Here is a 55,529-nt window from a genome sequence, read left to right on the forward strand (position 1 = left end):
GACGATCGGGCTGATGTTCCTGGCGACGGCTGCGGTGAACCTGATGTTCGGCTCCACCGTGACATCCGTGGCGCTGCCCGAGCTTTTCAACGGCACGGTCGATCTGGGCTTCCGCTCCATCCCGCGGCATCGGCTAATCGTCGTGGGCTGTGGGCTTGTCGTCGTCTGCGTGCTCTGGCTGACGGTGGACAGATCTTCCTTCGGCATCCGGGTGCGCGCCGCTGTCGACAACGCGCCCATCGCACGCGCGATCGGCATCGACACCACGAAGATCTACGCAGCCACCTTCGTGATGGGCGCAGCGCTTGCGGCACTGGGCGGCATCGCTGGTGCAGAACTTCTGCCCATGGAGTCGACGTACGCGTCCAAGTACCTGGTGATCCTGCTGGCCGTCGTCGCCGTCGGGGGCAACGGAAATCTCTTCGGCTCATTCTTCGCAGCGTTGCTGCTCGGTATTGTGGAAACTTCGATGAAATACATGGTCCCGCAGCTCGCATCGGCTGCGTTTTTCCTCACGATGATCATCGTCCTATTGGTTCGGCCGCAAGGGCTGTTCGGGAGGCACGCATGAACACGGTCACTGCGCCGCGGGCAGTGCCCGCACCGTCTCGCGCCCGCCCATGGATGCAGCTGCGCGGAGAACTCGTGCTGCTGCTGGTGGGGCTGCTGGCCTTCGTGCTGTTTCCGCATGACCTCGGCTTGCTGACCAACATGGCGACCATGTCGATCTTCGCGCTGTCTCTGAGTCTCGTACTGGGGCAGGCCGGCATTGCGACCCTGGGCCAGGCCGCGCTGTACGGCAGTGGCGCCTACGTCGCGGGCTGGACGGCGCTGTACCTGACGGCAGACCCGATCGCCGGCTTGCTGCTCGGCGGGCTCGGCGGCGGAGTGATCGCGGTGCTAAGCGGCGCAGTGATGCTGCGGTCGACCAAACTCACGCTGGTCATGCTGACCATCGCGGTCGCCCAACTGCTGCTCGAACTGGCCAACTGGGCGAGGTGGCTCACAGGCGGCGACGACGGCCTTGCCGGTTTCAACATCGCGCCGCTGTTCGGCATCTGGGAGTTCAGCTTCCTGAGCTACACGGGCTACTTCTATGCCCTGGGTGCACTCGTGCTCGTGTACTTCCTGCTGAGGAACCTCGTGGAGTCGCCTTTCGGCCTGACGGCCAAGGCCATCCGCCAGGACCCTGGACGGGTTCAGGCGCTGGGGGGCCGCGTCTACCTGCACCTGCTGGCGGTCTACACCGTCGGCGGCATTGTGGCGGGGCTGGCGGGCGCATTGACGGCACAGACCAGCAAGGTCGCCAATCTCTTCATGCTTGACTTCTCGACGTCGGCAGGCGTCGTCGTCATGATCGTTCTGGGCGGAACACGCCGCCTGTCGGGCGCCGTGCTCGGCACCGTCGCCTACATGACCATTCATCACATCGCATCGACCCTGAACCCCTACCACTGGCTGTTCATCATCGGGTCGATGCTGATCGTCGTCCTCATCGTGTTGCCCGAGGGGCTGATCGGGCTGTTCGACCGCGCCGTGGCGTACGCCCGGCAGCCTCGCCGTAGCGGGGTGGCACGATGACTCACCGGCTCCAGACGCACAACCTGAGTCACTCCTTTGGCGGCCTCGCGGTCACGCAGAACGTCTCGCTGTCGCTTCCCCACGGCGCGCGCACGGCATTGATCGGCCCCAACGGCGCCGGCAAGACGACGCTGGTCAACCTGCTGAGCGGCGCCCTGCGCCCGCAGTCGGGCGACATCCAGTTGGACGGGCGCTCGATCGTCCAGTTGCCGCAGTACGCTCGCGTGCGCAATGGCATCGTCCGCACGTTCCAGATCAGCCGCCTGTTCAAGGAACTGACCGTGGCGGACAACGTCAAGGTCGCGGTGCTGCAGCGGCATCGGGCCTCCATGCAGTGGTGGCCCTCGCCTTCGCGTTCCGCGCGCGTACAGCAGGATGTGGACGAGACGCTCGGCATGCTGGGCCTGCACCCGTATGCGAACCGTGTGGTGGGACAACTGGCACTGGGAGAACAACGGCTCGCGGAAATTGCCCTGGCACTCGCGATGCGGCCCCAGGTGCTGCTGCTCGATGAACCGGGCGCAGGCGTGCCGCAGGGCGAAGGCGGCCGCATCATGGAAGCCATTGCGCGCCTGCCGAAGGATCTGTCGGTACTGCTGATCGAGCACGACATGGACCTGGTGTTCCGGTTCGCGTCGCACATCATCGTGCTGGTCGCCGGTGCGGTGATGGTCGAAGGAACGCCACAGGAAGTCGCTGCCAACGAGCAAGTCAAGCAAATCTATTTCGGACGAGACGGTCATGCCCCAGCCCACCACTGAACTCCGGTTCGACGACGTCACCGCAGGCTATGGCGGCCTGCCGGTGCTCGAGCATCTCAGCTTCAGCGTGCGCGAAGGCGAGCGACTCGGCCTGATCGGGCGCAACGGCGCCGGCAAGACCACCACGCTCGCGACCGCCATGGGCCTGGCCGACCTGATGAAGGGACACATCCACTTCGGCGGCGCCGACATCAGCAACGCGAGCACCTATGCACGCTCGCGCGCCGGCCTCGGCTACGTTCCGCAGAGCCGCGACATCTTCCCCTCGCTGACAGTCGAGGAGAACCTGCTGTCCGGCTTGCAGGGGCGCTCGGCAAGCGTCGCCCTACCACCGATCTATGCACTGTTTCCTCGGCTCAAAGAGCGCCGACGCAACGGAGGCACGCAGCTGTCGGGCGGCGAGCAGCAAATGCTGTCGGTGGCACGCGCACTCGTGGGGCAGCCGCGAATCTTATTGCTCGACGAACCGCTCGAAGGCCTGGCGCCGATGGTGCGCGAGGAGTTGATGGATGCCATCGTCCGGATGAGTGATCAGCTCGGCGTGGGCTGCATCATCGTGGAGCAGCACGTGGATGTCGTTCTCGAGTTCTCCAACAACGTGATCGTGCTGGAACGCGGACTGACCGCCTACGCCGGGTCTGCGGCGGTGCTGAGTGGCGAAGAGGCATTGCTCAACCGCACCATCGGCATCCAGAAGTGCTGAAGACGAACTCGCCGGTGGCTCAACGCGATTCGCTCCAAAAGGAAGGTCCACGCTCGTGCAGCAATGCGCATCTTTGATGACTCGGCGCGGTCAAGCACTGAAGCCACCGATCGACCGGCTCCGTTCGATCGCGGTGTAGGCCAAGGCTGCTGCACGTTCTTCTCGGCGTGCGTAACGACCGCGCCATTCCACCGTTCACATTCACTTCGTCATAAGGATCCGCACATGACGCCCTCTCCTCGTTCACCTTCAGAACTGCGGCAGCATTGGCGCTACGTCCTGGGTTGCTTCCTTGGCTTGGCCAGCGGCGTCTCATCGCTGTACTTCTACAGTTCAGGTCTGTTTCTGAAGCCGCTCGCCGCCGAGTTCGGGTGGACCCGAGGCACTGCGTCCCTGGGCTCGCTGATCAGCAGCGTGCTGCTCGGATGCGCGGCGCCGTTCATCGGACAGGTGATCGACCGGTACGGCGCGCGACGCGTCACCCTGCTCTCCCTTATGGGCCTATCCACCTCGTTCCTGCTTTTGGGCGTTTGGACACAAGGGTTGGCCAGTTTTCTGGCGCTGGTCACGGTCTTGACACTGCTCGGTGGCGCGACCTCGCCCTTGTCCTTCACGAAGATCCTCGTAGGCAAGTTCTCTCGGCAACGCGGACTGGCGCTGGGCATCGCCATCACCGGAACGGGCGTCGGGGCTATCCTGATTCCCCTGATCGTCACGCCGGCCATCACCCATTTCGGATGGCGCGCCACCTACCTGGGCCTTGCGGCGGTCGTCCTTGTACTCTTGCCGTTGATCGCCTACTTCCTGCGGAGCGCGGATGCGGCCCCTGCAGACGAGGGCCGCCGTGCCTCAGCCGGACATAATCTGAAGGCGCTGGCCGACCCGCACTTCTTCCGCATTGCCGCGGTCTTCCTGTTGTGCTCGGTCGGCATCTTCGGCACGATCGTGCACGTCGTTCCGATGCTCACCGACCTGGGGCTTTCCCCGAACCGTGCCGCCGGTCTCGCCAGCATCCTTGGCGTCGCGGTCATCGTCGGTCGGATCGTCACCGGCTTTCTTCTGGACGTGTTCGATGCCGCGCGCTTGTCAGCGACGCTCTTCATGCTGTCTGCCACCGGCATGCTGCTTCTGGCAACCGGCCAACCGGCGCTGGTGCTTCCGGGGTTGCTCATGACAGGCTTCGCGGTCGGCGCAGAGTTCGATCTCGCAGCCTATCTGGTGAGCCGAAAATTCCCACTGAACCTCTACAGCACCCTCTTCGGGGGCGTCTATGCCACGGTGGCCATCGGCGCCGGCATCGGGCCATTTCTCGCGGGACGGCTCTTTGACATTTCCGGCAGCTATGTCTCGTGGCTCTGTCTGGCAGCGGGGCTGCTGGTCGCGGCCGCAATGCTCTGCCTCACGGACCGTCCGGCCGCCAGGCACGCGAGCGGCACGGCCGCAGCGGCGGGTCCGGGCGAGCGCTGAGTTCGCTGCGCCTTCACTTTGGTCACGATGCACAGTCTCCGTGCGCTCCTAGGCCCGCTGCGCGTGTTCGATGCAGTGTGCCGCGCCAAGGGGATCACGCGCGCCGCTCAGGTGCTTCATGTGACGCCCGGTGCGGTCAGCCAGCAAGTCAAGCAGCTGGAGGTCGGGCTGGGCGCGCAGCTGTTTCAGAAATCTGGCCGCGAGATCGAGCTCACCGCGGTAGGCAGACGACTGGCCCACCGCGTCTCGGACGCGTTCGACCGCCTGAACGATGCGCTCGCTGACGTGGGCGATCTCCAGACGGACAAGCGGCTGCGCCTGAAAGTGACGCCGAGCCTTGCCATCCGTTGGTTGGTACCTCGCCTGCGCGGTTTCTACGCGCAATACCCCGACATCGATCTCGAGATTTCGACGATCGCGATGGCCGACGATATCCGGCTCGAGGGCGCTGATTGCGCGATCCGTCATGGCATGGGAGAGTGGGCCGATGTCGAGTTGGACCACCTCTTCGACGACGAATTTCTTCCCGTCTGCGCACCTAATCTGGCCGGGCATTTGACTACGCCTCAAGACCTGCTGCAAGCCAACCTGCTGCACTCGATGATGCGCCCGGAAGCCTGGTCACTATGGTTCCGTTCGGCTGGACTTGTGGATTCCCCAAGCCTGCATGGAATCACAATGGCGAATGCTGCGCTGTGCTACCAGGCTGCGGCTGATGGATTGGGGATTGCTATCGCCCAGCGCGCCTACGTCGACGAGGACCTGCGCAGCGGGCGGCTCGTCGTTGCCGTGGATCACGTCGCCAGGACGGAGTCTGGTTACTACTTGGTCTGCGATCCGCTGAAAGCGGCAGAGGCCCCCGTGAGGCTTTTCAGAAACTGGATCCGTTCCGTCCGATAACAGCGATGCGAGGCAGCGCGCCGCACTGCCCTCCCTGCGCGTCGGCAACACTTTTCAGCACGCTGACAGTCGCGGCGGACAACCTGTCATCGCCCATGAAACCTTGCCACCGCGCGCGGCGCCCCCTCGAAGACAGCGTCAAAGACTGATGACCGCGATTCCGGCCATCACGACCGCGACGCCGGCGAGACGGCGCTCGAGATGCCCCTCGCGGAACCATATGCACGCGACGAGCGAGCCGATGACGATCGACGACTCGCGCAGCGGCGCGACGAGCGCCACCGGCGCCTTGAGCATGGCGGTGAGAACCAGGATGTACGCGAGCGGAGAGAACACCGCCACGATGAGGATCGGCAAGGCGTCGGCACGGAGGGCCGCGCGAGCGCGACGGCGTCGGTGCAACACGCTGGGCGCCAGGATCAGGCTTTGCACCAGCAGCGTGGCGGCGTAGTAGCTCACAGGCGCCAGGTTCAGATCGATGACCGAGTAGCCGTCCCACAGCGTATACGCAGCGATGGTCGCCCCCGTCGCAGCCCCCCAGATCAAGCCCTGGACCGGGCGGCGGCCTGCGCGGCTGAGCGGGTTGCCAGTGACCACGAGAATGCCTGCCACGACGAGCGACGCGCCGAACATCGCGTCGGTGCTGAGCCGTTCACCCAGAAGCAGGATCGCGAAGAGCATCGTCAGTACCGGTCCGGTGCCACGCGCGACCGGATAGACCACGCCCAGCTCGGCGCGGTCGTACCCGGCTTGCAAGGTGAGCGAGTAGGCGGTGTGCAACACGGCGGAGAAAGTGGCACCCGCCCACAGTCGCCAGTCCAGCATCTGCTGCTCGCCGGCGCCGAAGGCAAGGCTGATCGGCACGCACAGCAGCGCCGAAGCACAGGTATAGGCGCCGACGAACAACACGGCATCACCGCGCTTGAACTTCGATGCCAGGTTCCATGCCGCGTGGGCGACCGCTGCCGCGAGGACCATCGCGACGGTGCCGGGCGGCATCAGCCGATATCGGGCAGGTCGATGCCCGCCCTTTCCGCACGGCGGCCGCGCTGCGGGTCGCGCAACGCGAGGGCCGCGACCAGTGCGTCGATCACCACGAGCTGCGCCAACCGACTTCCAGCCGCAGCCATCTGGGCCGGCAGCGGTGCGCCGCCGACAACCAGCGCGACGTCCGCGAGAGTCGCCAGGGGCGTGCCATATTGGTTGGTGACGGCGATCAGCGAGGCGCCGGCAGAAGACGCCGCGTCGGCGATGGCCAGCGTCGTCGACGTGCGTCCGGTCGAACTGACGGCGATGACGGCGTCACCGGGGCCGAGGAGGCGCGTGGCGATCATCGCCGACAGGTGATCCTGGATACCGATGGTCGTCACGCCGACCGCGCGCAAACGGAACACCGCATCGGCGGCGACCGTCGCAGACGGGCCGGCGCCGAATGCGATCACCTGGCGCGCGCGCTGGATGGTGCTCACCGCTTGGTCGAGCGCGGCCAGTTCAATGGCACCGCCGAGCGCGGTCAGCGCGTCGGCACCTGCGCGGATCGAGGCCTCGAGCACCGCGGCCGTTGTCGCACCGACCGCGAGTACCTCAGGGGGCGCGAAGAATTGCGCGGTGCCGCGTGCACGAGCGATTTCGATCTTGAGTTCGGTGAACCCGCTGAACCCGATCGCACGCGCGGCACGGACCACGCTTGGCGGCGAGACCCCGGCGCGGGCGGCCACCTGGGCGGTCGTGCTCGCCCCGACAAACAAGGGATCAGCAAGCAGCAGCTCGACCACCTTGGCCTCGCTTGCGGCCAGGTCGCCACTGCGCGCCTGGATGCTTCCGATCCACTGCACCAATCGCGCTTCTCTTGAAACTCCATTACCATTATCATTCATCTTAAGTAATATGTTACATAACAACCGCGGACCGTGCAAGCCTGCTAAGCACGGCACCGAACACGCAATTCAAAGGAGCCTGTCTTATGAGTGCACCGAGCGATTCATCCATCGCCGTTGTGGGTCCGGGGGCCATCGGCACCGCCGTCGCGGTGGCCCTGCACGAAGTCGGTCGCACGCCGTTGCTATGCGGCCGCACACTCCGCGAGCGCCTGACGTTGGAAGATGGCGATCGCCTCGTGACGGTCCCCGGCCCGGTCCGGGTAGATCCCGCACAGATCGGGCACACCGTCGACCTCGTGCTTCTCGCGGTCAAGACGACACAGATCGAGGCCGCCGGCGCATGGCTCGCCGCGTTGTGCGGCCAGGACACGGTGGTGTGCGTACTGCAAAACGGCGTGGAGCAAGTGGAGCGCGTCGCCCGCCAGGCCTCGCACGGGAAAATCGTTCCCGCGGTCGTGTGGTTCCCTGCACAGGCGCAACCCGATGGCTCGGTGCGTCTGCGTGGGGAGATGCGCCTCAGCCTGCCGGACACGTCGGACGCCCGCGTGGTGGCCGAGATGCTGCAAGACACCCGGTGCGGCGTCGAAGTGTCGGCGAGCTTCCACGCGCTGGCTTGGCGCAAGCTGCTGCAGAACGCGGTGGCCGGACTCATGGCGCTCACGCACCGGCGCTCCGGCATGTTCGGCCGCTCCGACATCGCCGAGCTGGCCCTCGCCTATCTCCGGGAATGCCTGGCCGTGGCCCGCGCCGAAGGCGCGCAACTCGGTGACGAGGTGCCGCGGGAAATCCTCGACAAGTTCCAGGCATCTCCCGCAGACATGGGCACCTCCATCCTCACGGATCGCGAGGCCGGCCGGCCGCTGGAATGGGATGTGCGCAACGATGTCATCGCGCGTCGCGGCCGCGCTCGTGGCATCCCGACGCCGATCAGCGACATCCTTGTGCCGCTCCTCGCGGCCGCGAGCGACGGCCCTGGCTAATCCTGCGGCCGACGAGCGCACTGTCGCGCCTCTTTCTCTTCGAAGCCGCAATCCTTGGTGGTGCTGCTCTCCGGAAGCGTGCGATCACCGGCCCCCACGGCCCACGGTCCTAGTCCGCTTTGAATCCCGAAGCTTTGACTACGGGCTCCCAGAAGGCACGCATCTCGCCGAACCTGGCTCGGGCCTCAGCCGGCGAACTTCCCGTCTCCACAAAGCCGAGCGTGCGGATCTTGCGGGCGAACTGCTCGGTTGCAACGGCTTTTCGGATCGCAGTGCTCCATTCGGAGACAACGGCGGCAGGCGTTCCAGGAGGCAGGCATACGGCCAATACGCCAACTGAGGTGAGCTCCTTTCGGCCCAGCTCGCCGAACGTAGGAACATCAGGCAGAAGCGCAGAGCGTTGCGCAGAGGTCACCGCCAGCACGCGAAGCTTGCCGGCGTTGTGGTGCTGTGCGAAGTCTCCGACAGTTGAACTTCCCGCTGCGACATTGGCGCCTACGAGGTTCACGATCATCGGCGCAGCGCCCTGAAACGGCACGTCCTGTAGGGGGGTCCCGATGACTTTGGCGATCTGCAAACCCAAGAAATGGGTCGGGCCTCCCGATGCGGCATGGCCGAAGTTGGCATGCTCAGGATGAGTGCGCACCCATTGGGCATATTCAGCAAAGGTCTTGACGGGCGAGGACGCTGGTACAGCCAGCGCCATCGGAAACTCGACCACCGTCGACGCCGGCAGGATATCCCGCTGCGCAGCGTAGTTGAGCTTGTTGAAGACGAATGGATAGATCGATTGCAGGAAGTCAGGACACAACATGGCCACGCTTCCGTCGGCCGGGGCCGCACGCAGCGCATCGATCGCGATCTTTCCGCCGGCGCCGGGCTTGTTCTCCACCATGACGGTGCGGTTGAGCGGCTCATGCAGCTGATCCGCAAGCGCCCGTGTGACGACATCGAGTGTCCCGCCAGGCGAGAAGCCCACCAGAATCCTGGCGGGCGGTTGGCTGGCCGACTGCGCGATGGCAGACGGCGCGCCGAAAGCCGCGGCAACGATGAGTGCGAGGCTGTAGCGCCAGGCGGTACTTGGTTTGTTCAAGAGCTGCTCCAGGGAAATTCGGCAGGGTCACGTCGGTTGTCGCGACGTCGGCACGAGGCCACTCGAGGTACTCGAGCGCTCAGCAACACACGACGCCTGCGCCCTTTGTGCGAGGCAAAGTCAGCGACCCCGGAAGACCGGCGCACGCTTGTCGGCGAACGCACGGCGCCCCTCCAGTCGGTCCTCGCTGTCCCTGAGCACGCCAAACGCCTGTCGCTCCAGTTCCAGTCCACCGGCAAGCGGCAGCTCCCGTCCGGTCATCGCCAGACGCTTGGCGGCGGTCATCGCCAATGGCGCATTGGCTGCCATTGCTCGCGCCAGGTTGATCGCCGTTTCCTGCAGCGCGGCAAGGGGAACCACCTTGCTGACCAGGCCGATCCGCAACGCTTCGTTGGCATCAATGCGTTCGCCCGTGAGCAGCATCCACATCGCATCCGACTGGCCTACCGCGCGGATCAGGCGTTGCGTGCCCCCGGCGCCTGGGATGCTGCCGACGCGCACTTCCGGCAAGCCGAACTGCGCGTTGTCGGAACAGATGCGGATGTCCGCGAGCAACGCCAGTTCCAGGCCACCGCCGAGGGCATAGCCGTTGATCGCGGCGATGACAGGCTTGTCGGTCTGCAGCGTGCCGAAATTGGAATGTCGGGTGCCGGCGCGAAAGACCTGCCGGGCTGCGCTGTCGGCAGGCGGCATCGTTTTCTTGAGGTCTGCACCTGTGCAAAACGCACGCTCGCCCGCACCGGTCAGGACGACTACGCGGACTTCTTCGTCGCTCGAGACCTGGTCCCAGATCGCGAGCAGCTGCTCGTTGGATTCCGGGTCGATGGAATTCATGGCTTCGGGCCGGTTCAGGGTGATGATGGCCACGCCATCCTGGACTGTCTTGACGATGGGCATGGTTTTGTCTCAGTTCAATGGAGAGTCAGCGGCGATGATCGCCTCGATGTCTTCTGGTGGCATGCCCAGCTCGTCTAGCACCTCGCGCGTATGCTGTCCAAGCGTCGGAGCGGCCCGTCGCGCTCTAGGCCGCTCACCCACTGCACCGATGACGCTACGCGGCAGCGTCAACGCACCTGCGACCGGGTGCAGCAGGTTCTCGGTGAGCGCCGCTTCGACGAAGGGTGCGGACTGCGCGACCTCGGCATAGTCGTTGATCGGCCCGCAGATGATGTCCACGGCCGCGAACCGCTCGAGCCAGAAGGCACGCGGGTGCGCGAGCATGCGTGCTTCGAGCAGGCGCAGCAGCGCCTCGCGGTGCTGCAGCCGATTCTTGTTCTCGGCGAAGCGAGGGTCCGATGCGAGCTCAGGTGCACCGATGGCCGTGCACAGCGCCAGCCATCGTGCGGGGTGATAGGCCGCCACCATGATCCACCCGTCGGCGCAACGCAAGGCCTCGTTGGGCGTCGAGTAAGGCGCGGCGTTTCCCTGCGGGCCGGGCACATGGCCGTCGGCGAAATAGGACGCGAAACTCACATGCTGCAGTGCGATAGCACTGGCAAACATGCTTGCCTCCACGTGCTGGCCCGACCCCGTGCGTTGGCGCAGCGCGAGCGCGGCCAGGATCGAGATGGTCGCGAACGAACCCGTGACAAGATCGACGACGGGCACCGGCACCTTGCACGGCTGCCCGCCAGGCGCGCCGGTGACGCTCATGAGGCCGCTCACGGCTTGAAGCACGCCGTCCACACCGGGCAGGTCCCTCGCGGTCCCCTGCTGACCGTACGCGGAGACGGAACAGTAGATCAACCGCGGGTTCTCGGCAGATACCTCGGCGTAGTCCAGACCGAACCGGGTCATAACACCCGGGCGAAAGCTCTCGACCACGACATCGGCTTCGGCGACTAGACGCGACGCTACCAGCCGGTGCGCCGACTGCTTGAGATCCAGAACGATGCTGCGCTTGTTCCGATTGAGCGCGAGAAAGGCCACGCCTTCGCCATGGACCCAGGGCGAGAGTGCGCGCGAGAGATCGCCCGAGGGTGCCTCGACCTTCACCACGTCGGCGCCCAGGTCGGCCAGGTACTGGGTGCAGCTCGGGCCCGCCATGACCTGGGTGAAGTCGATGACCCTCAGGCCCTCGAGAGAATTAGCAAGCATTTTTCAGGCACCCATCTTGATCAAACAGACGGGCTGCTCAAGCTGCGGCCGCCGCAGACATAGAGAAGCTGGCCGGTGACGTAGCTGGAACCGGGCTCCGCGAAAAACCGGACAGCGCGAGCGATGTCTTCAGGCTGACCGATGCGCTCCATCGGCACAGTCTTGTGGAGACTCTGCCGCACCTCCTCGGTGAGAGTCTCGAACAGCGGCGTTTCGACGATGCCCGGCGCAATGGCATTCACGGTGACACCCTTGCGCGCATATTCGAGTGCCAGCGAGCGGGTCAGGCTTACCACGGCGCCTTTGGAAGCGGAATAAGCCGCCTGGCCACGATTGCCCAGCCAGGCACGCGAGCCGATATTGATGATGCGTCCGAACCGGTTCTCCGCCATCTGCGCCAGGACGGCCTTCGAGCAGATGAATTGCGAGTGGAGGTTGACCTCGATCACGCGGCTCCAGAAGGCCAAGTCCATCTTGGAAACGAGCTTGTCTCCACCGATGCCGGCATTGTTGACAAGGATGTCGATGCGCTGATGGGATGCGAGCAGTTGGGCCACGGTCGACTCCACCTGTTCCACGGAGCTCACGTCGACCTTGAAGGTCTGCACATCGGCACCCTCGCTCGCAAGGCTGCTCTTGGCCGCTTGCAGGGCTTCGTCGTCGAAGTCCCACAGCGCGATGCGACAGCCGCCCTGCGCAAGCTCGCGGGCGATGCCAAGGCCGATGCCCTTCGCCCCTCCGGTCACGACGGCAACGAGGCCCTGCAAAGAGGCAGGCGTGGTTGAGTTTGTCTGGTTCATGTCGACCTGTTCAGAGCGAAAGAATATGGATGGAGCAGGCGGCGTGATCCACCCCCCAGATGCCGCCGCCAGTCACCTGCGTGAGGCCGATGCGCGCCCCCTGCACTTGCCGGGCGCCCGCACGGCCTTGCAACTGCTCGCAGACCTCCACGATCTGTGCGACGCCGGTCGCGCCGGGCGGATGCCCCTTGGCAAGAAGGCCGCCGCTCGGATTGACAGGGACCCGTCCGCCCAGAGTCGTCGCACCGCTGCGCAGCAACTCTGCCGCGTCGCCGCGATCGCAAAGCCCCAGCGCTTCGTAGTAGAGCAATTCGGAGATGGTGAAGGCGTCGTGCACTTCCAGCAGGCTGAGGTCCTGCGGTCCCACACCGGCCTGCTCATAGGCCAGCCTGGCCGCACGCGCCGTGATCTCGGCCTCCGTCATATCGACGGGCGTGGTTTCGAACAAGCCGGACTGCACCACTGACGCCAAGACCTGAACTGGCTTGGCAACGCCCTGGGAGGGCTTGGTGCTAAGCACGAGGGCCGCTGCCCCATCGACCACGGCGGGACAGCACTGCAGCAGCGTGAGCGGCTCGGCCACAGGGCGGGACGCAAGAATTTCCTCGCGGGTGGCCAGCTTCGCGAACTTGGCGATAGGATTGAGAACGCCGTGCTTGCGATTCTTCACGGAAATGTCCGCAAGCGTCTCGACCTTGAGGCCGTGGTCGTGCATGTAGCGACGCGCGCGCATAGCGTACAGGGCAGGCATGATCATCCCCCGTCGATTGTTCCAGTCTTGCTGGCTCAGCTGCAACGGCCCGCCGCCGAGCGCGCTCAGATGGTCCATGCCGAACACCAGGACGGTGTCGTACTGCCCGACCTTGAGCGCCTGCAATGCGAGATTCAGTGCGGTCGCGCCGCTGGAGCAGGCGTTGTCCACGTTGTAGACTGCGCCCCCATGCGCATGCAGTTCACGCAGTGCCCGCTGCCCCGGCAACATGGCGCCGAGCGCGTTGCCGCAGTAGAACGCCTGTACCTCGGAAAGCCGCGTGCCGGCATCCTCCAGGGCGCCAAGAATGGCCGACTGGACCATGGCCTCTTCGGTGAGCTCCGGGAAGCGGCCGAAGTCGGTGATGCCCACGCCGGTGATCAGTGGTTGCTTCATCTCATTGCTCCTGGAAGGCGTAGTCGGGTGTGCCGTCCGGCAATGCGAAGGGCACCACGCGCACCCTGCTTTCGATCGCAGGCGGGCTTCCATCGAACAAGAGCCGCCCGAAGGCTCGAACGCCCGACTCGAAGTCGACCATTGCGAGTGCGTAGGCGGGCTTGTCCTTGCCGGGATGGACCACCGTGAAGCTGTAGAGGGACCCGGTCGGGCCGAGCTCGATTTCCTCGATCGGCTGGTCGTGGTGGACGAACTCGATCGGCGGAAACTGGGGGGGCTGACCGCCTGCCTGTGTGGCCACAAGCACCATGCCGCCGGGGGTGTCACGGAAGTGCGAATCCGTGCGCTTGATGATCTTCAAAGGTGTCTCCTGTTCCGGTGGCGATGGCCACGGCAACCGGAAGTTTGGTGACCCAGGGCCGCCCCGTCATTGGATTTGTTCTGCGCATTCTTTAGCCTTCCTAAAGCGTGCGAAGCGTGTAGTTCTGCTAAAGCCAGAGCAGCCGAACTGCAAGGACGCACGCCCTGCGCACGCGCATACTGAATGAATGAAAGAACAAATCAGCGTTCCAGTGACCTTGATGCGCGGCGGCACAAGCAAGGCTGTTTTTCTCGCACGGCGTGACGTGCCCGCAGATCCGCAGGAACTGCAGCGATTCCTTCTGGCTCTGTTCGGCAGCCCGGACGTGCGCCAGATCGACGGGCTTGGAGGCGCCGACATCCTCACGAGCAAATGCGCAATCATTGGGCCGCCGTCACGACCCGACGCAGACATCGACTACACCTTTGTGCAGATCGGGATCGATCAGCCCAGCGTGAGCTTCGAGATCGTCTGCGGCAACATTTCATCGGCCACCGGGGTCTACGCGCTGCAGGAGCGGCTGATTCCCGTGCAGGAGCCCGCCACCACCGTGCGAGTGCACAACACCAATACCGGCAAGATTCTGCGCATGGTGGTGCAATGTGCCTACGGCGAGCCGCGCGTGGAAGGCGACACCGAAGTGGATGGGGTGCCCGCCAAGGGCGCCGAGGTCGCGTTGGATTACTCGGGTACCAGCGGTGCCACGACGGGCCGATTGCTTCCCACCGGGCAGGCACGCGATTCGGTCTACGTCTCCAAACTTGGTCGCGAAATACCCGTTTCGATCGTCGACGTGGGAACGGCGTGTGTATTCATCCGCGCTGCGGATCTGGGCGTCACCGGCACGGAGCTTCCCGGCCAGCTCAGTTCTGATATCTACGAAATGGCCGAGGAAGTCAGACGATGGGCCGCCGATCGTTGCAACCTGCCGGCGTCAGGAACCCTCACGCCCTACCAGATCCTCATCAGCGAAGCTCAGGACTACCGCACCCTCGGCGGAGATCGAATCGTCAAGTCGTCGGAAATCGACTTGGTGGCGCGCATGGTTCTCCATGGTGGGGCGATGCACAAGGCATTTCCGGGCGGTGGCTCAGTCTGCCTTTCCGTGGCAGCACAGATCGCAGGGACGATTCCGGCGGAGGCGCGAGGCAGTCATGCCGGCCCGACGCGCATCCGCATTGGCCATCCGAGTGGTGTGATCGGAATTTTTGCGAGCGTCGCGCGCACTGCCGAAGACGAATGGTCGGTGCAAGAAGTTCACTTCACTCGAACCGCTCGGCGGCTGTTTGATGGGACCGCCTATGTGAGGCGTGCTCTCCTCGATGTTGGTTGACCTCAGCGGACTGCCAAGGCATAGCAATGATGACGCAAGATCTTTTTTCTTTGCGAGGCCGCACGGCTCTCGTCACCGGTGGCTCACGGGGTATCGGTCGCATGATCGCCGAGGGATTCCTGGCGCAAGGTGCACGTGTCTACATCAGCGCGCGCAAGGCTGCGGCATGCGATCTCTCGGCTTCGGAACTCTCGAAGAACGGCCATTGCGTCTCGCTGCCGTACGACGTGTCGACAGTCAACGGCTGCCAGGCGCTGGCCGCCGCCTACGCGCAGCATGAAACCACTTTGGACATCCTGGTCAACAACGCCGGCGCCGCTTGGGGAGAAGACTTCGATGCCTTTCCCGAAACCGGTTGGGACAAGGTGGTCGATCTCAATCTGAAGACGCCCTTCTTCTTGACGAAGGCGCTGTCCGGGCCGCTGCGCGCCGCGGCCAAGGAGCGTGTTGGGAAGATCATCAACATCGCCTCCACCGATGGCATCGGGCTCAACCCTCAGGAAAATTACTCCTACGTCGCCAGCAAGGCGGGCTTGATCCACTTGACGCGGCGCATGGCGCTGCGCCTGGCGCAGGACAACATCGCGGTCAGCGCCATTGCGCCGGGCGCGTTTCCATCCGAGATGAACCGCAACGCGCGCGACCGCGGCGACGAGCTGTCCGAACACATACCCGCCAGACGCATTGGCACTTCAGAGGACATCGCCGGCGCGGCGATCTTCCTGGCGTCGCGTGCAGGCGACTATGTGATGGGCTCGACCCTGGTGGTGGACGGTGGCGTGACCCACGCCCGAGCCTACAGGTAAGTGTGTGCATGGGTTGGCCGCTGGCGCCCGGCCATGTAGTGACCTGAAAGGACGGGTCATCCGCCGACCCGGAAACGGTCGCTGATGTAGGTCGCAGGAGGCTTTCCAAAAGCCTTCTTGAACATCGTATTGAAGGCAGAGGGCGACTCATAGCCCAGGTCATAGGCGACTTGCTGGACGGTCGCACCACTGGACAGCTCGCGCAGCGCCACGATCATCTGCAGCTGGCGTCGCCAGCGGCCAAAACTCAGGCCTGTCAGCGAGGTGCACAGTCGATTCAACGTCCGGTCGCTCATGCCCAGTTCACGCGCCCAGTTCGTCAGGGTCCTGCGATCGGAGGGATCGCGCATCATTGCCGTTGATATCTCTCTGAGCCTTGCGTCCTCGGGCATCGGCAGGAACATTGCTTCCGTGGGCATCGTGCAAAGTTGGTCGAGCAGCACCTGCGCCAATCGGTCGGTCGGCCCGCCTGCTTCGTAGAGGGGCGGCAATGCTGCGAGGTACTGGATCATCTCGCTGAGCATCGGGCTGATGTGAAAGGTGCAGCAACTCGCAGGCAAGGGGGCAGCGCCAGGTTCGACGAAGAGGAAAAAAATCAGCGCGTTCGCCGTTCCTCGGTTGCTGTGCAGCGTACCGCCCGGAATCCACACGCCCGCCTGGGGCGGGACCATCCACAGCGCGCCGGGCACTTCGCAAGAGACCGCACCGCGCAGTGCGATCACAAGCTGGCCGGATCGGTGCTCGTGCACGGGAATCTCCCGCTCCTGCGCCGCGACATCGACGCGCAGCGCCATCACGGGTACTGATGGCTCGTAGTCCAGGCCTGGCTCGCCGAATTCCGCTCTTCGCATCTTGGGAAATTTGATGTTGCGCCCGCCGCCGGGCTTGTTTCAGCCTTGGAATCAGTGCTCGGTCTCAATCCCCCTCAGCGATGGCCGAAAAGAGAAGTCATTCGTCCAAGTTTGCAATTCTCGACTCGTATGCCGCTCAGTAGCATCGTCGCATGAAAATGATTCGCAATAAGAATGAAGTGGTTTCGGTTCAGGCACTCCTCATTCTTCTCATCGGCCTGGCGCTGATTGGCTCGCACTACTGTTTGGTAGGCAAGCGTGCTCGTGAGATTCATCGAGGCGCAGCATGATCGCGCGACCTCGTTTCTCCCGACAGGAGTTGCTCTTTTCTCTCAAGAGCTTTGCCGCAGCCATGCTTGCGCTCTACCTGTCGAGCCGCTTTGCGCTGCCTCGGCCCTTCTGGGCCATGATGACCGCCTACATCGTAGCCCACCCGCTGGCCAGCAATGTGCGCTCCAAGGCTCTCTACCGCTTCCTGGGCACGTTGCTAGGGTGCGCAGCGACCGTGGTGCTCGTCCCCTCGCTGTCCGGGTCCCCGGAACTCCTGTCGCTGGCTTTGGCGCTGTGGGTGGGGCTTTGCCTTTATCTTTCGCTGCTGGACCGAAGCGCGCGTTCCTATGTCTTCATGCTGGCCGGCTACTCAGCCGCATTGATCGGTTTCCCGTTGGTCGAAGCGCCCGCGGCGATGTTCGACACAGCCGTCGCACGGGTCACTGAAATCGGGTTGGGCATCCTGTGTGCCAGTTGGGTCCACAGCCTCGTGCTTCCCAACGGCCTGGGTCCGTCCCTGCTTGGCGTGATGGATCGTGCACTCGGCGATGCGCGGCAATGGCTCACAGACCTGCTGCGCGAGACGCCCGCCAAAGGACTGGACCCTCGAATCCCGGCGGACCGCCAGCGGCTGGCACTGGACATCACGCAACTGCGCCTGCTCTCCACGCATGTGCCCTTCGACACCGGACTGCGCTGGAGCGGGGGCGCCATCGACGCGCTGCGATACCGTGTGACCGCCCTCACCCCGGTGCTGTCGGCAGTTGAAGATTGCCTGCAAGCGCTGTGCACCGCCACAGGTGGTGTGCCGGATGACATCGGCTCGACCTTCGCGCAGCATTCGGGCTGGCTGGACCCACGCGCGACGAGCGCGGGAGTGGACGACGCATGCGCCGCCTTTCGCGCCATTGCGGACGGTCCGGCCGCTTCGCCGTGGATCCTCGCGCTGCGGATCGATCTGGCAACCCGCTTGGAGGATCTGGTCGCGCACTGGGATGCCTGCACCACGCTGCGCAACGATATCGATGCCGGCATTGCCGGAAACCCGGTGCCCCTGCGGCGCACCCCGGCCCTGGCTCGCGGGGCGCTCCACCTGGACAGAGGGCTCGCGCTGCGCTCGGCGATCACTGCGGTGTCGGGCACCTGTCTATCGTGTGTCCTGTGGATCGCGACGGGCTGGCCTTCGGGATCCGCCATGGCGATGAGCGCCGCCGTCTTCTGCAGCTTCTTCGCCACCATGGACGATCCGGTGCCTGCGATGCACAAGTTCATCACGGCGCTGTTGTGGTCCTTGCCCGTGTCGGCCTTTTGTGTCCTGGCTGTCATGCCTTGGGCACATGACTTTGGCATGCTAGTCTTGTGCATCGCGCCTGTGTTTCTGGTGATCGGCTGCTACATGGCACGACCAGCCAGTTCCCTGTCGGCCCTTGGCATGTTCTTCGGTGTCGCCGGAACGCTCGCCCTTCAAGACACAGCCACCGCCGATTGGGTGAGCTTCATCAGTTCCAACCTGGCCCTGTTCGCGGGTGCGGTGATCGCGGCCCGCGTCACCGCGCTCATGCGCAGCGTGGGGCGTGACTGGACAGCCAAGCGCATACGCCGTGCGGCATGGCACGACCTCGCCGATCTGGCCGCCCATCCGCAGCACGCGTCCACCCGACACGCCTTTGGCTCACGCATGCTCGACAGGATTGCGCTGCTGGCGCCGCGCGTCGCTCCCGACGGTCCTGAAGAGGTCCAGGTCGCGGCACACCGCGCGCTGCGCGAACTGCGCATGGGGGCGGACATCGCTGCACTGCAGCGGCATCGCGGGAGCCTTCCTGGAGAACCCCTCGCTCGCCTCTTCGGGGAATTGGCCCGCATCTTCCGCGCCCATGTGGCGGGAGCACCGCCGCGTCATGCGCCGCTGCTGCCGCATGTCGATCGGCTGTTGCTAGGCGCGCTGACTGCAGATACCGAGCGGCCTGCCATTGCGGCACTCGTTGGCCTTCGACGCAACCTCTTTCCAACCGCTCCCCCCACGCTCCAACCATGATCGAAGTCAACATTTTTGGCGTGCAGTTGCCCTGGCTCTTGGTCGTCGCAGGCGGCGCGCTGCCGTGCTCCTGGGCAACGCGGCGCCTGCTGGCCCTCTTCGGTGCTTACCGATGGATCTGGCACCCGGCCCTGTTTGACCTCGCGCTGTACGTCCTGGTGCTGTGCGCCTTGGCTTCTCTCACTGGCGCAACCGCCACCTCGTCTTGAAATCCGGACCGCTTCAACCCATGAAATCTGACGCCCTTCCCTTGCCTGCCTGGACTTCGCGTCTTGCCCGTCCCGTCGTTCGTCTGTTGGTCACCGCGCTGATGGTGGCCGCAGCCGGCTGGGTGGGGTGGCGCTTATGGGACCACTATGAACTCGCCCCCTGGACACGCAACGGACGCGTGCGGGCCAATGTCGTGCAAGTCACGCCTGACGTGTCTGGCATCGTCACGAACGTGGCCGTGCACGACAACCAGTCCGTTGCCGCTGGCGCCTTGCTTTTCTCGGTGGACACGGCCCGCTTCGAGCTGGCGCGGGAACAAGCCCAGGCCGCCGTCGCGACGCAACGCGTCGCGATCGGCAACCAGCGCATCACACTCGCTCAGGCGCAGCGCGAGAGCCAGCGCAATTCCGGCCTGGGCGATTTGATCTCGCTGGAAGCTCGCGAGCAGTCGCGCCTGAAGGTGGACCAGGCCAAAAGCGCGCTTCAAGCGGCCGAAGCGGCATTGCGACAGGCGCAGGTCGCATTGAACACGGCGACGTTGAACCTGGAACGCACCCAGGTGCGTGCACCCACCGCCGGCCTGATCACCAACCTCGACCTGCGCCAGGGTGCCTACGCAAGCGCCGGACACCCCGTGATGGCGTTGGTCGACACGAGTTCCATCTATGTCGAAGGCTACTTCGAGGAAAACAAGTTGGCTCGGATCCATCACGGCGACCGCGTGCGGGTCACGCCCATGGGCAACGCGGCGCTCGAGGGCACCGTCGAGAGCATCGCTGCCGGGATCGCCGACCGTGACCGCAGCACCAGCACCAACCTGCTTCCCAGCGTCAATCCCACATTCAATTGGGTGCGGCTTGCGCAGCGCGTGCCGGTGCGCGTGAAGCTCGATCAGATGCCTGCGAGCACCCGCTTGGTGGCAGGCCAGACGGTCACCGTTGAAATACTTGAGACTGTTCGGACCACGGATGCCAAGGCCCGGGCTTCAGAAAGCCGGGGATGAACGCCATGTCCCCACTCCTTGCCGCCGTCACGGCAGGCGCACTGCTCGCCGGTTGTGCCCTCCCGCCCGTGGGCCCGGACTACGTGTCCCCCGCCCCCCTGTCTTCGGCGCAATCCGCCTCCGCAGGCACCTTCGGATCTGCGAGCGGCGCTGCGGCGGATACGACGCTGCCGCCACGCTGGTGGAGGCTCTACGACGACCGGCAGTTGGACGCGTTGGTCACACAGGCGCTGGCACACAACACCGACCTGCGGCAGGCCGTGGCCACCCTGGAACGCTACCGGGCGCTGGAGGCCGAGGCGCGCGGAAATGAGAAGCCGATGGTCGCGGCCAGCGGGGGTCCCGGCTTCGGGCACGTATCGGGCTTGAGCCTCCTGCAGCGTGGCGGCGAACCGCCCAGCCGCGGCACCTACAGCGCCGGCATTTCCTTGTCGTATCAGTTGGACCTGTACGGCCAACTGCGTCGCGCCATCGAAGCGGCCGAAGCCGGCTCTGGCGCCGCCCAGGCGGCGTTGGACCTTGTACGTGTGAGCGTCGCCGGCGGCGTGGCACATGCCTATGCGCAAGCATGTTCAAGCGGCTATCGCTTGCGCGCCACGCAGGCGTCGGTTCATCTGCAGGAAGAGGCTCTGCGACTCTCCGATCGGCTCCAACAAGCGGGCAAGGTGGGGGAAATCGACATGGCACGTGCGCAAGGCCAATTGGAACAACTGCGTGCTGCACTGCCGCCGCTTCGGGCACAGCGCCAAGGCGCGTTGTACCGGCTGGCAACGCTGACCGGCGCGGCACCTCGCGACTTCCCTGCGGCGGTGGCCGCATGCGAGCAACCGCCGCGCGTGGCAGGACTGCTTCCGGTAGGAGACGGCGCTGCGCTGCTGCGCCGGAGGCCCGATGTGCGCCAAGCGGAGCGCAGCGTGGCCATTGCCACTGCCCAGATCGGCGTCGCAACAGCCGACCTCTACCCGAAAGTGTCGCTGGGTCTCTCGGCCAGCTCAGCAGGCTTCCTGGCAAGATTTGGAAACCGGGAAACGCTCAGCTACAGCCTGGGCCCGTTGATCAACTGGACGCTACCCAACGCCGGCGTTGCCCGCGCTCGCATCGCGCAGGCCGAGGCGGCCACCCGGGTTGCCGCTGCCCGCTTCGACGGGACTGTACTGACGGCACTGCGCGAGGTCGAAACGGCATTGGATGCCTACGCACGCGAGTTGGAACGTCATGACGCGCTTCTGGCTGCGCAAGAACAAAGTGCCATCGTCGCCCGGCAGGCCCGCACACTCTATGTGAACGGCAAGACGGGTCAGCTCGAATCACTGGATGCGGAGCGCACCCTGGCAGCCAGCGAAGCCGCTCTGGCAATGTCGGCAGCCCAGTTGGCAGAGGACCAGGTCGCCGTGTTCATGGCGCTGGGCGGCGGCTGGGAAACCGACGATGCCCCCGTGAGTGGCGTGCGCTAGCCACGCCTTGGCGTTGCTGAAGCGAAACATGAGGCAGACGGAAACTCCACTGCGTGCGTCCGAGCGGGACGGGTTGGTCAATGGACGGGCTTAATCTCTTGAAGACATTCCTGGAGGTCGCCAACGTCGGCAGCTTCTCGCGCGCAGCGGGCAAGCTCGGAATCTCCAAGGCCAGCGCGAGCAAGCATGTCGCGACGCTTGAGTCGCGCTTCAACGTGCGGCTCTTGAACCGCTCGACGCGCTCGGTGACATTGACCGATGCTGGCAGGCTTCTCCAGCTTCGCAGCGCGCCGCTGATGGAGATGGTCGAGTCGACGCAGAGCGAATTGCAGGCGCATGGTTCGCGCCCAAGCGGTCGTCTGCGCGTCGCGGGGCTTCATGGGCTCGTGCAAACCGACTTTCCGAGCCTGCTGAGCGAGTTCCTCACGCTCTATCCAGATGTCCATATCGACCTGCAGATCGGCAATCGTGTGGTCGATCTCGTGGAGGAAGGTGTCGACGTTGCCCTTCGATTCGGGCGCATTGGTGATGAGAACCTGATCGTGCGCCGCCTCCAACGCGTGGAACTCACGCTTTGCGCCACGCCTGGCTACTGGGCCAAGCGCGGCATTCCTCAGACGCCCGACGACATGCGATGGCACGACGTGCTCACCTACTCGCTATCGGCGGGCGCACCGCACATTCCCTTCGAAGTTGATGGCGAACCATACAACCTCCCGATCTACGGACGCATGGATGCCAACGACTCAAGCACGCTCATCGCCGCGGCGCTCGCCGGCATCGGCGCGGTGTGTGTGCCGGCGTTGCTGGCTCAGCCGCACACAGAACGCGGCGGCCTGGTCCCAGTGCTCAAGGAATTCATGCCCCGTGACATCTGGCTGTACGCAGCGTATACGCAGCGCCGGCACAACAGCGCAGCCCTGCGAGCCCTGCTGAAGCTGCTTGAAACGCGCATGGGGGGGCAGCGCACATGACCATCCGACCTAGAAGCGGAGCGCCGAGACACATCCATTCACAGTTGCCCGCCACGTATCGCTGGATCTCGCGGAAGGTCGATCACTCCGCCGTGATATTGGCCGACTTGATGATCTGCGCCCACTTGCGCGTCTCGCTGGCGATGAACGCGCTGAACTCGGCGCTGGTGCTGCCGCGCAATTGCAGTCCCGCTGCCTCGGCCTTGCGGCGGACCTCCGGGTCGGCCACCGCGGCGTTGATCTCGGCATTGAGCCGCGCCACGATGGCAGCCGGCGTTCCGGCCGGCGCGAGCATGCCGTACCAGCCGTAGCCCACGACGGACGGCAGCCCCTGCTCGCGCAAGGTCGGCGCATCCGGGTAGAGCGGCGTGCGCTCTTCGTTGGCGACGCCCAGGACCCGCAGCTTCCCGGCCTGGATATGCGGCACGGCGGTCGAGATGGCTGTCAGCGTCGCGTCGAGCCGCCCGGCGAGCAGATCGGTGTAGGCGGGCGCATCGCCGCGGTACTGCACGACGACGCCTTTCGCCTCAGCGGCGCGCAGCAGCAGCTCGGCCGTCAGGTGCGGCGCCGAGCCGGCGCCGGGCGAGCCGAAGCTCACGCCATTGGCATGCGCCTTCGCATACTTGATGAATTCCGCAAGCGTCTTGTAAGGCGCATCGGCATTGACCACCAGGAACAGGGGTGCGATCGCCGTGCTGGCGATCGAAGCGAAGCTCTTGTGCACGTCGTACGGCAGGTCCTTGTAGAGCGCCTCGCCGATGGCGATCGGGGCGGCCGCATGCAGCAGCGTGTAGCCGTCGGCCGGTGCCTTGGCCACGAAGTCGTTCGCGATGCGCGTGCCTGCGCCGGCCTTGTTGTCCACCACGATGGCCTGCCCCAGCCTGCGCCCGAGGAAGTCGCCGAGCACGCGCGTGAGGATGTCGTTCGAGCCGCCCGCGCCGTAGGGCGAGACCATGCGGATCGGCCTTGCCGGCCAGGCCTGCGCCTGGCTCGGCAGACACCAGGGCATCGCCAGGCCCGCCGCGGCTGCGGTGAGAAGTTGTCTGCGGGTCGTTGTCATGTGTTCTTGTCTCCGTGGGTTTTCTTGGGATGTCAGACCGGCTCGATGGGCGGATAGTCGAACCGCAATTCCAGGTGATCGGCATGCGGCTGGTAGAGCCGCAGCACGACGTAGAACGGCTCGCCCGCGGGTGCCGGAAGCCAGTTGGCGCCGGGTCCCGGGTCGTCGGCCTGCAGCCGGATGACCAGGCCGCCGTCGGGATCGTGCCTCAGGCCCGGGGTGCGGTCGCCGATCGAATACCGATCGATCGGATTCGCCACGAACAGGCAGTCGCTGCGACGGTACATCGTGAGCGACCAGAAGGCCCCCACCTTGAGCCCCTTGCCCGGTGCGAAGCGCAGCGCGTAGCGCCGCGATCCGTCCAGCGGCGCGCCGCGCGCGTCCACCTCGGCGGTGGGATACATCGCCTCCTCCACGCCCAGCGCGCCGATGAAGTTGCGGGCGATGCGCGCGCGCGTGAGGTGGTCGTCGCCCCAGTGCGTCTTCACCATGACCGGGATCGCCCAGCCGCCGCCCAGGTCGTGGGGCTGGTTGCCGGTGCGCAGCCGCTCGTACACGGCGGGCAGCGCGGTCGCGAGCTCGGCCTCCATGGGCGGCCATGCAAGGGTTTCTCCGGCCGGCACCGGATTGCGCCGCAGCGCGGCGCTCACGATGGCCAGGTACGGCGCTGACGCTGGCGCACCGGTGTCGCGTGCGTCGAGCCATGTGTCCACGCGCATGGCGGCATCGCTGCCGTCCGGTCGCACGAGTCTCATCGCGCGTTGCGCGTCGCGCACGCGGGCGGCGTCCTCGCCGTCGTCCTCCACGAGGTGGCGCCCGATCAGCCACACGTCGTCGCCGGGGGCGGCCACGGTCTGCGTGATGCCGGACGGCACCGCGCCGCGCCAGCCGGGGCCATGCACCAGCGTGCGCTGGGGCCGGTTGCCGGTCGTGCGCCGCCCGACGTAGGCGAACGGGTTGGTCCACGCATCCAGCAGCCCCAGCGTCCAGTAGCGCTCGCCCATGTCCGGCGTCTCGATGACGACGGGTCCTTCACAGAGGTCCAGCCAGGCGTTGCTGTAGACCGTGTCGTTGTTCGGGCTGACGACCTCCCTGTCCTGCGGGCCGAGCCGGCGATGGGTGTGCGTGAACTGGTTGACCCAGCGCATGGCCGATGCGGGATCCGGCGCCGCGAAACCGAGGACCGGATGGCGTCGCGCGGTGGTCGCCGCGCGCATGCGCATCATCTCGAACAGCGGCAGCGTCTGTTTCACCACGTCTTCGCAGCCGCGGGGGATGGCGGCGTTCGTCATGCGACAGCTCCGGCGCGGCGAAGGCCCGCGATCTCGTCCGCCGAGAGGCCGAGCTCGGCCAGCAGCCGGTCGGTGTCGGCCCCGCACGCAGGCGCGGCCGGCGGATTGGCGCGCGGCGCATCGCCCAGCCGGTAGGGCAGCGCCAGCGAGGGATAGCGCCGGCCGTCGGCGCCTGGCGCATCGACCAGCAGTCCGCTCGCCTGCACGTCCGCGCTCTGCAGCACCTGCGCGTAGCTGCGAACGAAGCCGACGACGATCTGGTTGCGGCTCAGCAGCGCCACGCATTCCTCGCTGGTGTACGAAGACAGGCATTCGCGCAGCACCACGCGAAGCTCGCCGCGGTGCTGCACGCGCAGGGCGTTGGTGCAAAACCGCGGATCGCTCGCGAGCGACGCGCGCCCCACCACGCGGCAAAAGCGCGCCCAATGCTCGTCCGCGTAGGCCGACAGCACGATGTGCCCGTCGCGCGTGGGCACGACCTCCGCCGCCGGCGCGTTGTTGGGCTGGCCGTCGCCGATGCGCGTGGGCTCCGGGGCGCCGCCGAGGTAGTCGCACCAGGTGGTGGCCTGCAGATGCAGCGCCACCTCCAGCAGCGAGGTGCGCAGCGTCTCGCCCACGCCGGTCTGCGCGCGGCCATAGAGCGCGGCCAGCACCGCCTGCGCGCCCAGGTGCGCGGCGGCCGCGTCGATGATCGGCACGCCTACCTTCTGCGGCAGGCGGTCGGGTTCGCCCGTGACCGACATCAGCCCGCTCTCGGCCTGCGCCGCGATGTCGTAGCCGGGGCGCGCGCTCGACGGGCCCTGGTCGCCGAAGCCGGAGATCGACAGGTAGATGACCTTCGGAAACCGCGCGCGCACCTCGGCCGGGCCGAGGCCCAGGGCCTCCACGGCGCCGGGGCGCAGGTTCTGGATCACGACGTCGCAGCCGCCGATCAGGCGCCACGCGATGTCGCGCCCGGCCTCGCTCTTGAGGTCCAGCGCGATCGACTGCTTGCCGCGGCTGTACGCGCGGATCATCGACTCGCCGTAGCGGCCGATGTGCCGGGCCTGGTCGCCCGCCAGCGGTTCGATCTTGATCACCTGCGCGCCCAGCTCGGCCAGCACCATGGCCGCGCCGGGCCCGGCGATGTACTGCCCCATGTCGATCACGCGCACGTTCTTCAGGGGCACGGCGGGCCCGGATGTCTCTTGGGTCGTTGCATTCATCGGAGCGAACGTTATCGCCTTCCCCGATTCTTGAAAATTCGATAATCGTGAGGGAGTGATCACGAACAGCTATGCCACCGGATGCGACATGGACACCAAGACCGACCGCCTGATCCGCACATTGCGCCTGCGCCACCTGGAGCTTCTCGCCGTGCTTTCCGAAGCCCGCACCATGCGCGGCGCGGCCACGCGGCTGCACCTGAGCCAGCCCGCGATCAGCAAGATGCTCGGCGAGATCGAGGGCTGCTTCGGCGCGCGGCTTTTCGAGCGCAGCCACCAGGGCATCCATGCGAATGCGCTGGGCGCGAGCGCGGCCTTCAGGGCGCGCGCGGTGCTCAACGAGCTGGCCCGCGCGACCGAGGACGTCGACGCGATGCAAAGCGGGATCACCGCGGTGCTGCGCGTGGGCGCACCCTCGGTGACCGCGGCCGTTCCGGCGGCCATCGTCGAGCTGCGGCGGCGCATGCCCGGCGCCGCCGTGCAGCTGCGCGAGGGCCGCGTGCATGAACTCATCCACCGCCTGCTCGACGGCGAGCTCGACTGCGTCTTCGGCGCCATCACGCCCGAGCTCGTCGCCAGCGACCTGATTCCCATGCTCGAGCCCGTGGTGCTGCTGGAAGACGAACTCTGCGTGCTGGCCTCCTGCGCGAACGAGGGCGTGGCCGGCCGCCGGCTGCGCTGGACCGACCTGCAGGCCGGCCCCTGGGTGCTGCCGCCGAAGGAAACCCTCGTGCGGCAGGCCTTCATGACCGCCTTTCTCAACAGCGGCGCGACGCCGCCCGTGCCCGTCATCGAGGCGCTCTCGTCGGTGACGATCGGCACCGTGCTTCGCAAGGACCCTTCGCTGCTGTGCGCGGTGCGCCTGGAGCACGCCGCGGACGAGGTCGCCCGCGGCGGCGTTCAACGGCTGAAGGTCCTGCCGAAGATGGTCCTGCCGTCATTTGGCCTGTTCTTCCGGCGCGACGGGATGGAGAGGCCGCCGGTCCTGGGTGCGTTCGCCGAGGCCATCCGGCGTGTCAGCGGTTCCCTGAAGAAAACGGGCGCGAGGCCGTAGCCCGCCACCGCGCTTGCGGCCTCAGCCGGGCTCGTCCTGCGGCCGTGGCTGCGCCATGCCCAGGCTCCACAGCCGCAGCGCCATGTGGATCTCCAGCGCCCGGCTGGCGCTGCCCCAGTGGCCCAGCAGCTCCTCGACGCTGGCCAGACGCTGGCGCACCGTGTTCACATGGATCCCCATGCGCACGGCCGTCGTCTTGGCGTTCTGGTTGCAGTCGAAGTAGGCCAGCAGCGTCGCCGTGAGCTCCGAGCCGCGCTTGCGGTCGTGGGACGTCAGCGCGCCGATGGTGGCGTCCAGGAAGGCATGGAGGCTGCCTTCGTCGTGCGTCTCGAACAGCACCGAGTACAGCGCCATCTCGTTCTGCCCGACGATGCACCCGCGCATGCCCAGGCGGCCCAGCACCGGCAGCGCGCGCCGCAGCGCCGCATACACGGCGGGCATCTCGGCCGCCGAGCGCACCGGGCGCGAGAGCACGCCGCGGTAGGCGTCGCCGAGCTCGCGGCGCGCGAAAGCAGAGAGCGCCTCCACGGCGTCCTGCGCCCTGGTGGCGGCACATGCGATGACCAGCGCCCCGTCGATCTCGTCCGTCACGTGGTCCCAGGCGGGCGCGCCCGCGCGCAGGCGCCGCGACCAGAAGCCGGGCCGGGGTTGCGCCATTTCCACCACCATCAGGGAGAGCGGTTGCGACAGATCCAGGCCGAAGCGCTCCGCGCGGTCACGCGTCAACGCGGGCTCGTCCTGGCGCGGCGAGACCAGCGTGCGCAGCAGTGCCGACACCTCGCGGCTCTTGCCCGCCTCCACGCGTTCCTGCGACAGCAGCACGATGCCGATGACGCTCGAGCTGCGCTCGAAGGTGCGCAGGCTTACGTCGCGCAGCTCCTCGCGCCTGAACAGCAGCACGGCGCCCAGCACCTCGCTGCCGCCGAGCACCGCGATCACGCGGCACAGCTCGCCCTGCGTGGAATACGCCACCACGGAACGCCCCGCCTGCCGGCTCTCGCGCAGCGCCCGCGCCAGTGCCGCGCTGTGCGCGTCATGGGGCGCGTAGGCGTCGGCGGCGGTGCCCGCATAGCCGGGGGCGCGTCCACGGCCGATGACCTCGCACGCCTCGTCGAGCACCAGCACGCTGCCGTCGAGCAGCTGCGCGACCGATTGGCACAGCGCGCCGAGCGAAGCGCCCTTGGCCAGCAGCGACGTGAGCTGCTCGTGCGCCTCGGCCGCGCCCTGCACGTCGCGCACGTGCCGCTCCAGTTCGCCGCGGGCCAGGTCGGCATGTTCGAGCGCCGCCGCGGCCTCCGCGAACGCCTTGGCGTTGTTGATGGCCACGGCCGCATGGGTGGCGAGCGTGCACAGGATCGACACATTGATGGCGGTGTGCGTGCGGTGGTAGCGGTCGGCCACGAACAGCAGCCCGATCACGTTGTCGTCGCACATCAGCGGCGCGCCGACGAGCGCAGCCACGCCTTCGGCGCGGAAGGTGTCGTCCAGCACCGGGTCGTGCGCGAAGCGGTTGTCGTGCAGGTAGTCGGGCGTGAAGAACGGCAGGCGGGTGGACATCACGATGCCCGCAACGCCCAGGTTGCGGGCCGCGGTCATCTTGCCCGTGCGCTCGGAGATGGCGCCGTCGGCCACGACCACCTGGAACTCGCCGCTGGCGGCGTCGTAGATGGTCAGCCAGCACAGGTGCGAGCCCATGAGGTGGCGCGCGCGCCCGACGATCGCCTTGAGCAGCCCGTTCAGGTCGAGGCGGCTCGACAGGTCCTGCGCGGATTCGATCACGGCGAGCATGCCGCGCTCGCGCTGCTCGTGCACCTCGAGCCGGTTGCGCAGCGCCATGGCCATGCGCACCAGCTCGACCAGGCCCGGCTTGCGCTGCACCGCGTCGGGCAGCGCCTCGACGCCGGCAAGCCGCGCCGCGAATTCCTCGGCCGGCGCGTTGCGGTGCAGCAGGCCCAGCAGCTCGGCGGCGATCTCGTCGGCATGGACGCTTGCATCGGCCGGCGACCCCGGCGCGCGGGCTCGTTCGGGAGACAGTAAGGACATAGGGCCGCGAAGGCTAGCAGAACGCTGCCGCCATGCCCATGGGTTGCAGCCCTGCCCCTGCGGGCTGTGAGGACGGGCGGCACCACGCGATCACATCGGCGCAGCCGCATCGATGTGCGCGGCGCACATAGTGCCGCGCAGCGCCGTTGCGGACACTGCGTGCAGCAAGCGGGAAGGCCGCGACACACACCACAGGAACACATGAGCATCATCGATTCACTGCGCCCGCCACCCGGCCTGCGCGTGCTGGTCAGCGCGGGGGCGGCGGGCATCGGCGCGGCGGTGGCCCTGGCATTCCGCGAGACGGGCGCGCGCGTGCATGTGTGCGACATCGACCGCTCCGCGCTCGAACGCCTCGCGCGCGAAGCGCCCGAACTCACCTACAGCACGGCCGACGCCTCGGTTCCCGAGGACGTGGAGCGCGTCTTCGACGACGTGCAGGGCGCGCTCGGCGGCCTCGACGTGCTGGTCAACAACGTGGGCATCGCCGGCCCCACCGGCGCGATCGAGGACCTCAAGCGCGCCGACTGGGAGCGCACCGTCTCGGTCAACCTGAACAGCCAGTTCTACTTCGCCCAGCGCGCGGTGCCGCTGCTCAGGCGCTCCACCATGGGCCCGAACCTCATCGCCATGAGCTCGGTCGCCGGCCGTCTCGGCTATGCCTACCGCACGCCCTACGCATCCACCAAGTGGGCCATCGTCGGGCTCATGAAGTCGCTGGCCATCGAGCTCGGCCCGCAGGGCGTGCGGGTCAACGCGATCCTTCCGGGCACCGTCGAGGGGGAGCGCATGAACGGCGTGATCGGTGCGCGCGCGGCCACCGCCGGCGTGTCGGTGGAGGCCATGCGCGCGGAGTACCTGCGCAAGATTTCGCTGCGCCGCATGGTCACCGTGGAGGACGTCGCCGCCATGGCGCTGTTCCTGAGCTCGCCCGCCGCGCGCAACCTGAGCGGCCAGGCCATCAGCGTCGACGGGAACATGGAATACCTCTGAGCCCCCTGCGCCGCACGCACAACGGGCACCCTATTTTTTCAAGAAGCATGGAGACATCAATGCACACACTCGCCACCTTTCCCTCCGCCCTGGCCTGCACGCTGGGCCTGCTGTGCTTCGGCGCGTCGGCCGCGCCCGTGAAGATCGGCGTGCTCGAGACGCTGTCGGGCCCGCAGGCCTCGTCGGGGCAGGCCTACCGCACGGCCGTGCGCTTCGCGGTGGACCAGATCAACGCGGCCGGCGGCTGGAACGGCGAGCCGGTGCAGCTGCTGGAGTACGACAACCAGGGCGGTCCCGCGGGCGCCGCCGACAAGCTCAAGGCGGCCGCGGCCGACGGCGTGCAGCTGATCGTGCAGGGCGCGTCCTCGGCCATCGGCGGGCAGATCACGGAGGACGTGCGCAAACACAACCTGCGCAACCCCGGCAAGGAGATCATCTACATCAACGTGGGGGCCGAGGCGCTGGAACTCACGGGCGAGAAGTGCAACTTCCACCACTTCCGCTTCAGCGGCGACGCGCAGATCCGCACCAAGGCGCTGGTGAGCGCGATGAAGCAGGCCAATGCGCTGGGCACGCGGGTGTACGCGATCAACCAGAACTATTCGTGGGGCCAGGACATGGAGCGTGCCATCTCCGACAACGCCGCCGCCGGCGGCTACCAGGTGGTGGAGAAGACGCTGCACGACGTCAACAAGGTGCAGGATTTCGCGCCCTACGTGGCGAAGATCAGCGCGTCGAAGGCCGACTCGGTGCTCACCGGCAACTGGTCCAACGACCTGCTGCTGCTGATGAAGGCGTCGAAGTCCGCCGGGCTGAAGGTGCGCTTCGGCACCGTGTTCCTCGACCAGCCCGGCAACCTCGCCAACGCGGGCGACCTGGCGGTGGGCCACTTCGTGGCGCACACCTTCAACGCGGAGGCCGGCGGCGCCGAGGGCGAGCGCTTCGTGAACGAGTACAAGGCCAAGACCGGGCACGCGCCGGCCTTCATCGAGCCGCAGACGGTGTTCGGCATGGCCATGGTGGCCGACGCGCTCAAGCGCACCAGGCCCGAGGGCGGCGTGCTGAACGTGAACGCGCTGGCCAGGGCCATCGAGACCGCGAAGATCAAAACGCCCATGGGCGAGATGAGCATGCGCGCGGCCGACCACCAGGTGCAGATGCCCATCGTGGTGTCGACGGTGGCCAAGGACGCGCGCTACAAGGCGGACGACACCGACATGGGCTTCAAGCCGGTCAAGCGCTTCTCGGCCGAGGAAGCCTCGACGCCGGCGCAGTCGAGCTGCGCGATGAAGCGCCCCGCCTGAGCACGGCCCTTCGCGCCACTTGCATCCACCACACCGACGGGGCCATGACGCCCCCGCCGGCGCAGCCTCGGCTGCCACCAGGAGAAAACCCATGGACCAGCTCATCGTCTCGCTCATGAACGGCATCGTCTACGGACTGCTGCTGTTCATGGTGTCCGCCGGACTGACGCTCATCTTCGGCATGATGGGCGTGCTGAACTTCGCGCACGCCTCGTTCTACATGCTCGGGGCGTATTTCGCCTACTCGCTGCAGGGCGTCATCGGCTTCTGGCCCGCGGTGATCGCCTCGCCGCTGCTGGTCGGCGTGATCGGCGTGGTGGTCGAGCGCTTCTTCCTGCGCCGGGTGCACCACCACGGCCACGCCCATGAGCTGCTGCTGACCTTCGGGTTGTCCTTCATCATCGCGGAGTCGATCAAGCTGTTCTTCGGCAACTTCCCGGTCGACTACCGCATCCCGGCCGCGCTCGACGTGCCGGCCTTCTCCCTCGGCGGTGCGCAGTACCCGGCCTACCGGCTGGTGATGGGCGGCATCGCGATCGCCATGTTCGTCGCGATCTACCTACTGCTCACGCGCACGCGGGTGGGCATCGTGGTGCGCTCGGCCATCTACAAGCCGCGCATGGCGGAGGCGCTCGGGCACAACGTGCCGCTGGTGTTCATGGGGGTGTTCGGTGTGGGCGCGGCGCTCGCGGGCCTGGCCGGTGCGGTGGCCGGCGCGTTCTACACCACCAACCCCAACATGGCGCTCGAACTCGGGGTGATGGTGTTCGTGGTGGTCGTCGTCGGCGGGCTGGGCTCGCTCGGCGGGGCCATGCTGGCGTCGCTGCTGATCGGCGTCATCACCTCGCTGGCCGTGGGCATCGACCGCAGCCTGGCGGACCTGCTCGCGCTGTTCGGCGCCGGCGACTGGGCGCGCGGCGTGGGCGGGCTGCTGACGCTGAAGGTGTCGAGCCTGTCGGCCACCATCCCGTTCGCGCTGATGCTGCTGATCCTGCTGGTGCGCCCGGGCGGGCTCATGGGCGAGAAGGGCTAAGCCGATGAGACCCGCCATCGTCTCCCTGCGCGCACTCGCGCTCGCGGCCACCGGCGCCGCGCTGCTGGCCGCCCTGCCCTTCCTGCTGACGCAGGGCCTGCTCAATGCGGCGATCCAGATGCTCATCGCCGCGCTGTTCGCCAGCGCCTACAACCTGCTGTGCGGCCAGGCCGGCATGCTGTCGTTCGGCCACGCGGCCTACTTCGGCGTCGGGGCCTTCGGCACCGTGCACGCCATGAACGCCGTGGGCGGCGCGGGGCTGCTGCCCACGCCGCTGCTGCCGCTGGCCGGCGCGGCGAGCGGGCTGGTCTTCGGCGCCATCGCGGGGTGGTTCGCCACGCAGCGCAGCGGCACCTACTTCGCGATGATCACGCTGGCCATCGCGGAACTGGTGCATTCGCTGGCGCCGCACCTCAAGGGCCTGTTCGGCGGCGAAGCGGGCGTGTCGACCATGCGCATGCCCGCATGGGGCCTGGACTTCGGCTCGACCCTGCAGGTGTACTACCTCACGCTGGCCTGGGTGCTGGTGTCGGTGGGGCTGCTGTACCTGTACACGCGCACGCCGCTGGGCCGCCTCACCTTCGGGCTGCGCGAGAACAGCCACCGGCTGCGCTTCCTCGGCTACAACGTGCACGGCCTCGGCATGCTGGTGTTCGCGCTGTCGGCGATGTTCGCGGGCATCGCCGGCAGCCTGCAGGTGGTGTCCAACGAATCCGCGAACTACGTCGTGTTCGACCCGGCCCTGTCGGCCGCCGTGGTGCTCAACACCTACATCGGGGGCGTCAAGGTGTTCCTCGGCCCCGCGCTGGGCGCGGCGCTGATGACCTTCTTCGGCTATGCGGTGTCCGATCTCACGCAGTCCTGGCTGCTGTACCAGGGCATCCTTTTCGTGCTGGTGATGATGTTCATGCCCTCGGGGCTCGCGGGGCTGGGGGGCACCGCCGCGCGCCTGCGCCAGCGCTTCGGCCTCGCGCGGATCGTGCCGCTGGCGGCACTGTCGGTCGGCGCGGCGCTGCTGCTGAGCCTGGGCGGCACCTTCGCCATCGAGATGCTGCAGCGCGTGTTCTCGCAGGACTATCGCGCGATGGCTCGCCTGCAGCCCGCCGGCGCCTGGCCGCCGCTTCAGTTTCTGGGCCGCGCGTGGCTGCCCGCCGCGTTCCCGACCTGGGCCGTGCCGGCGGCGCTGCTGGCGTCGGGCGCGTGGCTGGCGCACCTTGCCCGGCAGCGGTTGCGCGCGCTGGCCGACGCTGAAAGCCCCTCGGCGGCCGGCGCGAACGCTCACCCCTCCACGCGCCTGGCCGCACACCCGGAGGGCACCGCATGAACGACGCGATCCTCAGCATCCGCGGTTTGCGCAAGTCCTTCGGCCCCACGGAAATCATGCGCGGCGTGGACCTGGAGCTGCGCGGCGCCGAACGGCACGCGCTGATCGGGCCCAACGGCGCGGGCAAGTCCACGCTCTTCCACCTGATCTCGGGCCACCTGGCGCCGTCGGCCGGGGAGATCCGCTTCGAGGGACAGCAGATCGCCGGGCGCACGCCGCAGGCCATCAACCGGCTCGGGCTGGCGCGCTCGTTCCAGATCACCAACATCTTCCCGAAGCTCACGGTGTTCGAGAACATCCGCCTGGCGGTGATGCGCCTGCACGGGCTGCAGTACAACTTCTGGACATTCATCGACCGCGACCGCGGCATCCGCGAGCAGACCGAGCGCCTGCTGGAGCTGGTGCGGCTGCAGGCGCGCGCCGCCACCGTCGCGGGCGAGATGGCGTACTCCGAGCAGCGCTCGCTCGAGATCGCGATGACGCTGGCCTCCGACCCGAAGGTGATCCTGCTGGACGAGCCGATGGCGGGCATGTCCACCGAGGAGACCCACTACACCGCGCAGCTGATCCGCGAGGTGACGCAGGGCCGCGCGCTGATGATCGTGGAGCACGACATGGACGTGGTGTTCTCGCTGAGCGACCGCATCAGCGTGCTGGTGTACGGCCAGGTGATCGCCACCGGCACGCCCGAGGAGATCCGTGGCAATGCGGCCGTCAAGGAAGCGTACCTCGGCGAGGAGGTGGCGCCATGACGACGGCAACGGCAACCACCCGCGCCACGCCACCCGGCGACGCGCTGCTGCAGGTCAGCGGGCTGCACGTGCACTACGGCAAGAGCCATGTGCTGCACGGCGTCGACCTGCGGGTGGCGCGCAACGAGGTGATCAGCCTGCTCGGGCGCAACGGCTCCGGGCGCTCCACCACCATGAAGGCCGTGATGGGGCTGGTGCCGCCCTCGGCGGGCCGCGTCGTGCTGGAGGGACGCGAGCTGGCCGGCGCACGGCCGTACGCGGTGTGCCGCGCCGGCATCGGCTACGTGCCCGAAGAACGCGAGGTGTTCGCCAACCTCACGGTCGACGAGAACCTGCGCATGGGCGAGCAGCGCGCGGCGCCCGGCGCGCACCGCTGGCGCATCGAGGACATGTTCGACTACTTTCCCCGGCTCAAGGAGCGGCGCAACACCAAGGCCGGCAGCATGTCGGGCGGCGAGCAGCAGATGCTCACGATGTGCCGCTCGCTGCTGGGCAACCCGCGCGTGATGCTCATCGACGAGCCCACCGAAGGGCTCGCGCCGAAGATCGTGGCGCAGGTGGGCGAATGCATCGTCGACATGCACCGCAAGGGCCTGTCGGTGGTGCTGGTGGAGCAGAAGCTCGCCATCGCGCTGAAGGTGTCGACGCGCGTGTGCGTGATGGGCCACGGCCGCATCGTGTTCGAGGGCACGCCGCAGGCACTGATGGGCGACCAGAAGCTCGTGTCCGAATGGCTGGCGGTCTGAAGCCGGCCGCCCTTTTTTCCCATCACCCACCTCTTCCATCCATCGACGGCATACGCCATGAAAAGCATTCCAGACAAGGTCATCATCTCCTGCGCGGTCACGGGCTCGGTGCACACACCGACGATGTCCGAGCACCTGGCGCTCACGCCCGCGCAGATCGCCGAGCAGTCGATCGAGGCCGCCGAGGCCGGCGCCGCCATCCTGCACCTGCACGCGCGCGACCCCAGGGACGGACGGCCCTCGGCCGACCCCGCGGTGTTCGACCAGTTCGTGCCGCGCATCAAGGCGGCCACCGACGCGGTGATCAACATCACCACCGGCGGCAGCACGCGCATGACGCTCGAGGAACGCCTGGCGTACCCGCTGCGCGCCAAGCCCGAGATGTGCTCGCTGAACATGGGCTCCATGAACTTCTCGATCCATCCGGCCGCGCGGCGCGTGGCCGAGTGGAAGCACGACTGGGAGAAGCCCTACGTGGAGGGCATGGAAGACCTGATCTTTCGCAACACCTTCCGCGACATCAAGCACATCCTGAACGTGCTGGGCGAGGGCTGCGGCACGCGCTTCGAGTTCGAGTGCTACGACGTGGGCCACCTCTACAACCTGGCGCACTTCGTCGACGAGGGCCTGGTGAAGGGGCCGCTGTTCATCCAGAGCATCTACGGCATCCTCGGCGGCCTGGGCCCCGACCCCGAGAACCTCGTGACCATGCGCACCACCGCCGACCGCCTGTTCGGCCGCGACGGCTACCGGTTCTCGATCCTGGGCGCGGGCCGCCACCAGATGCCGCTGCTGACCATGGGCGCGGTGATGGGCGGCAACGTGCGCGTGGGGCTGGAAGACAGCCTCTACCTGGCCAGGGGCCAGCTCGCGAAGTCGTGCGCCGAACAGGTGCGAAAGATCCGCCGCATCCTCGAGGAGCTGTCGCTGGAGATCGCCACGCCCGACGAGGCCCGCGCCATGCTCGGCCTCAAGGGCAAGGACGCCGTGGCGTTCTGACCAGAACCAGGTTCCCTTTTCTTTTCAAGGAGTCACAATGCAGAAGTTGTTGGAAGGCCGCGTGGCCATCGTCACCGGGGCCGGCAGCGGCCTGGGCAGGGCCCATGCGCTGGAGCTCGCCCGGCACGGCGCGCGCGTGGTCGTCAACGATGTGGCTGGCAGCCACGCCGGCTCGCCGGGCGCCCTCGTGGCCGAGGAGATCGCGCGCGCCGGCGGCGTCGCGATGGCGGACGGCGGCGACGTCACCGACTTCCCTGCCATGGAAGCCATGGTGGCACGCGCGATCGGCGAGTGGGGCCGCGTCGACATCCTCGTGAACAACGCGGGCGTCCTGCGCGACCGGACGTTCGCGAAGATGTCGCTCGATGACTTTCGCCGCGTCATGGACGTGCACCTGATGGGCGCCGTGCACTGCGTGAAGGCCGTGTGGGCGCACATGCGCGCGCAGGGCTACGGCCGCATCGTGATGACCACGTCGTCGTCCGGCCTGTACGGCAACTTCGGCCAGGCCAACTACAGCGCCGCCAAGATGGCGCTGGTCGGGCTCATGCAGACGCTGGCACTGGAGGGCATGCGGCAGAACATCCGCGTGAACTGCCTGGCGCCGACCGCGGCGACGGCCATGACCGCGGACGTGCTGCCTCCCGAGGCGCTGGCCCGGCTGCAGCCGGCATACGTGAGCCCCGGGCTGGTCGCGCTGGTGGGCGAGGACGCGCCCACGCGCGCGATCCTGCTGGCCGGCGCGGGCAGCTTCGAGAGTGCGCACATCACCATGACGCAGGGCGTGTTCATCGATGGCTCGAGCGACACGGCCTCGCAGGTGTGCGCGCGCATGGAGGAGATCCGCGACCGGCACGCCGAACGCGTCCCGGCCACCGGCTTCGAGCAGTACCAGCTGGAGCTGGCCAAGGCCGGCTTCGAGGTGCCCCTGCCCCACTGACCCCGGCAACCGAGGGTTTACGCGGCGTCCTGCCCGCACACAGCACGCGGCGCGGCAGTGTCAGGCCCGCACATTGGTTTCGGCAGCCCACGGCGAGAGACTTCGTCCGGCCACCCGTGGAGGGGCTGGCGCGGCCCTCGCGACGGCGGCGCGCTTTCAAACGAACGACATCGGAGACCTATGACATCCAGCCATCGAGACATCGTCCTGGGCGCGGCGGCCTGCCTGGCCGCGAGCGCCATCCTGGCGGGCTGCGGCGGAGGCGGAGGGGGCGGCGGTTTCCCGCTGCTCGTTCCGCCCGCCGCAGGGCAACCCGCTGCACCGCCCGCACCGCCCACGGCCCCGCCGCCAGCCGCAGGACTCGCCTGCGAGCAGCTCCAGGGCCTGGCCATTCCCGCATCGGCCATCGGCCTGCCGTCCTCGGGTGCGACGGTGACCAGCGCCAAGACCGTGGCACCGGGCGGCACGGGCGCCGCCGCGCTGCCCGAATACTGCGAGGTCGCGGGCAAGATCGCACCGGTCGATCCGACCGCGCCCAACATCCAGTTCGCCGTCGCGCTGCCGACATCATGGAACCGGAAGGTCGTCATGCTCGGCGGCGGCGGCTTCAACGGCACCGTTCCCAACGTGAAGGGCAACGTGCCCAACGGGCCCGTCGACAAGCTCACGCCGCTCGGGCGCGGCTACGCCACCTTCGCGAGCGACTCGGGCCACCAGGCCAACGCGCTCGGCTCGCAGGACGGCCTGTTCGGGCTCAGCGACGAGGCGGTGCGCAACTTCGGCGGCGACGCGCTCAAGAAGACACACGACGCCGCGCTCGCGGTGATCAAGGCGCGGTTCGCCGCGGCACCGGTGAAGTCGTACTTCGCGGGCGGCTCCACCGGCGGACGCGAGGCGCTCACCGCCATCCAGCGCTGGCCCGCCGACTGGGACGGCGCCATCGCGTGGTACCCCGCGTGGAACGACGCGGCGGCGCTGCTGGGCGGCCACCGCATGAGCCGCGCGCTGGCGCAGCCCGGCGCATACCCCAACACCGCCAAGCGCGCGCTGCTGTACGACGCGGCCATGGAAGCGTGCGACGCCCTCGACGGCGCGAGCGACGGGCTCATCAGCAACCAGACGCTGTGCAACGCGCGCTTCGACCCGTCCACCGCCACGCTGCGCGGCGCGCCGGTGCGGTGCGCCGGTGGCGCCGACACCGGCGACACCTGCCTGTCGGACGCGCAGATCGCCGCGATGAAGACCATCGACACGCCGACGAACTTCCGCTTCGCGCTGGCCAGCGGCGAGACGCAGTACCCCGGCTACAACATCTGGGGCGCCGACCCCGGCATCACCACGCGCACCTCGCCGCTGGAGCCGGTAGTGACCTTCCTGGCGTTCGGCACGTCGCAACCCGCGCGCCCCATGCCGGCGAGCGCGCCGTACGTGAGCGTGCTGACCGACCAGTGGATCAAGTATTCCGTGACGCGCGACGCCGGCTTCGACTCGCTCTCGCTCGACCCCGAAGACCCGGGCCCGTGGGCCAGCCGCATCAGCGCGCTGAGCACCCAGCTGGACGCGAGCACCGACATCTCGGCATTCAAGGCGCGCGGCGGCAAGCTGCTGCTGGCACATGGCCTGGCGGACGTGCTGGTGAGCACGCGCGCCACCGAGCAGTACTACCAGCGGCTGCAGTCGCGGATGGGTCCTTCGGAAGTGGACACCTTCGTGCGCTACTACGAAGTCGCCGGCCTCGGGCATGCGGTGAGCAGCACCTTCAACGCCGCCTGGGATTCGCTGAGCGCGCTGGAGGCGTGGTCCGAGGCGGGGACGGCGCCGGCCGGCCAGGTGGTGACCGACACGGCAGGGGTGCCGGGGCGCACCCGGCCGCTGTGCGACTACCCGCGCTGGGCGCAATACCGCGGCAGCGGCAACGTGAACCTCGCCTCTTCCTTCCAGTGCGTGAACTGAGACGCGCCGAGGCCCGGATGCTGCCGCCGGTGCATGCACAACACAAGACAAGACAAACGGAGACTTCACCATGATCAGCCACCTGCGCGCCGGCATCGCCGGCGCCATCCTTGCCCTGCTGCAGTTGAGTGCCTGCGGCGGCGGTGGAAACCAAGGGCCGGTGTTCACGCCCGTCGCGGCACCCGCACCGACCTCCCCGGCTGCACCGCCCGCCAGCGGACCGCCCCCGGAGGCCCCCTCTGCCCTGCAGCGCGCCACGGTCTACGGCCAGGTGCTGGGCAGCGACGATTCCGCCAGCAACGGCACCTACAGCTGGAAGGGCGTGCCCTTCGCCAGGCCGCCGGTCGGCGCGCTGCGCTGGAAGGCACCGGTCGACCCCGAGCCCTGGACCGCCGTCAAGGCGACGCAGAAGCTGGGCAACGCCTGCGTACAGACCGGCCGCCTCTACGGCCCGGGCCAGAACAACCAGTACGACGCGACCATCGGCACCTCGTACGGCAAGACCACGGGCGCCGAGGATTGCCTGTACCTCAACATCTGGGCGCCTTCGACGGCGGCCGCGACCGACAAGCTGCCCGTCATCGTCTTCGTCCATGGCGGCAGCAACATCACCGGCTACACCGGCGACCCGGTCTACGACGGCGCCGCGCTCGCGAAGGCCGCCCATGCGGTCGTCGTCACGGTGAACTACCGGCTGGGCATCATGGGCTTCCTGGCCTCACCCCAGCTCAAGGCCGGCGTCGATGCGAACGACGATTCCGGCAACTACGCGATCCTGGACCTGATCAAGGCGATGCAGTTCGTCAACGCCAACATTGCCGCCTTCGGCGGCGACCCGGGCAATGTCACGCTCATGGGCCAGTCGGCCGGCGCCGTCAACATCTATGCGCTGATGGTCTCGCCGCTGGTGGTCAAGGCCAAGCCGGCCCTGTTCCATCGCCTCGTGCCGCTGAGCGGGGGGGTGGCGACGGCCACCACCCAGCCGAGCCAGGTCAATGCGCTGCTGGCCGCCCTGCTGATGGCCGACGGCACGGTGGCGGACGACACCGCCGCGGGTGCCTACATTGCCGGGCGCAGCAATGCCGAGCTGGCGGCCTACCTGCGTTCGAAGAGCGCGGACACCCTGCTGCAGACCGTGCTCAAGAAACTGGCGCCATTGGGCCTGTCGGCATCCAACCCGTTGAACGACGGGACCGTGGTCCCGGTCGATCCGATCGCGGCGATCAACGCGGGCGCCTTCCTGAAGGTGCCGGTGATGGCCGGCTACACGCGCGACGAGACCAAGCTTTTTCCGCAGAACCTGGCGATCTCGCCGGCGTTCGGCGGCATCAGCGGCCGGCTCCTGGACGACCCCACGGTCTTCTCGATGGCCTACAGCTATGACCCGGATGCGGCGCCCGCCACCACCCTCGAGCAATGGATCCCCGGCCAGTACCTGCCCGTCACGACGCCGGTGACCGGCTTCAACGCGAGGACCGACCTCTACAACCAATACTTCTTCATCGCGCTGCGCAAGCAGATCTTTCCGGTGCTGCAGGCGCAGAATGTGCCGTTGTGGTGGTACCAGTTCAACTGGGACAAGGCGCCGGCACCGTTCAACGACATCTTCGGCGCCGCGCACACGTTCGACCTGCCGTTCGTGTTCGGCAACTTCGGCCCGTCGCTCTACGCGAGGTTCGCGAACTCGAAGGCGAACGCGCCGGGCCGCCTGGAACTCTCGGACGCGATGATGAAGAGCCTCGCGGCGTTCGCGCGCACCGGCGACCCCAACAACGCGGCGCTGGGGGTCCGCTGGTCCCCCTACCCGTCGATGCTGAACTTCGACGCGTCGCTTTCGGCCAAGGCGATCACGGTGCAGCCGTAGCGCCTGGCTGTAGATTCCAGGCGGCGAATATCTGGCACCACCGTGCGACTTGTCGGCTAGCGCCGATAGCCGCCGCGCACGGCGATATGCGCGCGAAGCCGAGGCATCCTCATGCCCCGGTGCAGGCCGTCAGTTCAGCGGCAACCGCAGGTAGGTGCCGCGCAGCGCCTCCTGGCTCACGCCGGGCTTGCTCCAGTCGCACACGCCGCTCGGGAAGATTGTCTGCAGCCGCGCGAGATCGGCGCCGGCGATCGTCACTGAGTAATCGGCAGGGTTGACCGGCTTGAGCTGGCACTTGAGCACGTCGTTCACCAGCGGCGAGCCGGCCTGGATGCGCGGCGTGGTGAAGCGCGGGTACACGACGTTGCAGCTGGCCGCCGCATCGAGCGACGCGGGCTCGTCGATGCGCTTGCCGGTCTTGTCCCAGCAGGCATCGTTGGCGCCGGCGGGCTTGTTGCGCACCACCTTGTCGATCGAGGCGGGCGACGGGTCGGCCGCCATGTTGTCCAGCCATTTGTTCAGGAGATCGATCGAGCCGCTCATGTAGTCGTAGCCCGAGGTGGAGCCGAGCGTCCAGATGATCTGGTTGTCGCTGCGGCCGTTGGCGCGTTGCAGCCGGGCTCTGATGATCAGGTCCTGCGTCGTGTCGTGGATGTCGCCCACGGCATCGGCGTTGCCGCGCTGCGTGATGATCGGGATGTTCGCAAGGCCCGCGCCCCTGAAGCCGTTCTTGAAGCCGCCGGCGTAGCTGAGCCTGAGCGCATCCGGATCGGCTTCGGAGCGCGCGGGCTGCGGGTTGCCGTCGCCGTCGTAGCCGCCCACCTTCTCGTTCAGGTCGAGGAACTCCTTCACCGAGATCGTGCCGGCATTGAGCGCCCCCAGGCCGTACTGCACGCCGATGTTGTCCAGCGGCCGGCGCGCCTCCTGCGTGCCGGGCCGCTTGCCCAGCAGATTCACGTTGGTCTGGAACAGGTCGCAGCGGATGCCGCCCGGGTTGGTCGCGCGGTTGAAGACGTTCGCCACGTTGGCCGGCTCGATGAACCCGCAGCCCGCCGCGTTGTCCGACTTGATGATGCTCGCGAACGACAGGTCCCACGCGGTGCAGGTGTTGGTATTGAAGCCGTTCACCGCGTTCTGCTTGGCCGTCGTCCAGGTGGCGGTGTCGAGCTTGTAGACGTTGTTCAGCAGGCGGCACTCCATCACCTCGGGCATCAGCGTCTCGGGGAAGGAGACGATCGGTTGGATGCCGTCCAGGAGCCCTGGATAGAGCTGCGCGATCAGGTACTGCTGGATCGCACCGCCCGAGCCGCCGAAGCCGGCCGTCCACTTCGGCACTTCGCCGAATTCCTCGATCACGTGCTCCTTCAGCATCATCAGCGTCTCGCCCTGCAGGTGCGGATTGGCGTGCTGGTTGTTCCAGAGTTCGGTCGAGTTCATGAAGGCGAAGCCGCGCGAGAGCTGGATGTGGCCGACGTCGCCAAGGATCGACTCGATCGGGTGCACGCCCTGGTTGTACTGCGCCGAACCGCAGCAGTCGAAGTAGGCCACGAGCTTCCTGTTCCAGCCCGGGCCGGGCTTCCATGCGGCGGGCGAATCCTTGGTCGGGTTGTCGAGCACCGCGAGCCGGTACACGCCGCGGTTGATGGTGCCCGACTCCACGCGCACGATGTAGGGCACCGTGGTGCCGTCGTTCGTGGTGGTCGTAGCAAGATCGGCCGGGCGCGTTCCCTTGGGGTCTGCGAGCGGCTTGAAGACGTTGGTGTTGGTGCGGTAGTACCAGACCACCTGCGTCGCGGCCGAGCAGTCGGCATCGAGCGCGGCACCCAGGCCGTTTTGCACCGTGCGGCATTCGTAGGGCGAAATGTGCGGGCCCGACAGGATCGGGCCGGTGATCGGATAGTTGACCAGCCGGGCCTCGGTGCGCTGCGCCGCAACATCGGCATTGCTCACCAGCAGCGTGTTGACGCTGCCGGTGGCGCTGGCCTTGTCGGTCGTGAGGCCGGTGACAAGTCCGCGCAGCACGCGGGCGGTGCTGTTGACGACGGGCACCTGGGCGGTCACGTCCTTGCCGTTGAGGCTCACGCGCACCTTGTCGAGCGCGACGCCCACGGGCGCGGTGATTTCGATCAGCGTGTCGCCTCCGCTGATCATGTCGGGCGCGGAAGAGAGCGTCCTGATCTGGAACGCGGCCGGCGTCTGCACGACGGGTGGGGGACTGGCGCCCGGAATGAACGAGAACCCCGAACCGTCCGACCCTCCGCCGCAACCCGCGGCGAGCAGTGCGCCGGCCATCGCGAGCCCGGCTGCGGCGGCCTGCGGCCGGATCCGGGGCCACGGAAAAACCCGCTTGCGCGGACGGCGAGGTGTAGCGAGCATGGAAGTCTCCTTCTGTTGTGTGTTCTGGAAGATTAAGGATGGACGTTCCACGCTGCGGTCGTCGCGACGACACATGAGGCGCCAATCGCTAGAGGTAATCCCTGATTCCGTCCGGGCCCCGGCCGCGCCTCAGCTGGAAGACATGGTGCGGCGCTCGCGGTGGGCGGCAGGTCTCGCGCCCGAGGATGTGGAGCACGTGCTGGGCAGCATGCAGGAGAGGCAGTTCGCGCGCGGCGCCTGCATTGCGCGGGCGGGGCAACAGGTCGAGCACTGGATGGGGCTCGTCGATGGCTTCGCCAAGATGTCGGTGGCCTCGCAGGAGGGGCGGATATCGACGCTCACCGGCGTCTCGGCCGGTGTGTGGTTCGGCGAAGGATCGCTCTTCAAGCACGAGGCGCGCCGCTACGACGTGTTCGCGCTGCGGCCGACGCGGATCGCGCTGATGCCGCGCCGCACCTTCGAATGGCTGCGCGGCACCAGCGTGCCGTTCAACCATTACCTGCAGGAGCTGTTGAACGCGCGGCTGAGCCTGTTCATCGGCGCGCTCGCGCACGAGCGGCTGCTGGACACCGACGCGCGCGTCGCGAACTGCCTGGCGAGCCTTTTCAACCCTGATCTGTATCCGGACGCGCCACGCTTCCTGGAAGTCGGGCAGGTCGAGATCGGGCTGCTGGCAAATGTATCAAGGCAGCGCGTGAACGTGGCACTGCGGCGCTTTCAGGCGCTTGGACTCATCCGCCTCGAAAAGCGCGGACTGACCGTGCTCGACCTGGGCGGCTTGCGTGGTTACCAGCAAGGCGCCGTGCCGCTGAGCCTGGGAGGGTGAAGGCGGCGATCGCCATCGGGTGGAATTTCCATGCTGTTCCAAATGAAAGGGGAATGTCCTACCATGCGCCTTTGAACGCCAAGGAGACATCGTCTTGCTGGCCCGACTGATCTATCGCAGCATGTCCAGGGGGCCATCGGCGGGCGACGTCGAAAGCATCCTGCGCGCCTCGCGCCGCAACAACCGGGAGATCGGCATCACCGGCGCACTGTGCCACTTCCAGCGCAACTACATGCAATACCTTGAGGGCGACGAGGCCGCCATCGAATGCGTGATGGCCAACATCGCAGAGGACCCGCGGCATGCGAACCTGACCGTGCTGGAGTACCGGTTCATCGCGGCGCGCGCGTTCCCGCGGTGGTCGATGGCGCTGCTGGTGTGGGACGAGCAGGTTCGCGAAGTCCTTGGTCCTCTGGCGGACATGGGCCTGAACGGTATCCAACCCTCGGAAGCGGCGCCAGTCTTTCGTGCGCTCACGAGAACGCCGCAATGGGTGCGCCTGCACTAGGTGCACCGGCTAAGGAAGGTTCTCCCGAAAAATCACCTGGCTGCGCGTCGTTTCCACGCCGCTGAGCGCCTCGCGCTTGTCGCGCAGGTTGGTGAAGATGCGCACGCAGCTCATCAGCGTGGTGTGCGGGCTCTGCGTGATCACCGCGTCCATGCTGCCGTCGATCAGCAAGGCGCGCGTGTCGGGCGTCAGGCCGTGGCCGATGAAGACCACCTTCTGCTCGCGCCCCGCTTCCTTCAGGGCGCGCGCCACACCGTCGGACGCTCCGCCGATGTTGTAGATGCCGCCCATGTCCGGGTGCTGCTCCAGCAGCGCGCGCGTCTGGCGGTAGTTCTTGTCCGCGTCGTCTTGCCCTTCGCGCAGGCCCACCACTTCGAGCCGCGGAAACATCTCGTCGATGACATGCAGGAAGCCCGCCTCGCGTTCCTCGTGCGCCTTGTAGCTCAGGCTGCCTGCGATGAGCGCGACCTTGGCCGCGCGCGTGCCGATGAACCGGCCGATGAGGTAGCCCGCCGTGCGCCCCGCGGCCCGGTTGTCGAGCCCCACGAACGCGGCGCGCTCCGAGTTCGACAGGTCCGAGATCAGCGTCACCACCGGCAGCCCGCGTGCGGCGAGCGCAGCCACCGCCTCGCGCACCGCCGGATGCTCGAGCGCCATCATCGCGATGCCGTCGCAGCGCTGGCCGTGCCGGTGCAGCGCGTTCGCCAGCTCATGCGGATTGAAGCTCTCGATGAACACCGTGCGGCACTGCACGTTGAACGGCGCCCAGTGCTCCTGCGCGTAGCCCACCATGTCGCCCAGCATGCGGATGAACCGGTTGGTGCCCGCCGGCAGCAGGAACACCAGCCGCAGCGGCGGCGGCGTCAGCGCCGCATACAGCGCCGGCCCGGGCAGGTAGTCGAGCTCGCCCGCAGCCTTGAGCACGCGCTGCACCGTCGCATCGCGCACGCCCGGGCGCCGGTTGAGCACGCGGTCGACGGTGGCGGTCGACACCTGCGCCGCGCGGGCGATGTCCACCACGCGGGCGCGGCGGGCTTCCAGAGGTGAAGCAGACGAGTCGGGAAGCGGTGAAGGGTTATCCCTCATACATCAAAAACCATCAGAGCCAAGTTTGACCGGGATCATGCATCCTTTTATCTTCCCTCTGGCCTGAATTCAATGATGCATCAGATTGCATCAACCGCAGTCCGCAAGAACTGGACGATCACGGAGACAAAATCATGACCTCGCTGACCCGCAGGCGCGCCCTGCGCACCCTTTCCGCCCTCCCCGCCGCCGGCATCGTCACGGCGCTGCCGCGCATCGCACGCGCCGCCGAGTTCTCGTACAAGTACGGCAACAACCTGCCGCTGACGCATCCGCTGAACATCCGCGCGCAGGAAGCGGCCGAGCACATCGCCAAGGAGACCAAGGGCCGCGTCGAGATCAAGATCTTCCCCAACAACCAGCTCGGCGGCGACACCGACATGCTGGCGCAGGTGCGCTCGGGCGGCATCGAGTTCTTCACGCCCTCGGCGCTGGTCATCGCCACGCTGGTGCCGGTGGCGGCCATCAATGCCGTGGGCTTTGCCTTCAACGATTACGCCCAGGTGTGGGCCGCGATGGACGGCAAGCTCGGCGCACATGTGCGCGGCGCCATCGCCAAGTCGCGCCTCTATGCTTTCGAGAAAATGTGGGACAACGGCTTTCGCCAGACCACCAGCAGCAAGGCCGCGGTAGCCACCGCCAAGGACATGGACGGCCTGAAGATCCGCGTGCCAGTGAGCCCGCTGTCGATCTCGATGTTCAAGGGCCTGGGCGCCGCGCCGGCCAGCCTGCAGTTCAGCGAGGTCTACTCGGCGCTGCAGACGAAGATCGTCGATGCGCAGGAAAACCCGCTGCCCATCATCCAGGTCGCCAAGCTGTTCGAGGTGCAGAAGTTCTGCTCGCTCACCAACCACATCTGGGACGGCTACTGGTTCATCGCCAACGGCCGCGCCTGGGAAGCACTGCCCGAGGACCTGAAGACCATCGTCGCCCGCGCCATCAACGATGCCGGCATGCAGCAGCGCGACGACATCCGCAAGCTCAACGAATCGGTGGTCGGCGACCTGCAGGCCAAGGGCCTGAGCATCAACCGTCCCGCCGCCGAGAGCTTTCGCGCGAAGCTGCGCGAGTCGGGCTTCTACGGCGAATGGAAAGGCCGCTTCGGCCCCGAGGCCTGGGCGCTGCTCGAGGGCGCGGTCGGCAAGCTGGCCTGACCACCCATGGTGCATGAATCGACTTTCGAGGCGGCCGCCTTTGCCGGCGCCTCGGCCAACCCGCTGAGCGGCATGGCGTCGCGCATCGACCGCGTGCTCGGCGCGGCGGTCGAGGCCGTGGCCGCGCTGCTGGTGCTCGCCGAGATCTGCGTGCTGTTCGCCGGCGTGGTGTCGCGCTACCTGTTCCACGCGCCGCTGGTGTGGTCCGACGAGCTCGCGTCCATCCTCTTCCTGTGGCTGTCCATGCTCGGCGCCGTGGTGGCGCTGCGCCGCGGCGAGCACATGCGCATGACCGCGCTGGTGCAGAAGGTGCGCCCGCAGACGCGCGCCATCCTTGATGCCTTCGCGATCGCCGCCTCGGTCGCGTTCCTCGTGCTGATCATCTGGCCGTCGATCGACTACGCCCACGAAGAGTCGTTCATCGTCACGCCGGCGCTGGAGGTCAGCAACGCGTGGCGCGCCGCGGCCCTTCCGGCGGGCATCGGCATCATGCTGGCGATGGCACTGCTGCGCCTGCTGCGCGTGTGCACCGGCCGGCAGATCGCGCTCGCGCTCGTCGGCACGGCCGCGCTGGTGGGCGCCTTCTGGCTTGCCGCACCGGTGTTCGCCGGCCTCGGCAAGTTCAACCTGGTGATCTTCTTCGTGGTCATCGTGGCGGCCACGGTGCTCTCCGGCGTGCCCATCGCGTTCTCTTTCGCGCTGGCGACCTTCGGCTACCTGGCGCTCACCACGCGCACGCCGCTGCTGGTGATGGTGGGCCGCCTCGACGAGGGCATGTCGCACCTGATCCTGCTGGCGGTGCCGCTGTTCATCTTCCTGGGCGCGCTCATCGAGATGACCGGCATGGCGCGCGCCATGATCCAGTTCCTCGCCAGCCTGCTGGGCCATGTGCGCGGCGGCCTCTCGTACGTGCTGATCGGCGCGATGTACCTGGTGTCGGGCATCTCGGGCTCCAAGATCGCCGACATGGCGGCCATCGCGCCCGTGCTCTTCCCCGAGATGACCAAGCGCGGCGCCAAGCCCGGCGACCTGGTGGCGCTGCTGTCGGCCACCGGCGCGCAGACCGAGACCATTCCGCCGTCGATCGTGCTGATCACCATCGGCTCGGTCACCGGCATCTCGATCGCCGCGCTGTTCACGGGCGGCCTGCTGCCGGCCGTGGTGCTGGGCGCCGCGCTGTGCGCGGTGGTGTGGTGGCGCTACCGCCGCGAAGACCTCAGCGGCGTGCAGCGCTACAGCAAGCGCGAGATCGGCAAGCTGCTGCTGGTGGCGCTGCCGGCCGTGCTGCTGCCCTTCGTGATCCGCGCCGCCGTGGTCGAGGGCGTGGCCACGGCCACCGAAGTGTCGACCATCGGCATCGTCTACGCGGCCATCGTGGGCCTGGTGGTGTACCGCCAGTTCGACTGGAAGCGGCTCAAGCCGATGCTCGTCGACACGGCCTCGCTCTCGGGCGCGATCATCTTCATCGTCGGCTGCGCCACGGCCATGGCATGGGGCCTCACGCAGTCGGGTTTCTCGCAGGACCTGGCGCGGGTCATGGGCACGCTGCCCGGCGGGGCCTACGGCTTCCTGGCCGTGTCGATCGTCGCCTTCATCGTGCTGGGCAGCGTGCTCGAGGGCATTCCGGCCATCGTGCTGTTCGGGCCGCTGCTGTTTCCCATCGCCAAGGCGGCTGGCGTGCACGAGGTGCACTACGCCATGGTCGTCATCTTCTCCATGGGCATCGGCCTGTTCGCGCCGCCCTTCGGCGTGGGCTACTACGGCGCGTGCGCCGTGAGCAAGGTCAACCCCGACGAAGGCATCCGCTACATCTGGGGCTATATCGGCGCGATGCTGGTCGGCCTGGCGATCGTGGCCGTGGTCCCGTGGTTCTCGACCGGCTTCCTGAAATTCTGATGCACACCACAACAACACACTCACATCCACGGAGCCAAACGCAATGAGTCGATTCCTCGGCGAGATCCGCCAACTGGGCTATGTCGTGCACGACATCGAAGCCGCCATGGACTACTGGAGCACGAAGCTGGGCGTGGGCCCCTGGTTCTACAACCCCCGCGTGCCCATCAGGAACTACCGCTACAACGGCGAGGCGCACGAGCCGCACAACTCGGTGGCGCTCGCCAACTCGGGCTACGTGCAGGTGGAGCTCATCCAGACGCGCAACGACGTGCCATCGATGTACCGCGACTTCCTGCGGGCCGGCCGCACGGGACTGCAGCACGTGGCCTACTGGACCGCCGACTACGACGCCGACCTCGCGCGCCTCACGGCGCAGGGTTTCAAGCCCGTGATGAGCGGGGAAGTGGGCGAGCGCGGACGCTTCATCTACTTCGACACCGAATACCACCCGGGCACCGTCATCGAGCTGTCGGAAGTCGCGGGCCCCAAGGGCAAGATGTTCGAGCTGATCCGCAACGCGTCGAAGGGCTGGGACGGCAGCGAGCCGGTGCGGCCCTTTCCCGACCTGAGCAAGCTGTGAGCGCGATGGCACCCGAACGCGTTCGCGCGCGGTACCTGGTCGAGACGCCGCATGACGTGGCGGCTGTGGCGCAGGTGATGGCCGGCGAGCAATCGTGCGGCACCTTCACGCGTGTCGAAGGCGAGACCGACGCGCTGCGCGAGCGCGCACGCGCCACGGTGGAGGCGATCACCGAGCTGGCGCCGGCCGGGGCGCCGAGCCTGCCGAACGCCCTGCTCGAGCGCCAAGGCGCGCGAGGCCCGTGGCGGCGCGCGCACGTCGACATTTCGTTTCCGGTGGCCAACATCGGCGCCAACCTGCCGACCCTGGCCGCGACGGTGTCGGGCAACCTGTATGACCTGGGCGAGGTGACGGGGCTGCGGCTTGAATCGCTGCAGGTGCCAGCGGGCTATCGCGCGCGCTTCGAGATGCCGCGCGCCGGCATCGCCGGCACACGGCGCGCGACCGGCGTGGCCAGCGGCGCGCTGGTCGGCACCATCATCAAGCCGAACGTCGGCCTGTCCGCGGCGCAGACGGCCGAGCTCGTCGGCCGTCTGTGCGCCGCAGGCGTCGACTTCATCAAGGACGACGAGGTGTGCGCCGATCCCTCGCATGCGCCGCTGGCCGAGCGCGTGCCGGCCGTGATGGCCGTCGTGCGCGCGCATCAGGCGCGCACCGGCAAGCATGTGATGGTGGCGTTCAACATCACCGACGAGACCGACGCGATGAAGCGGCATGCCGACCTCGTCGAACGCGAAGGCGGCTCGTGCGTGATGGCCAGCCTGAACTGGTGCGGGCACTCGGGCATCCAGACGCTGCGGCGGCACACGGGGCTCGCGCTGCATGGGCATCGCAACGGCTACGGCGCACTGTCGCGGCATCCGCTGCTGGGCATCTCTTTCCAGGCATACCAGACGCTGTGGCGCCTGGCGGGGGTGGACCACATGCACGTGCACGGGCTGCAGGGCAAGTTCTCGCAGCCGGACGGCGAAGTCATCGCGTCGGCGCAGGACTGCTTCACCCCCCTGACCGATGCGGCGGACGATCGCGTGATGCCGGCCTTTTCCTCTGGCCAATGGGCCGGCACCGTGCCGGCGACGTGGAAGGCCATCGGCAGCGACGACCTTCTGTTCATGGCCGGCGGCGGCATCCTCGCGCACCCCGACGGCGCGGCGGCCGGCGTGACGAGCATCCGCCAGGCATGGTCGGCCGCGCGCGCGGGCGTGCCGCTGGCGGACGCCGCTAAAGACCAGCCCGAACTCGCCCGCGCCCTCGCCTTCTTCGGCAAGCCATGAGGCCGCGTCCGTCGATCGTCTACTACGGCGACGACTTCACCGGCGCGACCGACACGCTCGGCACCGCGGCGCGCGCGGGGCTGCGTGCGCTGCTGTTCCTCCAAGTGCCCGACGCCGCGCGCCTCGACCGCGCGGGGCCGCTCGACGTGCTGGGCATCGCGGGCGCGGCGCGCGCCATGACGCCCGAGGAAATGCGCACCGAGCTTCGCCCGGTGGCCGCCCTGTTCCGCTCACTGGACGCGCGCGTGCTGCACTACAAGACCTGCTCCACCTTCGACAGCGCGCCGCACATCGGCTCGATCGGCGCAGCCGTGCGTGCGTTGCGCGCGGCGGTGGAGCAGCCATGGACCGCCATCATCGGCGGGCAGCCGAACCTGGGGCGCTACTGCCTGTTCGCCAACCTGTTCGCAGCCGCGGGAAGCGGCGCGCAGGTGCACCGCATCGACCGGCATCCGACGATGAGCTGCCATCCGGTGACGCCGATGGACGAGCCGGATCTGCGGCTGCATCTGGCGAAGCAGGGGCTCGCGGATGTGCGTTCCATGCCGTTCACCGCGGCGTCGCGCGGCAGCGATGCGCTGGATGCCGCCTTGCGCCAGGCACTGCACTCGCCGCCAGCGGACGCGGTGCTCTTCGACGTGGCCGATGCGATGCAGTTGCGCGCCATCGGCCAGGTGCTGTGGACCAGGGCGCAAGCCGCCACGATGCTGGCCGCGGGGCCGAGCAGCGTGGTGGATGCGTTGTCGATGGCGATGGGCCCGTCGCACCGGGACAGCGGCAGTCCACCGATGGCGCGTGACGGCGTTCCACCCGCCCAGGGCCCGGTGCTGGTGCTCGCGGGCAGCCTCTCGCCCGTCACCGCGCGGCAGGTGGCGGCCGCGAAATCGTTCGACATTGTGTGGCTCGACGCACAGAAGCTGGCGCAACGCGGCGAAGCCGCCGTGGCCGAGCAGGCCGAACTGGTCATCGGCAGCCTGGCGCGCGGGCGCCACGTGCTGGCCTGCACGCGCGCGCCCGGCGCAACGTCATCGGGCGGCGGCCTGGACGCCCAGGCGCTGGCACGCGCGGGCGGCGACATGTTGGCCAAGGTGCTGGCGAGCGTACCGCTCAGACGCATCGGCGTGGCCGGCGGCGACACCTCCAGCCACGGCGTTCAGGCGCTTGACGCGTGGGGACTGTCCTATGTCGCCGACATGGGCGCCGGCACCTCGCTGTGCCGCGTGCACAGCGACGACGCCGCGCTCGACGGGCTGGAGATCATGCTCAAGGGCGGCCAGATGGGCGCGGAGGACGTGTTCGAGCGTCTGGTGCACGGCTTCGCCTAGAAGAGTGCGGACTTCAAGAGCGTCCGAGGGAGATTACGGTGCGTCAATGCATTCAGGACTTCTGCTCGTGGGGCAGATGGCACACCGCCTCGACGTTGTGGCCATCGGGGGCGATGACGAAGGCCGCGTAGTAGTGAGGATGGTAGTGCGCGCGCAGCCCCGGGGCCCCATTGTCCTGGCCGCCTGCCTCGATCGCCGCACGATGAAACGCATCGACCTGGCTGCGGCTGTCCGCGGCAAACGCCAAATGCAGTGGTGTAGGTGACGCGCCTTCGCATTCAGCCTGGTAGATCCAAAGCGAAGGTTTGCCGTGCTTGCCCAGGCCCGCGCCGTGGGGGCCCTTCATCGCGATGCCTACGCCCAACGGCGCCAGAGCCTGCAGGAAGAAGCGTTCGCTGGCTTCGACGTTGCTGGCGCGTATCCCGACATGATCGAACATAAGAAGCACTCGCTCGCGTTGTGTCAGCCGGATGTTGCCACGTCACGCGGCACGCATGCCATCAGCTCGGGTCGGTATTCGCACGGCCTTTGCCACGCAGCGAAGTGGGTGTGGCCCCGAAGCGGACGCGAAACGAGGTGGAGAAGTTGGCGGAGTTCGAATAGCCGACGGCCATTGCCACTTCCGAGACCGTCAATGCGGACTCGAGCAGCAGCCGGCGCGCATGCGCAAGCCTCGCATCACGCACGAATTCGAAGACCGCCTTTCCCGTGTAGGCGCGGAACGCACGCGAAAGCCGCTTCTCGTGGGTGCCCACCTGCGCCGCCAGCGCTGGAAGATTCGGTATGCTCGAAAGATCGGCCTCGACGATCTTGAGCGCGGCCTGCGCCAGCACGTCGTCCGCGCCGGCGGCCGTGCTCTGCGTCTGGTCGTTCGCTTCGACCGGGGCCGCGGGCTGGACCATGCTTTGCTGCACTGCGCGCTCCCTGCGCGCGAGCGCCAGGTGCACCGCCACGCGCATCAACACATCCTCCTGCTCCAACGGCGCCTGCAGGCAGTCCACCGCGCCCTCGCGCAGGCTCATGAGCTGCTCGGAAAGCGTCGCGCCGACGGTGACGAAGATCATCGGGATGTGCGCGGTCAAGGGATCGGCCTTCAACAATCGCGCCGTCGACAGGCCGTTCGGCGCACCGAGTGCCACCTCGAGAAGCATCAGCTCGGGTTTGAGCGCCGTCGCCCAGCGATAGGCCTGGGGGCCGGCTTCGCACAGGCTCACGCGGTGCCCGACCGAACGCAGTGCTGACCGGATCGGCTCCTGCTGGGCGTCTTCGACCGCGACCAGAATCTGTGCGGGGCCGCCGGGCCATTCCAGATGGTCTGCCAGCGAGGGCGACGAGGCGCGCGGCTTTCGCCTGGAGGGAAAGTGAGGCGCGAGCCTCCATCCGTCGGCGAGGCGAAGCTGTGAACTCGGGAACATCAAGGCGAGGCAGTCGGGTCGGTCTTGGCGGACCCGCATGGTGCCCAGGGTGCCCGTTCGAAGCATTGCAGTTTTCTGACGCTTCCTCACCGATCCTCACCGTCTGGGGGCGACGGCACGCGAAGGCAAGCGGCTGTACCCGAAAGGCGGCTGCGTCAGGTCGCGAAGACGTAGCCGGTGCCGCGCACCGAACGTACCGGCAGGCGCATGCCGAGCTTTTCGGCCTTGCGGCGCAGCCGGCTGGCCATCGCGTCGATGCGATGCTGGTCGAAGTCGAACACGTCGCCTCCGAGCGCCACGATCAGCTCGTCGCGGCTCACGGTGAGGCTGCGCCGCTCGATCAGACAACCGAGGAACAGGCGCTCCGTGCTGGTGAGCGTCATGCGCCGGCCTTGCGGATCGCCGAGCACCCAGCCGCCATCAAGCAGCGTCCACGCGGAGGAGGTCTGCTGCGGCCGTTCAGGCACTGCCGCGTTGTCGATCGGCTGGCGCTGCAGTCGACGTCCCACGGCCCTGAGCGTCTCGGCCAACTCCAGCATGTTGACCGGCTTCACGAGGTAGGCGTCCGCGCCCTCGCGCAAACCCAGCACGCGGTCTTCAAGTGCGCTGCGGGCCGTCACGAGCACCACGCCCACGCTCGGCGCGGTGCGCAGGTGCGCCACGATGGACAAGCCGCTCTCGCCGGGCAGGCCGATGTCGACCACGGCGATGTCGCAGGGCGCGACGGCAAAGCTTCTGTAGAACGCGGGGGCATCGGCAAAGCCGGTGGCCGCGAACCCCAGTTCGCCCAGCGCGAAGACCGCTTCTTCGCGGATGTCGTCATCGTCCTCGATCACATGGACGCGAAGCTGGGGCGTATCGCTCTGGGGTGGCATGCGCGCCAAAGTATAAAGTCGCCGATCGCATGCCTCCCGCACCCGGCTCCTTCTCTGCACCCAGCATCCAGCGCGACCATGGGCATCCCGTTCTCGAGCAACCGTCATACCCATCTGATTTTGACTTTCATCCGATTGCTGAGGTTGTGGCTGTGCCTCGCGCTGGGATGTCTTGCGCTGCAAGCTCAGGCGCTCGTGGTGTCGGCATCGGACGGCGCGCAGGGCCCTCGCGCACTGTCGAGCGGGGTGGGAATACAGCGGGACCCTTCGGGCCAATGGACCATCGCCGACGTGGCAGCTGGAGGCGCGCGGCACGGCGGCTTCGCGCCGCTGAACGGCGCGGTCGAAGAAGGCTTCACTCGCGACACCGTGTGGCTGCGGCTGTCGCTGTCGCGCGCGCCCGATGCGCCTTCGCGCTGGCTGCTGCGGCTGCGCCCACCGCGGATCAGCGAAGCGGTCCTGTATTCGCCGGATGGTCATGGGGGCTTCACGCAGGTCGACATCGGCGACCGCCAACCGTTCGCGCAGCGGGAGATTCCGGACCACAACTTCGTCTACCCGCTGCAGTTGTCGGCCGAGCCGGCGGACTACTTCCTGAAGCTGCGCAGCGACGGCCCTGCCCTGCGCGCCGAACTCGACCTCTGGCAGGCCACGGGTTTCGCGCAGCATCGCACGACGGACTACGCCGTGGCGGGCCTTCTGGTGGGGGCGGCGATCCTGTCCGTGTGCATGAACCTGATCTTCATGGCGTGGCTCAGGGACTCGCTCTATGGCCACTATGCGCTGTACGTGGTCGGGGTTGCAGCGCTCACGCTCAACCGCCAGGGGTTCGTAGCGCAGTGGCTGCTCGATGCGCATCCAGAACGGGTGGCGCAGACGCTTCTCGTCGTCAATTGCCTCTTCAACGTGGTCGCGACCACCTTCATGGCGCGCATCTTCGGAT

52 protein-coding genes (2 of these 52 only partly in view) are annotated in these 55,529 nt (G+C 67.5%); 34 read left to right on the forward strand and 18 right to left on the reverse strand.

Translation table 11 applies throughout. The features are described from left to right. From C4F17_RS28050 to C4F17_RS28075, 6 genes are all read left to right on the forward strand, one after another. Window positions 1-571 carry the 3' portion of a branched-chain amino acid ABC transporter permease gene (locus C4F17_RS28050; protein ID WP_081270293.1) on the forward strand. The gene continues 299 nt to the left of window position 1, outside the view, so 571 of the gene's 870 nt are visible here — the last part of the coding sequence; the start codon falls outside the window, past its left edge; it ends in the stop codon at window positions 569-571. Then, entirely contained in the window at window positions 568-1,581 is a 1,014-nt protein-coding gene (locus C4F17_RS28055; protein WP_081270294.1) for a branched-chain amino acid ABC transporter permease, read from the forward strand. The genes C4F17_RS28050 and C4F17_RS28055 overlap by 4 nt, the downstream gene beginning before the upstream one ends. Next, window positions 1,578-2,342, forward strand: a complete 765-nt coding sequence (locus tag C4F17_RS28060) for an ABC transporter ATP-binding protein (protein ID WP_081270295.1) — start codon at window positions 1,578-1,580, stop codon at window positions 2,340-2,342. The genes C4F17_RS28055 and C4F17_RS28060 overlap by 4 nt, the downstream gene beginning before the upstream one ends. Beyond that, complete coding sequence (locus C4F17_RS28065) at window positions 2,323-3,045, forward strand: ABC transporter ATP-binding protein (RefSeq protein ID WP_081270296.1); 723 nt, start codon at window positions 2,323-2,325, stop codon at window positions 3,043-3,045. The genes C4F17_RS28060 and C4F17_RS28065 overlap by 20 nt, the downstream gene beginning before the upstream one ends. Window positions 3,046-3,270: 225 nt before the next feature. Next, window positions 3,271-4,512, forward strand: coding sequence for an MFS transporter (locus tag C4F17_RS28070; RefSeq protein ID WP_106937795.1), 1,242 nt, complete (start codon window positions 3,271-3,273; stop codon window positions 4,510-4,512). Window positions 4,513-4,575: 63 nt separating this feature from the next. Then, window positions 4,576-5,412 (forward strand): LysR substrate-binding domain-containing protein, encoded by an 837-nt coding sequence (locus tag C4F17_RS28075; RefSeq protein WP_234383115.1) that lies wholly within the window; start codon window positions 4,576-4,578, stop codon window positions 5,410-5,412. Window positions 5,413-5,550: 138 nt separating this feature from the next. On the opposite strand, the gene C4F17_RS28080 is transcribed toward C4F17_RS28075, so the two are convergent. Both C4F17_RS28080 and C4F17_RS28085 read right to left on the reverse strand, forming a co-directional pair. Then, entirely contained in the window at window positions 5,551-6,411 is an 861-nt protein-coding gene (locus C4F17_RS28080) for an EamA family transporter (protein ID WP_106937797.1), read from the reverse strand. Beyond that, window positions 6,411-7,289: a MurR/RpiR family transcriptional regulator gene (locus C4F17_RS28085; protein WP_081270300.1), complete on the reverse strand. Its 879-nt coding sequence runs from the start codon at window positions 7,287-7,289 to the stop codon at window positions 6,411-6,413. The genes C4F17_RS28080 and C4F17_RS28085 overlap by 1 nt, the downstream gene beginning before the upstream one ends. A gap of 86 nt (window positions 7,290-7,375) precedes the next feature. On the opposite strand from C4F17_RS28085, the gene C4F17_RS28090 reads away from it, so the two are divergent. Further along, complete coding sequence (locus C4F17_RS28090; protein WP_106937798.1) at window positions 7,376-8,272, forward strand: oxidoreductase; 897 nt, start codon at window positions 7,376-7,378, stop codon at window positions 8,270-8,272. A gap of 109 nt (window positions 8,273-8,381) precedes the next feature. On the opposite strand, the gene C4F17_RS28095 is transcribed toward C4F17_RS28090, so the two are convergent. The 6 genes from C4F17_RS28095 to C4F17_RS28120 all read right to left on the reverse strand — a co-directional run bounded on the left by C4F17_RS28095 (window position 8,382) and on the right by C4F17_RS28120 (window position 13,770). Next, window positions 8,382-9,365: a Bug family tripartite tricarboxylate transporter substrate binding protein gene (locus tag C4F17_RS28095; protein ID WP_106937799.1), complete on the reverse strand. Its 984-nt coding sequence runs from the start codon at window positions 9,363-9,365 to the stop codon at window positions 8,382-8,384. Between the two features lie 120 nt (window positions 9,366-9,485). Continuing rightward, window positions 9,486-10,262 carry an enoyl-CoA hydratase/isomerase family protein gene (locus tag C4F17_RS28100; RefSeq protein ID WP_081270303.1) on the reverse strand — a complete coding sequence of 259 codons (777 nt, stop codon included), beginning with the start codon at window positions 10,260-10,262 and terminating at the stop codon, window positions 9,486-9,488. 9 nt (window positions 10,263-10,271) lie between these two features. Continuing rightward, window positions 10,272-11,462: a CaiB/BaiF CoA transferase family protein gene (locus C4F17_RS28105; protein ID WP_081270304.1), complete on the reverse strand. Its 1,191-nt coding sequence runs from the start codon at window positions 11,460-11,462 to the stop codon at window positions 10,272-10,274. Window positions 11,463-11,482: 20 nt separating this feature from the next. Continuing rightward, a complete protein-coding gene (locus C4F17_RS28110; RefSeq protein ID WP_081270305.1) occupies window positions 11,483-12,262 on the reverse strand; it encodes an SDR family NAD(P)-dependent oxidoreductase in 780 nt (259 codons plus the stop codon). A gap of 10 nt (window positions 12,263-12,272) precedes the next feature. Continuing rightward, window positions 12,273-13,409: a thiolase family protein gene (locus tag C4F17_RS28115; RefSeq protein ID WP_106937800.1), complete on the reverse strand. Its 1,137-nt coding sequence runs from the start codon at window positions 13,407-13,409 to the stop codon at window positions 12,273-12,275. Between the two features lies 1 nt (window position 13,410). After that, window positions 13,411-13,770: a Zn-ribbon domain-containing OB-fold protein gene (locus C4F17_RS28120; RefSeq protein WP_081270307.1), complete on the reverse strand. Its 360-nt coding sequence runs from the start codon at window positions 13,768-13,770 to the stop codon at window positions 13,411-13,413. Window positions 13,771-13,957: 187 nt separating this feature from the next. On the opposite strand from C4F17_RS28120, the gene C4F17_RS28125 reads away from it, so the two are divergent. Both C4F17_RS28125 and C4F17_RS28130 read left to right on the forward strand, forming a co-directional pair. Next, window positions 13,958-15,103 (forward strand): PrpF domain-containing protein, encoded by a 1,146-nt coding sequence (locus C4F17_RS28125; protein ID WP_106937801.1) that lies wholly within the window; start codon window positions 13,958-13,960, stop codon window positions 15,101-15,103. Window positions 15,104-15,129: 26 nt separating this feature from the next. Then, window positions 15,130-15,909 (forward strand): SDR family oxidoreductase, encoded by a 780-nt coding sequence (locus C4F17_RS28130; RefSeq protein WP_106937802.1) that lies wholly within the window; start codon window positions 15,130-15,132, stop codon window positions 15,907-15,909. A gap of 56 nt (window positions 15,910-15,965) precedes the next feature. Here the strand turns inward: C4F17_RS28130 and C4F17_RS28135 are convergent, their stop codons facing one another. After that, the gene (locus C4F17_RS28135) at window positions 15,966-16,703 is read right to left on the reverse strand and encodes an AraC family transcriptional regulator (RefSeq protein ID WP_234383116.1); all 738 of its coding nucleotides are present in this window, start codon (window positions 16,701-16,703) and stop codon (window positions 15,966-15,968) included. A gap of 209 nt (window positions 16,704-16,912) precedes the next feature. Between C4F17_RS28135 and C4F17_RS32985 the strand changes: the two genes are divergently transcribed. The 6 genes from C4F17_RS32985 to C4F17_RS28160 all read left to right on the forward strand — a co-directional run bounded on the left by C4F17_RS32985 (window position 16,913) and on the right by C4F17_RS28160 (window position 22,706). Next, entirely contained in the window at window positions 16,913-17,050 is a 138-nt protein-coding gene (locus C4F17_RS32985) for a hypothetical protein (RefSeq protein WP_155742628.1), read from the forward strand. Further along, a complete protein-coding gene (locus C4F17_RS28140; protein WP_106937804.1) occupies window positions 17,047-19,065 on the forward strand; it encodes an FUSC family protein in 2,019 nt (672 codons plus the stop codon). The genes C4F17_RS32985 and C4F17_RS28140 overlap by 4 nt, the downstream gene beginning before the upstream one ends. Continuing rightward, complete coding sequence (locus C4F17_RS28145; RefSeq protein ID WP_106937805.1) at window positions 19,062-19,274, forward strand: DUF1656 domain-containing protein; 213 nt, start codon at window positions 19,062-19,064, stop codon at window positions 19,272-19,274. The genes C4F17_RS28140 and C4F17_RS28145 overlap by 4 nt, the downstream gene beginning before the upstream one ends. Window positions 19,275-19,294: 20 nt before the next feature. Next, window positions 19,295-20,278 carry an efflux RND transporter periplasmic adaptor subunit gene (locus C4F17_RS28150; protein ID WP_106937806.1) on the forward strand — a complete coding sequence of 328 codons (984 nt, stop codon included), beginning with the start codon at window positions 19,295-19,297 and terminating at the stop codon, window positions 20,276-20,278. Further along, the gene (locus C4F17_RS28155) at window positions 20,275-21,732 is read left to right on the forward strand and encodes an efflux transporter outer membrane subunit (RefSeq protein ID WP_106937807.1); all 1,458 of its coding nucleotides are present in this window, start codon (window positions 20,275-20,277) and stop codon (window positions 21,730-21,732) included. The genes C4F17_RS28150 and C4F17_RS28155 overlap by 4 nt, the downstream gene beginning before the upstream one ends. A gap of 98 nt (window positions 21,733-21,830) precedes the next feature. After that, the gene (locus C4F17_RS28160) at window positions 21,831-22,706 is read left to right on the forward strand and encodes a LysR family transcriptional regulator (RefSeq protein ID WP_234383117.1); all 876 of its coding nucleotides are present in this window, start codon (window positions 21,831-21,833) and stop codon (window positions 22,704-22,706) included. Between the two features lie 82 nt (window positions 22,707-22,788). Here C4F17_RS28160 and C4F17_RS28165 read toward each other — a convergent pair whose 3' ends face one another. From C4F17_RS28165 to C4F17_RS28175, 3 genes are read right to left on the reverse strand one after another with little or no spacing between them, the layout of a single operon-like run. Continuing rightward, window positions 22,789-23,766 carry a Bug family tripartite tricarboxylate transporter substrate binding protein gene (locus tag C4F17_RS28165; protein WP_106937809.1) on the reverse strand — a complete coding sequence of 326 codons (978 nt, stop codon included), beginning with the start codon at window positions 23,764-23,766 and terminating at the stop codon, window positions 22,789-22,791. Between the two features lie 32 nt (window positions 23,767-23,798). Further along, window positions 23,799-25,058 (reverse strand): DUF1254 domain-containing protein, encoded by a 1,260-nt coding sequence (locus C4F17_RS28170; protein WP_106937810.1) that lies wholly within the window; start codon window positions 25,056-25,058, stop codon window positions 23,799-23,801. Beyond that, entirely contained in the window at window positions 25,055-26,263 is a 1,209-nt protein-coding gene (locus C4F17_RS28175) for a CaiB/BaiF CoA transferase family protein (RefSeq protein ID WP_106937811.1), read from the reverse strand. Before C4F17_RS28175 ends, C4F17_RS28170 begins: the two co-directional genes overlap by 4 nt. An 88-nt stretch (window positions 26,264-26,351) precedes the next feature. On the opposite strand from C4F17_RS28175, the gene C4F17_RS28180 reads away from it, so the two are divergent. Next, the gene (locus tag C4F17_RS28180; RefSeq protein WP_106938486.1) at window positions 26,352-27,317 is read left to right on the forward strand and encodes a LysR family transcriptional regulator; all 966 of its coding nucleotides are present in this window, start codon (window positions 26,352-26,354) and stop codon (window positions 27,315-27,317) included. Between the two features lie 21 nt (window positions 27,318-27,338). Here C4F17_RS28180 and C4F17_RS28185 read toward each other — a convergent pair whose 3' ends face one another. Next, window positions 27,339-29,360, reverse strand: a complete 2,022-nt coding sequence (locus C4F17_RS28185; protein ID WP_106937812.1) for a helix-turn-helix domain-containing protein — start codon at window positions 29,358-29,360, stop codon at window positions 27,339-27,341. A gap of 201 nt (window positions 29,361-29,561) precedes the next feature. On the opposite strand from C4F17_RS28185, the gene C4F17_RS28190 reads away from it, so the two are divergent. From C4F17_RS28190 to C4F17_RS28235, 10 genes are all read left to right on the forward strand, one after another. Continuing rightward, window positions 29,562-30,353: an SDR family oxidoreductase gene (locus C4F17_RS28190; RefSeq protein ID WP_081270320.1), complete on the forward strand. Its 792-nt coding sequence runs from the start codon at window positions 29,562-29,564 to the stop codon at window positions 30,351-30,353. A gap of 59 nt (window positions 30,354-30,412) precedes the next feature. Further along, on the forward strand, window positions 30,413-31,657 hold the full coding sequence (locus C4F17_RS28195) for a branched-chain amino acid ABC transporter substrate-binding protein (RefSeq protein ID WP_106937813.1): 1,245 nt from the start codon (window positions 30,413-30,415) through the stop codon (window positions 31,655-31,657). Between the two features lie 91 nt (window positions 31,658-31,748). Further along, window positions 31,749-32,690: a branched-chain amino acid ABC transporter permease gene (locus C4F17_RS28200; RefSeq protein WP_081270322.1), complete on the forward strand. Its 942-nt coding sequence runs from the start codon at window positions 31,749-31,751 to the stop codon at window positions 32,688-32,690. Window positions 32,691-32,694: 4 nt separating this feature from the next. Next, window positions 32,695-34,014, forward strand: a complete 1,320-nt coding sequence (locus tag C4F17_RS28205) for a branched-chain amino acid ABC transporter permease (RefSeq protein ID WP_106937814.1) — start codon at window positions 32,695-32,697, stop codon at window positions 34,012-34,014. Further along, a complete protein-coding gene (locus tag C4F17_RS28210; RefSeq protein ID WP_081270324.1) occupies window positions 34,011-34,766 on the forward strand; it encodes an ABC transporter ATP-binding protein in 756 nt (251 codons plus the stop codon). Before C4F17_RS28205 ends, C4F17_RS28210 begins: the two co-directional genes overlap by 4 nt. After that, the gene (locus C4F17_RS28215; protein WP_106937815.1) at window positions 34,763-35,512 is read left to right on the forward strand and encodes an ABC transporter ATP-binding protein; all 750 of its coding nucleotides are present in this window, start codon (window positions 34,763-34,765) and stop codon (window positions 35,510-35,512) included. Before C4F17_RS28210 ends, C4F17_RS28215 begins: the two co-directional genes overlap by 4 nt. A 57-nt stretch (window positions 35,513-35,569) precedes the next feature. Next, window positions 35,570-36,511 carry a 3-keto-5-aminohexanoate cleavage protein gene (locus C4F17_RS28220; RefSeq protein WP_106937816.1) on the forward strand — a complete coding sequence of 314 codons (942 nt, stop codon included), beginning with the start codon at window positions 35,570-35,572 and terminating at the stop codon, window positions 36,509-36,511. Window positions 36,512-36,548: 37 nt separating this feature from the next. Beyond that, a complete protein-coding gene (locus tag C4F17_RS28225) occupies window positions 36,549-37,451 on the forward strand; it encodes an SDR family NAD(P)-dependent oxidoreductase (RefSeq protein ID WP_106937817.1) in 903 nt (300 codons plus the stop codon). Between the two features lie 180 nt (window positions 37,452-37,631). After that, window positions 37,632-39,404: a tannase/feruloyl esterase family alpha/beta hydrolase gene (locus C4F17_RS28230; RefSeq protein ID WP_106937818.1), complete on the forward strand. Its 1,773-nt coding sequence runs from the start codon at window positions 37,632-37,634 to the stop codon at window positions 39,402-39,404. A 70-nt stretch (window positions 39,405-39,474) separates the two neighbouring features. Further along, window positions 39,475-41,268: a carboxylesterase/lipase family protein gene (locus C4F17_RS28235; protein WP_106937819.1), complete on the forward strand. Its 1,794-nt coding sequence runs from the start codon at window positions 39,475-39,477 to the stop codon at window positions 41,266-41,268. 129 nt (window positions 41,269-41,397) lie between these two features. Here C4F17_RS28235 and C4F17_RS28240 read toward each other — a convergent pair whose 3' ends face one another. Continuing rightward, the gene (locus tag C4F17_RS28240) at window positions 41,398-43,644 is read right to left on the reverse strand and encodes a DUF6351 family protein (protein ID WP_155742629.1); all 2,247 of its coding nucleotides are present in this window, start codon (window positions 43,642-43,644) and stop codon (window positions 41,398-41,400) included. A gap of 142 nt (window positions 43,645-43,786) precedes the next feature. On the opposite strand from C4F17_RS28240, the gene C4F17_RS28245 reads away from it, so the two are divergent. Then, entirely contained in the window at window positions 43,787-44,470 is a 684-nt protein-coding gene (locus C4F17_RS28245) for a Crp/Fnr family transcriptional regulator (protein ID WP_234383118.1), read from the forward strand. A 94-nt stretch (window positions 44,471-44,564) separates the two neighbouring features. Continuing rightward, the gene (locus C4F17_RS28250) at window positions 44,565-44,978 is read left to right on the forward strand and encodes a BLUF domain-containing protein (protein ID WP_106937822.1); all 414 of its coding nucleotides are present in this window, start codon (window positions 44,565-44,567) and stop codon (window positions 44,976-44,978) included. Between the two features lie 9 nt (window positions 44,979-44,987). Here C4F17_RS28250 and C4F17_RS28255 read toward each other — a convergent pair whose 3' ends face one another. Further along, window positions 44,988-46,064, reverse strand: coding sequence for a LacI family DNA-binding transcriptional regulator (locus tag C4F17_RS28255; RefSeq protein ID WP_081270333.1), 1,077 nt, complete (start codon window positions 46,062-46,064; stop codon window positions 44,988-44,990). A gap of 134 nt (window positions 46,065-46,198) precedes the next feature. Here C4F17_RS28255 and C4F17_RS28260 point away from each other — a divergent pair, with 134 nt between their 5' ends. The 5 genes from C4F17_RS28260 to C4F17_RS28280 are packed head-to-tail and all read left to right on the forward strand — an operon-like array spanning window position 46,199 to window position 52,296. Continuing rightward, a complete protein-coding gene (locus tag C4F17_RS28260; protein ID WP_106937823.1) occupies window positions 46,199-47,218 on the forward strand; it encodes a TRAP transporter substrate-binding protein in 1,020 nt (339 codons plus the stop codon). A gap of 6 nt (window positions 47,219-47,224) precedes the next feature. Then, entirely contained in the window at window positions 47,225-49,114 is a 1,890-nt protein-coding gene (locus C4F17_RS28265) for a TRAP transporter large permease (RefSeq protein WP_106937824.1), read from the forward strand. 43 nt (window positions 49,115-49,157) lie between these two features. After that, entirely contained in the window at window positions 49,158-49,697 is a 540-nt protein-coding gene (locus tag C4F17_RS28270; protein WP_106937825.1) for a VOC family protein, read from the forward strand. A gap of 5 nt (window positions 49,698-49,702) precedes the next feature. Then, window positions 49,703-50,971, forward strand: a complete 1,269-nt coding sequence (locus tag C4F17_RS28275; protein ID WP_106937826.1) for a ribulose-bisphosphate carboxylase large subunit family protein — start codon at window positions 49,703-49,705, stop codon at window positions 50,969-50,971. Further along, complete coding sequence (locus C4F17_RS28280; RefSeq protein ID WP_106937827.1) at window positions 50,968-52,296, forward strand: four-carbon acid sugar kinase family protein; 1,329 nt, start codon at window positions 50,968-50,970, stop codon at window positions 52,294-52,296. Before C4F17_RS28275 ends, C4F17_RS28280 begins: the two co-directional genes overlap by 4 nt. A gap of 52 nt (window positions 52,297-52,348) precedes the next feature. On the opposite strand, the gene C4F17_RS28285 is transcribed toward C4F17_RS28280, so the two are convergent. From C4F17_RS28285 to C4F17_RS28295, 3 genes are all read right to left on the reverse strand, one after another. Continuing rightward, window positions 52,349-52,735, reverse strand: coding sequence for a VOC family protein (locus C4F17_RS28285; RefSeq protein ID WP_106937828.1), 387 nt, complete (start codon window positions 52,733-52,735; stop codon window positions 52,349-52,351). Between the two features lie 61 nt (window positions 52,736-52,796). After that, on the reverse strand, window positions 52,797-53,711 hold the full coding sequence (locus tag C4F17_RS28290; RefSeq protein ID WP_106937829.1) for a helix-turn-helix transcriptional regulator: 915 nt from the start codon (window positions 53,709-53,711) through the stop codon (window positions 52,797-52,799). Window positions 53,712-53,866: 155 nt separating this feature from the next. Continuing rightward, entirely contained in the window at window positions 53,867-54,586 is a 720-nt protein-coding gene (locus C4F17_RS28295; RefSeq protein WP_234383119.1) for a response regulator transcription factor, read from the reverse strand. A gap of 120 nt (window positions 54,587-54,706) precedes the next feature. Here C4F17_RS28295 and C4F17_RS28300 point away from each other — a divergent pair, with 120 nt between their 5' ends. Then, on the forward strand, window positions 54,707-55,529 hold the 5' portion of the coding sequence (locus tag C4F17_RS28300) for a sensor histidine kinase (RefSeq protein ID WP_234383120.1). 1,235 nt of this gene lie beyond the right edge of the window; 823 of the gene's 2,058 nt are visible here — the first part of the coding sequence; its start codon is at window positions 54,707-54,709; its stop codon lies off the right edge, out of view.

The sequence above is a fragment of the Variovorax sp. PMC12 genome, assembly GCF_003019815.1.
GTDB lineage: Bacteria > Pseudomonadota > Gammaproteobacteria > Burkholderiales > Burkholderiaceae_C > Variovorax.

What these genes read in the sequence shown, in the direction of transcription:
- C4F17_RS28130 (WP_106937802.1), top strand. Translation starts at nt 15,130, where the DNA reads ATGATGACGCAAGATCTTTTTTCTTTGCGAGGCCGCACGGCTCTCGTC.
- C4F17_RS28135 (WP_234383116.1), bottom strand. Translation starts at nt 16,703, where the DNA reads ATGGCGCTGCGCGTCGATGTCGCGGCGCAGGAGCGGGAGATTCCCGTG.
- C4F17_RS28245 (WP_234383118.1), top strand. Translation starts at nt 43,787, where the DNA reads ATGGTGCGGCGCTCGCGGTGGGCGGCAGGTCTCGCGCCCGAGGATGTG.
- C4F17_RS28090 (WP_106937798.1), top strand. Translation starts at nt 7,376, where the DNA reads ATGAGTGCACCGAGCGATTCATCCATCGCCGTTGTGGGTCCGGGGGCC.
- C4F17_RS28290 (WP_106937829.1), bottom strand. Translation starts at nt 53,711, where the DNA reads ATGTTCCCGAGTTCACAGCTTCGCCTCGCCGACGGATGGAGGCTCGCG.
- C4F17_RS28170 (WP_106937810.1), bottom strand. Translation starts at nt 25,058, where the DNA reads ATGACGAACGCCGCCATCCCCCGCGGCTGCGAAGACGTGGTGAAACAG.
- C4F17_RS28280 (WP_106937827.1), top strand. Translation starts at nt 50,968, where the DNA reads ATGAGGCCGCGTCCGTCGATCGTCTACTACGGCGACGACTTCACCGGC.
- C4F17_RS28065 (WP_081270296.1), top strand. Translation starts at nt 2,323, where the DNA reads ATGCCCCAGCCCACCACTGAACTCCGGTTCGACGACGTCACCGCAGGC.
- C4F17_RS28175 (WP_106937811.1), bottom strand. Translation starts at nt 26,263, where the DNA reads ATGAATGCAACGACCCAAGAGACATCCGGGCCCGCCGTGCCCCTGAAG.
- C4F17_RS28155 (WP_106937807.1), top strand. Translation starts at nt 20,275, where the DNA reads ATGAACGCCATGTCCCCACTCCTTGCCGCCGTCACGGCAGGCGCACTG.
- C4F17_RS28185 (WP_106937812.1), bottom strand. Translation starts at nt 29,360, where the DNA reads ATGTCCTTACTGTCTCCCGAACGAGCCCGCGCGCCGGGGTCGCCGGCC.
- C4F17_RS28115 (WP_106937800.1), bottom strand. Translation starts at nt 13,409, where the DNA reads ATGAAGCAACCACTGATCACCGGCGTGGGCATCACCGACTTCGGCCGC.
- C4F17_RS28220 (WP_106937816.1), top strand. Translation starts at nt 35,570, where the DNA reads ATGAAAAGCATTCCAGACAAGGTCATCATCTCCTGCGCGGTCACGGGC.
- C4F17_RS28100 (WP_081270303.1), bottom strand. Translation starts at nt 10,262, where the DNA reads ATGCCCATCGTCAAGACAGTCCAGGATGGCGTGGCCATCATCACCCTG.
- C4F17_RS28255 (WP_081270333.1), bottom strand. Translation starts at nt 46,064, where the DNA reads ATGAGGGATAACCCTTCACCGCTTCCCGACTCGTCTGCTTCACCTCTG.
- C4F17_RS28105 (WP_081270304.1), bottom strand. Translation starts at nt 11,462, where the DNA reads ATGCTTGCTAATTCTCTCGAGGGCCTGAGGGTCATCGACTTCACCCAG.
- C4F17_RS28275 (WP_106937826.1), top strand. Translation starts at nt 49,703, where the DNA reads ATGGCACCCGAACGCGTTCGCGCGCGGTACCTGGTCGAGACGCCGCAT.
- C4F17_RS28225 (WP_106937817.1), top strand. Translation starts at nt 36,549, where the DNA reads ATGCAGAAGTTGTTGGAAGGCCGCGTGGCCATCGTCACCGGGGCCGGC.
- C4F17_RS28125 (WP_106937801.1), top strand. Translation starts at nt 13,958, where the DNA reads ATGAAAGAACAAATCAGCGTTCCAGTGACCTTGATGCGCGGCGGCACA.
- C4F17_RS32985 (WP_155742628.1), top strand. Translation starts at nt 16,913, where the DNA reads ATGAAAATGATTCGCAATAAGAATGAAGTGGTTTCGGTTCAGGCACTC.
- C4F17_RS28240 (WP_155742629.1), bottom strand. Translation starts at nt 43,644, where the DNA reads ATGCTCGCTACACCTCGCCGTCCGCGCAAGCGGGTTTTTCCGTGGCCC.
- C4F17_RS28165 (WP_106937809.1), bottom strand. Translation starts at nt 23,766, where the DNA reads ATGACAACGACCCGCAGACAACTTCTCACCGCAGCCGCGGCGGGCCTG.
- C4F17_RS28085 (WP_081270300.1), bottom strand. Translation starts at nt 7,289, where the DNA reads ATGAATGATAATGGTAATGGAGTTTCAAGAGAAGCGCGATTGGTGCAG.
- C4F17_RS28210 (WP_081270324.1), top strand. Translation starts at nt 34,011, where the DNA reads ATGAACGACGCGATCCTCAGCATCCGCGGTTTGCGCAAGTCCTTCGGC.
- C4F17_RS28070 (WP_106937795.1), top strand. Translation starts at nt 3,271, where the DNA reads ATGACGCCCTCTCCTCGTTCACCTTCAGAACTGCGGCAGCATTGGCGC.
- C4F17_RS28205 (WP_106937814.1), top strand. Translation starts at nt 32,695, where the DNA reads ATGAGACCCGCCATCGTCTCCCTGCGCGCACTCGCGCTCGCGGCCACC.
- C4F17_RS28260 (WP_106937823.1), top strand. Translation starts at nt 46,199, where the DNA reads ATGACCTCGCTGACCCGCAGGCGCGCCCTGCGCACCCTTTCCGCCCTC.
- C4F17_RS28195 (WP_106937813.1), top strand. Translation starts at nt 30,413, where the DNA reads ATGCACACACTCGCCACCTTTCCCTCCGCCCTGGCCTGCACGCTGGGC.
- C4F17_RS28145 (WP_106937805.1), top strand. Translation starts at nt 19,062, where the DNA reads ATGATCGAAGTCAACATTTTTGGCGTGCAGTTGCCCTGGCTCTTGGTC.
- C4F17_RS28150 (WP_106937806.1), top strand. Translation starts at nt 19,295, where the DNA reads ATGAAATCTGACGCCCTTCCCTTGCCTGCCTGGACTTCGCGTCTTGCC.
- C4F17_RS28110 (WP_081270305.1), bottom strand. Translation starts at nt 12,262, where the DNA reads ATGAACCAGACAAACTCAACCACGCCTGCCTCTTTGCAGGGCCTCGTT.
- C4F17_RS28270 (WP_106937825.1), top strand. Translation starts at nt 49,158, where the DNA reads ATGAGTCGATTCCTCGGCGAGATCCGCCAACTGGGCTATGTCGTGCAC.
- C4F17_RS28265 (WP_106937824.1), top strand. Translation starts at nt 47,225, where the DNA reads ATGGTGCATGAATCGACTTTCGAGGCGGCCGCCTTTGCCGGCGCCTCG.
- C4F17_RS28230 (WP_106937818.1), top strand. Translation starts at nt 37,632, where the DNA reads ATGACATCCAGCCATCGAGACATCGTCCTGGGCGCGGCGGCCTGCCTG.
- C4F17_RS28140 (WP_106937804.1), top strand. Translation starts at nt 17,047, where the DNA reads ATGATCGCGCGACCTCGTTTCTCCCGACAGGAGTTGCTCTTTTCTCTC.
- C4F17_RS28080 (WP_106937797.1), bottom strand. Translation starts at nt 6,411, where the DNA reads ATGCCGCCCGGCACCGTCGCGATGGTCCTCGCGGCAGCGGTCGCCCAC.
- C4F17_RS28060 (WP_081270295.1), top strand. Translation starts at nt 1,578, where the DNA reads ATGACTCACCGGCTCCAGACGCACAACCTGAGTCACTCCTTTGGCGGC.
- C4F17_RS28235 (WP_106937819.1), top strand. Translation starts at nt 39,475, where the DNA reads ATGATCAGCCACCTGCGCGCCGGCATCGCCGGCGCCATCCTTGCCCTG.
- C4F17_RS28190 (WP_081270320.1), top strand. Translation starts at nt 29,562, where the DNA reads ATGAGCATCATCGATTCACTGCGCCCGCCACCCGGCCTGCGCGTGCTG.
- C4F17_RS28180 (WP_106938486.1), top strand. Translation starts at nt 26,352, where the DNA reads ATGGACACCAAGACCGACCGCCTGATCCGCACATTGCGCCTGCGCCAC.
- C4F17_RS28200 (WP_081270322.1), top strand. Translation starts at nt 31,749, where the DNA reads ATGGACCAGCTCATCGTCTCGCTCATGAACGGCATCGTCTACGGACTG.
- C4F17_RS28055 (WP_081270294.1), top strand. Translation starts at nt 568, where the DNA reads ATGAACACGGTCACTGCGCCGCGGGCAGTGCCCGCACCGTCTCGCGCC.
- C4F17_RS28295 (WP_234383119.1), bottom strand. Translation starts at nt 54,586, where the DNA reads ATGCCACCCCAGAGCGATACGCCCCAGCTTCGCGTCCATGTGATCGAG.
- C4F17_RS28215 (WP_106937815.1), top strand. Translation starts at nt 34,763, where the DNA reads ATGACGACGGCAACGGCAACCACCCGCGCCACGCCACCCGGCGACGCG.
- C4F17_RS28285 (WP_106937828.1), bottom strand. Translation starts at nt 52,735, where the DNA reads ATGTTCGATCATGTCGGGATACGCGCCAGCAACGTCGAAGCCAGCGAA.